Genomic DNA, 56796 nt, shown 5'->3' on the forward strand with positions numbered 1-56796 from the left:
GCGCCAACCCACGCAAGACCGCGTGAGCGTCACGCTCAGAGCTTGGGGGCGTCTTCGTCGTCGTCGTCGTCGAAGTCAAAGTCCGAGAACAGATCCTCGTCTTCGTCATCGAGCACCGAGCCCTGCCCGACCTGCTTGCTGGCCTGGGGCTGGCTGCGGGGCTGCTCAAGTTCACTGGGGGTGCCCTGCTCGATGGCGGCGTCGTTGTCGATGCTGGCCGGGTTGCCATCCACGCGCAATACCATGAACGCCGGCCCGATTTTCATGACGTCGCCGGGCACCATCTCGGCCTCTTCGACCTGCAGGCCATTGATGAACGTGCCGTTGCTCGACCCCAGGTCCTCGACCGAGAGCCCGCCATTGCTGTTGGGCTCGACGCGGCAATGCTCCCTGGAGACCTCGGCCACGGGGATGCGCAGGTCGCAATCCTCCTCGCGGCCGATGATGCGGGCACGGGAAACGGCGAAGGGGCGTTGCTCACCATCGGACGTCACGAGCACGAGTTCGATCGACACGGCGTACACTCCTGCTTGCGGCCACGTCTTCGGGCCCGAGCCTGTTCCCACTGACCCCGCTTGGGGGCTGGAACGATTGCGTCTGGCCCGACGCCGGGCCAACACCTGGTGGCAGAAGTGGACCGTACCCCGATCACCGTCGCCGGGCAACGCCAGGGTGCGACCCATCCGTTGGAATCATTGCACCCCGATGAGACGGCGTCGGCACCCGTCCAAGCCCTGTACATCCACGTACCGTTCTGCTTCCACAAGTGCCACTACTGCGACTTCTACAGCCTTGTGGACACCCGCGATCGGCAGGGCCCCTTTACTGACCGCCTGATCGCCGAACTCGCCCATATCGCCCCTTTCGCCGGCCCGCTCATTAGCATCTTCGTTGGCGGCGGCACCCCCACGTTGCTCCGACCCGACCTGTGGCGGCAGATTCTGGCGTGCCTGCACGAGCACTATGAACTGGCCGACGCCGAGTTCACGGTCGAGTGCAATCCCGAGACGGCCACGCCCGAACTGCTGGCGGTGCTTGCAGCCGGCGGGGTCAACCGCATCAGCATCGGGGCGCAGAGCTTCAACCCCGCGCACCTGAAGACCCTGGAACGCTGGCACGATCCGGCCAACGTGGGCCGCGCGATCGAATTGGCGCGCTGCGCCGGCATTTCGCGCCAATCGGTGGACCTCATCTGCGCCATCCCGGGCCAGACGCTCGACGAGTGGGAGGCGGACCTCACACAGGCGGTCATGTTCGGCGTGGAACATCTCAGTTGCTATGCGCTGACCTACGAGCCCAACACCGCGATGACCGCGCGGATGGAGCGCGGGCAGTTCGAGCCGGCTGACGAAGATCTTGAGGCCGACATGCTGCAACTCACGCTCGACACGCTCCGCGCGCACGGATACGACCGCTACGAGGTGAGCAACTATGCCAGGCCCAACGCCGAATGCCGGCACAATCTGGCGTACTGGCGGCAGGACCAGTGGCTCGCGGCGGGGCCATCGGCCAGCGGACTCGTCGCCGGCTGGCGGTGGAAGAACGTGCCCCGACTCGATTCGTATCTGGGCGCGCCGGGCGACCGTGGCCTGCCTCCCGCCATCGACGTCGAGGCCCCGGATGCTCGCCGGGCGATGGCCGAGCGGATCATGACCGGCCTGAGGCTGCGCGAGGGCATCGACGCGGCATCGCTCCCTGACAAACTGCACGCCGAGGCGCACCGGCAGCGTGATGGTGGTAATCTGGTGATCGACGGCGATCGCTGGCGGCTGACCGATCAGGGCATGATGCTCGCCGATGGAATCGCGGCTGAGTTGATGTCGCTGCTCTAGGCCTCTTCGCGCACGACGCCGGGCTTGTTGAGGCCGATGCGCTTGAGCGTAGCGATGAAGTCTCGCGGCAGGGGCGCGTGCACGTCGACCTGCTGGCCGGTCAATGGATGCACGAATGCGAGGCGGTGGGCGTGCAGCATCATTCGGCTGGCGGCGTCGGCCACGGTGGGATTGGCGTACAGGTCGTCGCCCAGGATGGCGCAGCCGATCGACGCCAGGTGCACCCGGACCTGGTGCAGGCGGCCGGTGATGGCCCGGCATTCGAGCAGCGCGGCGGCGGGGTTCTGCTCGACCAGGCGGTAGGCCGTCAGGGCGGGCTTGCCGCTGCTTGCGATGCGAGCGAGCTTCTTGTCCTTCTGCTCTTCCAGGATGGGGCGGTTGATGGTGCCGGTGGGCAGCTTCGAGGGGGCGCGGCGGGTGATGGCGTAGTAGAACTTGGCAAGCTCGCGCTTGCGGAAGAGTTCGGCCAGCGCGTCGTAGCTTTCGGTCGAGAGGGCCACCAGCAACAAGCCGCTCGTGGGCTTGTCCAGCCGGTGCATCATGCCGAACTCGCGGGAGCGGCCGACGTTCTGGAGCCTGGCGCCGTACTGGGCGAACAAGCCGTTGAGCAGCGTATCGCTGGCGTGGGCCTTCCCCGGCACGGTGGCCAGGCGGGCGCGCTTGTCGACGACGAGCAGGTGCTCGTCTTCGTAGCGCACCTTGAACGTGACGCGCTCGTTGGGCTCGATGCTCAGGTTCATGGGCCTACCACCGATCCTGCGGGTTGGCGTCGTGATCGACGTACCAGCGTGTGTGCCCGCCGAGCAATTCGGGCACGGGCGAGCGTTCGCCCGAGGCGACCTGCTGCAACGCGGGCGCAACGTGCTTGCCAACCGCCAGCACGCCCATGAATCGGCTGCCTGCGAGCATGCGCTCGGTCAGGGTGACAGATTCATCGGGAAGACGCACGGCCAGGCGGTCTTCGCGGCGGGCGTGGCGGGAATCCAGGCGCCCGGCGATGCCATCGGGCCCGAGCCCAAGGACGGCCATGTCCAGCCGGTCGTGCCCCGAGGGCCGGGCGCCCAGGTGCTTCTGGAGCTCGCGCTCGTACTCGGCGTCGGCTGCGGGGCGGAATGCGGAGATGCCGTGCACCTGATCCCTTGGAATGCCCGAGTGGCCGATGATGAGGTCTCGCAGCAGGCCGTAGACGCTCTGCGGATGATCGTGGGCCACCGGCTGTTCGTCGATAGTCCAAAGGTGTGTATCGCGCCAGGGCAGGGCGCGGTAGGCCGGGTCGGTCATGAGCTCCCTGCACAGTCGTTCGAGCAACTTGAGGGTGCTGCCACCCGAAACCGCCAGATGGAAGCTCCCGAACTCCCTGACGCAGGCGGTGGCCTGCAGGGTCATATCGCTCGCGATGGCGGCCAGAGCGTCTTCAACCGAGGCTTCGAAGGCGACCGAGTCGCGCAGCGCGGGCGGCGTTGGGTCCTTCTCGAGTTCGATGGGCGGGAGTTCCACGGGGCATTGTCGCCTACCAAGACCCATAAAGCCACACCTGGGCCCGGGTCACGCACGCAACCTGTTGGTTGTAGACTGGTAGGAGACCGGGCCCTCGGGGAGGGCACGGCGGCTCGAACCACGCCGCCGGCACGAGGAGCAGCACCGCATCATGGCATCGGACACCCCAAGACTCGTCCTGCGGCCCCAGGGCTGGCAGGGCCGAACCCACACGCTGGATGGCCGGGAGATCACCATCGGCCGGCATCCATCCAACACGGTTCGGCTGGCCGACGAAAAGGCCAGCCGGCACCACTGTGCCGTTCGGACGGACGTGACGGGCCGCTACCTGGTGGTCGATCTGGACTCTCGCAACGGCACCCGCGTCAACGAGGTCAAGGTCCAGCAGTCGTACCTGGATGAGGGCGATGTGTTGCGGGTTGGCGGGCACGAGTTCGTGGTCGAACTGGTTGCCGGCGGCGCCGAGGAAGAAGGCGGCAGCGGCGACTCGGCCACGGCCACGGCGACCCGGACCAGCCGCAAGAAGCGCGGGAGTTCGACGTCCGCCGCCAAGGCAACCTGGGCCAGGGAGATCCGCCGGACGATCGAGAGCCTGCCGCCGGCCGGAGAAGTCATCGAGGACGTGGTGATCCTGAATGCGTCGGGGGAGCGGACCGGAGCCTTGAAGGGCGAGAGCCCCGGGCCGGTGGCCGTCCGACTGCTGTTGTCCAGCGCCGACAAGAGCCGGGCGACGGACATTCATTTGGAGCCTCGCGGCGAGACGTACCAGGCGCGGCTGCGCGTGGACGGGCAGATGGTGCCCCTGGCCGAGTTGCCCAGCAGCGCGGGCGTGCTGGCGTGCAACCTGATCAAGACCGCGTGCGAGCTCGAGGTCTCGGGCAAGCAGGCCATCCACGACGGCACCATGTCGGCGATCTTCGAAGGTCTGGGCGAGGGCGGCGGCGACCGGCGGGTGGAGTATCGCGTGAGCTTCACGCCGGCCGTGGGCGGGCAGAAGCTGGTGATGCGCGTACTCGATGGTCGGGGCGTGCCGCACTCGATCGACAGCCTGGGGCTGGCGCCGTACATGCAGCCGCGCATCCGCAAGGTGGTCGGCAAGGACGCTGGCATGCTGCTTGTGTGCGGCCCCACGGGCAGCGGCAAGACGACCACGCTGCACAACTGCGTGCGCGAGATCGACCGCGAGCGCAAGAACGTCATCACCATCGAAGACCCAGTGGAGTACAAGCTGTCGGGCGTCACGCAGATTCCCGTGGACGACAAGCAGGGACTGGGCTTCAGCGGATTGCTGCGCAGCGTGCTGCGGCAGGACCCCGACGTGATCCTGGTGGGCGAGATCCGCGACGAGGAGACGGCGCGGACGGCCATGCAGGCGGCGATGACCGGGCATCTTGTTTTCTCGACCGTACACGCTAAGGACACGGTGGCGGCGATCTTCCGGCTGCTGGATCTGGGGGTTGAGCCCTACCTGGTCGCCAACGCGCTTGACCTGGTGCTGGCCCAGCGGCTTGTGCGCGTGCTGTGCACGAACTGCCGGCGCGAGGTGCCGCTGAGCCCGGGTCAGGCGAGCAAGCTCGGAGCCACGCTCAGCAAGCACTCGGGCTCGTCGAGCAAGGCTAACCACGTCTATACGCCCACGGGTTGCGCGCGATGCTTGCGAACGGGCTTCGTCGGGCGGCGGGCGATCTTCGAGCTTCTCGAATTCAATGATGCGCTGCGTGACATCGTGCTGCGCGAGCCCTCGATCCAGGCGATCAAGAAGGTGATCGAGGCCGACCTGTTCACCACGCTGCGCAGCTTCGGCCTGCGACTGGCGGCGCAGGGCGTGACGAGCCTTGAAGAGGTCGATCAGGTGGCGGGCGAGGAGTGATCGCCGTCAGCTATTCAAGATCGCTGCGACCCTCGCTTGCAGGGCGGGTACGACGTCTTTGATGAACCAGGGATTGCGTGCCAGCCATCGGTTGTTGCGTGGCGACGGATGCGGCAGCACGATCTTCTCGGGAAGCAAGTCCGCGGATGATTGGACGGCCTGGGTGAGATTGTCGTAGCGATCGCCGAGTTCGTATCCGAAGGCGTACCGGCCGATGAGCACCGTGAGTTCAATGTGTTGCAGGCTCGTGCGCAGCTTGCCGTGCCATGCTGGCGCGCACTCGGGGCGAGGGGGCAGGTCTCCGCCAGAACCGGCTCCCGGATAGCAGAAGCCCATGGGCAGGATGGCGAACCTGTTGGCGTCGTAGAACACTTGCTCGCTCACGCCCAGCCACTCGCGAAGGCGCTGGCCGCTCCGATCGCTCCAAGGGGTGCCGCTGGCGTGGGCAACCGAACCGGGCGCCTGTCCGATCAACAGTACCCGCGCGTTCGCGCTTGCCTGAAGGAGGGGTCTCGGCCCCAGCGGCAGGTGTTCGGCACAAAGCGTACAGGCCCGAACTTCGCGTATCAGCACATCGAGACGCATGGGCGACTCCAGATCCAAAGAAAGCCCCATCCGCGCTTTCGCACGGGTGGGACGGGTGCGAATCACCTACTTGGCCTGCTTGCGCTCCCAATACGCGTCGGCCTTCGAGCGGACTTCGCGCTCGTCTGCGTCGTGCCACAGCGCACGGGCGTCGACTTCCTCGTTCTTGAGAAAGAGGTGCGTGCGTCCGTCGATCACCTCGAAGCTGGTGGGATCGGGCACGAAGTCGGAATCGACCGAGCAGCCGAAGGCACAGAAGCCGCCGTATGCGGGGAGGTATCGCTCGGGGTCGACCTTGAAGGCCTTGACCTGGCCAGCATCGGTCATGAAGTAGGTCACGCCCTCGTAGACCGCCTTGTGCAGGGGCGATCCCGGCTCGGCTCGTCCTCGGGTGAGGTACGAGACCGGGCTGTAGCCGCTCACGCCCAGCGGCGTGGTGTGAGCGGGCGAGCGGGGCGGTGTCACGTCCTGGCCGGTTGCGGCAGACTGGTCGGCGAGCCCAACGCCCGCGATGAGGGCGGCGCCGGCGAGCACGAGGGTGAGGATTGCAAACGAGTGATTCATGTGCGATCTCCTGGCATCACACGCCGATTGAGGCGGATGCCGCTGGTGGTTCATGTTCAGATAGAGACTGAAAGTTGCGTGCGCGCACCGTGGGCGCATCAGAACCTGGAGATCGCTAGAAGAGGGAGAGGCCCGTGCCGTTCAACTCGGCCTGCATTGCGTCCCTTCGGTCGCATCGAGGCGAGTGCTGGATGGCGTGTTGCATGGGCATCGTGGGACGATCAACCCTGGCAGTCGAGGGCTTCTTCCCCGCGAGTTCAGTTTTTGGAGATGGCCCTTGACAACGGTGCGCGGCGGCCTCTTCGGGTGACTCGTCGGCCCGGGCAATGGAGCGGAGGCGACTCGAACGCCCAACTTCCAGCTTGCAAAGCTGGCAACCCCCCGCCGTAACTCCTGATTCTACCGACACTTGCGAGCCTACGCCCGACGACCCCCGCGCAAGCCCCAGCAGTTACGGCCAGAATGGCCCCCAATCGGACCCTGCCGACCCACGGTTGGCGGTGCTGTTGGAAGCATGGCCCGACCTGCCCGAGCCGATCCGCCGGGCGGTTGTAGCGATGGTCGAGGCGAGCAAGGCGTGAGGGTTTCAGTGGCACGCCGTCCACCGAAATCGGGTCCGATGCCTCCCCTGCAAAGGGGCCGGTACGGGGGGCTCCCCACGCCGACCCATTCAGAAACTAGACCCCACAGCATCGCTCAACAAAATCGCGGCATTCATCCCAACTGAAACTGGGCGGGTGCTTGTACCTTTACTGGAGAACCAGAGTGACGACCAGAATGGACCACCCTTGGCCGAGCGGATGGCCACCCGTCTTCATCGTGAGCCAGGATGGCCAAGCACGCCCCTGTCCGTTCCTCATGGGCTTTGACGATCTGATCGACTTCCTGCGGCTGCACGACATCGCCCACCCCAGAGCGTCGATCTACAGGTACCGCAAGCTGGGGCTCAGAAGCGTGCGAGTGGGCCGTCGGGTCTGGTTCAGGCTGGATGACGTGCTGGCGTTCTTGGAGGCCCAGCAGCAAGCCCTCCCGGATATCGGTTCGCTTTGAGGAGTCCAATGAAGGGTGAGTAGTCTGTCCGCCCGCCGAGGCCACGTGAACCTCCCAAATCTCGATCAGAGCCGTCACCGGGAACGGCTCTCGGAACCGGAGCGGAAACCAAAGTGTGATCTTGAGCGTCAGGTGGCAGCGGTGGCTGTCGGATCGCACCGCCCAGTTGCGTTGATGGTTATAGGACTTTTTTGCCCGAGCGTGCACAAGCCTTGTCTGCTTACAACTGCACGCATATACTTGCTACAGCAAGCAGGAATGTGAGGTGCATGCATGTCGGATGACAAGAGCAGTGGTCAGGGCCCTGGCGACAACTTGTGGCGATCCAAGGGCGGCAAAGCAAGGGCCGAGAAGATGACCAAGTCAGAGAGGTCTGAGGTTGCTAGGAGGGCAGCTGAGGCAAGGTGGGCCAAGGAAGCAGGGACAAAAGTGGTGATGGCCACTCACACCGGAGAACTCAAGATCGCCGACCCGCCAATTACGTGTGCTGTTCTCGAAGATGGCACACGGGTGCTCTCTGAGACCGGCATGGTAAATGCCTTGGGCCTGTATCGAAGTGGTGCCGTGCATGTGCGTGCACGCGACCCTGACGGAGGTCAGTCGCTACCGCTGTTCGTCGCGAACAAGAACATCCAGCCGTTCGTTGACGATGAGTTGGAACAGATCCTGCGTAGGCCGATCTGGTTCAGGCAACCCGGCAGCGCGTCTCGCCAAAAGGGCCTGGATGCAAAGATCATCCCCAAGATCTGCGAGGTTTGGCTTCGCGCACGCGATGCCGGAGTGCTGGAAGGCAACAAGACACAGCAGGCTGTTGCCGTGAAGGCCGACATCCTGATGCGTGCACTTGCCGAGGTTGGAACGGTTGCGCTCGTTGATGAGGCTACCGGTTACCAGCGTGAACGTGCACAAGATGCTCTTGCCAAGATTCTTGAAGCATTTGTGGCAAGGGAGCTGCAAAAGTGGATTCCGACGTTCCCGCTTGAATTCTACGAACTGATCTGTGAGATCCGTGGAGAGCCGCTGGAACGCGCGTACAGCCGACCCGCGTACTTCGGCAAAATCACCAACGATCTGGTCTACGAACGGCTGGCTCCGGGCGTGCTTGATGAGCTTCGCTCCAAAAACCCTTCTCAACCCGACGGGCGACGGAAGCACAAGCACCACCAGTTTCTCACGCCCGACATGGGGCACCCGAAACTGCGGGAGCACCTGATTGGTCTTGTCGCTTCCCTCAAGTCAGCCAAAGCCCTTGGCCTCGGATGGGATGAATTCAAGAAGCTGATCGACAAGACCACGCCGAAGCAACCAAAGATGCCACTGTTTGATGGTCAACCGGATGACGACTGAACGGCCGCTGCCACACCCTCGAACGCTGAACGAGGCAGCTTCCTGGCCAGCTCACTCGCCAGCCTGCCCCCAACTACACAAACCTCCCGAGCCATCGGTATGGAGGCTGTCTGATTCCGCAGTCTGGTGTGTGAGACGATCATCGGCCCGTCGGTAACGGGGCCCCGTGATGGATCATCGAACGCGCTAGCTTGCGTGGTTGAGTCAGACTAACAGCCGCTATCAAAATCGCTTTGGAACGCAAGGAAATCGAAGACGGTTAGTCTCCCATCACCATCAAAGTCCGCTTCCATGATGCCACTATCAAACCACGATCCGAACAGCAAAAAGTCGAAGATCGTCAGGCGAAAGTCACCATCAAGATCCGTCCGGGCGGTGACTTCCACTTCACGACTCACAACGAGACCACAGGCGTTTGAAATCACCACGGAGTAGATCCCAGCATCGGCAATGGTTGCATCGAGTAGCGACAGCGAAGCCGTATCAGCGCCCTGCACAATGGCGCCCGTGGACTGAACACCATTGCTGAGCGCCACTCCGTCCTTTTCCCACTGATACTGGCCGCCGTAGCCTTCGGCGAGTAACACCTCTAGTTGTGTCGGCTGGCCGCAGACGATTCGCTGACTGCTGGGCTGACGAGCGATCCAAGGCACGCCATTGGTCGTCCATCGTGCAACGAAGCGGGTGTCGAACGAACCGGCTCTGGCGAAGTTGCCCCCAACCATGACCTCACCGAGCACAGTCTCGTACAATGCATAGACACCTTCGTCATGAAACGTACTAACTGAGCCGCTAGTACCTTGGCCGAGGGCCTGCCAGGTGGAATCACTCCATCTGGCGATGTTCGAGGCCGATCGACCGCCAGCCCGTGTGAAATTGCCTCCCGCGACGATTGCTCCGTCTGTTGTCGGTAACACCGCGCGAACCACGCCATCGGTGCCATCGCCGAGTCTCTGCCATGCCTCGCCGTCCCATAGGGCGATGTTGTTCGATTCGGCAAGCCCACTAAACCTGAAATCACCGCCAACGACGAGGCTGCCATCAGAGGCCAGCGACATCGCGTAGACGGGGCCGCTTGTGCCGAGCCCGAGCGGATGCCATTCGGTGCCATCCCACTTCGCAACATTGTTGACGGTCACACCGCCTGCGAACTCGAACTCTCCAGCAACATAGAGACTGCCAGAGTCATCGACCACCATCGAGTGGACTGCGCCTGAAACACCATCACCCAAAGGACTCCAGGTTGAGTCAACTCTTACGGCCACGCCGTCGAAGCGATCATCGCCCGAGCGAAGAGTCTCACCCCCGGCCACGACTCGGCCACCGGAATCAAAAGTCAACGCGTTTACGCGCCCTTGTAGCCCAGGGTTGATCCAAATGCTGCCAGGGAGTAGCCGCCGAAGTTCACCCACAGTCGCCCATAGCGTGCCGTCAGGCTCGGACAGAGCATCAATCACCTCACTGCCGGGACCAGGAACGGCACTCCACTCAAATCCCCTCCAATACGCCATTGATCCAGCAAAAACTGAACCCCCGAGGGTACCGAAAGCTCCGCCGACCAAATGAGCGACAGGCTGATCGTCGGTGACAGCAGCAGGCGCATCTGAAATCGTGAAGACAGGACCAAAGGGCCCTTCACGGAAGTCCATACGAAGCCACGCTCCATCACAATCCTGCCCCGACACCACGGTCGGGCAAAGGGCGTGAGAGCCAACAACCACCGCCAAGCACCACTTCAACACTCTCACTCGACACCTCCACCCGTAGAACCCCCAGCAGAAAAAGGTAGGGGTCAAGGGACGCGGCTGTGCCAGCAGAGCGGAGTGGCAAGGCCCGATAACGTCCATCGTTTGCCAACTCTAACTAGAAGTGATGATGGGGTACGCCGCACAGCACATCCAGCAGGCAGCATTTTGCTAACTAGGAGTGGTGACGGAGTACGCCGTACATCATACCGCTCAAAGACCAAACACACCAAATGCCGGCTCGCCCTGATGATGCGTGACGCATCCCACGCAACGGGCTGACCAGATTCTGACCTGACAACCGTCGAACGCGTGGACCGCCACGCTGGCCACCTGAGCCCAATCCAACCACCGTTCAACGCCCACACCGGGCGTTTTTTCGTGCGCCGACAGTCTTATTGATAAGGACTAATCACCTATGTCGAAGGATCGACTCCCCACCGTTGGCCAGATCGCCCGCCAGCTCGACGTGCCCGTCCATCGCATCGAGTACCTGATTCGCACTCGCAACATCCAGCACGTCGGCCGCGCCGGCATCGCCCGGGTGTACGACGCAAAGGACGTGGAGGCCCTGGCCGAGGAACTGCGCCGGATCAAGGACAGCCGGGGAGGGCGAAGTGATGCCTGAGTCTCCCGCCCTGCTCACGACCAAGCAAGCCAGCGCGTTCCTTGGTCTGCCGCCACGCACGATTGCACGCCACGTCTCGTGCAACGCGCTGCCATCGGTCAAGATCGGCCGATCGCGACGCTTCCCGATCACCGCCCTCAACGCATGGCTCGCCGCCGGTTGCCCGACCGAGCCTGGCGATGGTGGTCGAATCCTTGCAGACCTTCGCAAGGGGGTGCGATCGTGAGCGGCCCGGTACAACGAGTCTTGGCAGCACTGAAAGCACACGGCCACAAGCCCCGCGAGTCCGGCGATGGCTGGTCATGCACATGCCCAGCCCACGATGACACCAACCCTTCCCTGTCGATCAAAGCCGGCGACGACGGACGGGCGTTGGTGCATTGCCACGCGGGCTGCCCGACCGACGGTGTGTGTCATGCCATCGGGCTGCGGGCCGCCGATCTATTCGCGTCTAACACCGATCGACCCACCGGACGGTCAACCCCGAAGCGCCGGCAGGAATCGACCACGAAGGCCGGCACGTTCCCCACGGCCGACGATGCGGTGCGTGCGCTGGAACGCCAGCACGGCCGACGCTCGGCGATCTGGACGTACACGGACGCGGGGGGCGAGTCTGTGGGGCTGGTGGTGCGGTGGAACACAACCACGGGTAAGGACGTGCGGCCAGTATCGCGCAGCGACGATGGACGCTGGCGCATCGGTGGAATGGCCGCCCCCCGACCCCTGTACGCCCTGCCCGACCTGCTGGCCGCGCCGGCGTCGGATCGGGTGTGGGTGTGCGAGGGTGAGAAGGCGGCAGACGCTGCCCAGGCGGTAGGGCTGACGGCGACGACGAGCCCGCACGGCTCGAAGTCGGCAAGCAAGGCGGACTGGTGCCCGATGGCCGGGCGTGACGTGGTGATCCTGCCCGACCACGACGACGCGGGCGAGGGGTACGCCGACGACGTGGTACGGCTGGTGACGGCTACGGGCGCGAAGTCGGTGCGAGTGGTTCGGTTGGTGGACTTGTGGGCAGGGATGCCCGAAGGCGGTGATCTGGCGGACCTGTTGGACCATCGCGGCGGTGACGGTGAAACCGTCCGCGCGGAAGTCGAGGCATTGGCGAATGCGGCCCAGCCCGTTGCGGATTCGATTCAACCGCTAAGGGTTCGGGGCGATCGAAACGAATTACGATTCGTTTCCGTGGCCGACATTGGCCCTTCCGAGCCCACCGATTGGCTGTGGCCGGGGTACATCGCCCGAGGAAGCGTGACGCTGCTGACCGGCCGCTGGAAGGGCGGCAAGACCACGCTGTTGAGTCACCTGCTACGCGACCTATACCGGGGTGAGGGGCTGGTGGACACACCCATCGACGGCCCCGCGCTGATCGTGAGCGAGGAACCGCTTTCGCTGTGGAGGCACCGGCGTGACGCCCTGCCCCTTCCTGCCGACGTGCGCATTGCCCAGCGTGAGAGCTTCGCCAAGCCCAGCCGACAACAGTGGGAAGCGTGGATCGAAACACTCGCCGAGACCATCCGACGCGAGGGCGTGGCCCTGGTGGTGTTCGACACGCTGGCGGGACTTTGGCCCGTGGACAACGAGAACGACGCCGCACAGGTACAGGAAGCGCTCGCCCTGCTGCGAGACCTGACGCAAGCCGGCGCTGCGGTGCTGCTGTGCCATCATCCCCGCAAGGGCGAGGGCGACAACTTCCAAGCGAGCCGGGGTAGTGGAGCGCTGCCGGGGTTCGCCGACATTCTTGTGGAACTGCAAACCTACCAGAGAGACGACGCCAGCGACCGCCGGCGCAAGTTGGTGGCAACCGGACGCTACGAAGGCACCCCCGCCGAATTGGTGATCGAGTTAGGAGAGGCCGGGTACATCATGCTGGGCGAGCCCACGGGCGTGCGTGCTGCCGAAGTTGCCGACACCATCGCCGAACTGCTGCCGGCACACGGGGAAGGCATGACCGCCGACGATGTGGCGACGGCATGGCCGACAGAGTGGAAGCCGGGCAAGACCCAACTGCGCGGGGCGCTGAAAGCTGGGCACGAAGCCGGCCGGTGGGTACAGAGCGGCAAGGGCGTGAAGGGCTCGCCCTACACCTACACGCGGCCCCCGGATTCGATTCAATCGCCAGAGACCCATAGCGGCTGAAACGAAACCAATCGTAAATACACTTGCATCATCCGAAGTATTGGAGTACCATCCACCATGCCGAGCGTAACCGAGACACTGCGGGACGCCCTGGAACACTGCGGCCAGACACGGTACGCGGTAAGCAAGGCGACGGGCATACCGCAATCGACCCTGAGCCGGTTCGTGGCCGAGGGGCGGGCGCTGCGGGGCGACAACATCGACGTGTTGGCCGACTACCTGGACTTGCAACTGGTGGCCAAGGCGAGCAAGCGGAAGGGGGCCAAGCGTGGCTAAGCAACGAAGCCGGGGCACGGGCAGTATCTTCAAGCGTGGCGGGCGGGGTTCGTGGATTGCCGTCTACACCGACGCGGACGGACGCCGACGTGAGCGGAGTACGCGGACGACGGACAAGGGCGCGGCCGAGCGCATCCTGAGCAAGCTGGTAGCCGATGCCGCCCTGCGGCGTGACGGCGTTATTGACGCCCGGCAGGATCGTTTCATCGCCGAGAGCCGCAAGCCGCTGGCCCACCACGTTGCCGAGTACCTGGACCACTGCCGCCACGCGGGCCACGCCGAGAAGGCCATCGACAACAAGCAACGCCACTTGGGCCGGCTGGTCGAGAGCCTGGACGACGGGCAACTGGCGGACCTGACGGCCGACGCGCTGGAGCGGTATCTGCGCCGGCTACGCGACGACGGCCAGAGCGCGCGCACCTGGAACCTTGGCCGGCAGGTGGCGGTGGCGTTCGCGTCCTGGTGCGTGAAGCAAGGCCGGCTGGAATCCAACCCGCTGTCCGTGGTGCCGAAGCTGAATGAGCAACGGGACCGCCGGCGCGTTCGTCGGGCGCTGACCGACGCCGAGTTGGCCCGTTTGATCGACGTAGGACGCGAGCGTGGCCGCGAGGCGTGGTATCTGGCGTGCGCCCTAGCGGGGCTGCGCAAGGGCGACTTGCAACGGCTGACGTGGGCCGACGTGGACTTCGACGATGCCACGCTGACGGTCCGAGAGGGGAAGGCCAAGCGGGTAGACGTACTGCCGATGCACCCGCAACTGGTGGACGCCCTGCGCCGGCGCTTTGACGAGCGCCCCGCCGTGGGTTCGGCCCGAGTGTTTCCCGAGACGGTAACGGACCTGACGCGACGCAAGGACTTCAAGCGGGCCGGCATCCCCCTGGTGGACGACGACGGCCGCGTGGCCGACCTGCACGCCCTGCGGACGACGCTGGGCACGCAACTGGCCAGAGCGGGCGTGACGCCACAGGTAGCGCAACGGATGATGCGGCACTCGGACTACCGGACGACGCTGAGCCACTACACGGTGCTGGGGCTGAGCGACACCGCCGGCGCGGTTGCCGCCCTGCCCAGCATCGGCACGCCCGACGCGCGGCAAGCCACGGGCACCACGGACGCCCGGCCCGAGAACGGACCCCCGCGCATACACCAGCGCATGCAGGGCCAGAGCGGGCAATCGGTGGCGCAACGGGGCAGTTCGGGCGGTGACGCCCATCGGGCCGGAATGGCCCGGAAACCCGGTGAAAACAGCGTTTCCGCCGTGTCCGGGGTAGTGGAGCGGATCGGGCTCGAACCGACAACTTCCAGCTTGCAAAGCTGGCACTCTACCAGTTGAGTTACCGCCCCTGGCAGGGCCAGTGTATGCCTTCTCGGACGCGAGCGCGCCCGCACAACCCGTCGTGACGCGTGTTGGCCGGTTCGCCGGTCGATAGGCCAAGGCGAAGGGAGGGCTCGCCGATGCGTCGATCCGGGTGGGTTGGGGTGTGTGCCGTGGTTCTGGGGATGGCGGTGTCGGCGTGGGCCGACCCGCAGGAGGCCTTCGAGCAAGCCCAGAAGGCCGAGCTGGAAGGACGCCATCGCGAGGCGTTCGACGGCTATCTCAAGGCCTGGGCCGAACCGACGCTTCGGAGCGAAGCGGCACGGCGGGCGCGCTCGTTGGAGCGTCTGGCGCGGCTGTCCTCGGACGAGGATACTGGCGCCATCGAGTCGCTTCGCGAGAAGGTCGGGGCCGGGTTTCGCACCTACCGCTCCCGGTCGTATTACGTGCTGAGCGATGCGGACGACGCGTGGACTCGCTCTCGCATCACCCTCCTGGAGCGAGCCAGAGACCAGTACTTCCGCGATCTCGATCGACTGGCGGTCCCCGTGCATCCCCATCCGCACCGGCTGCTGTGCGTGTTCTTTGGCGAGCACGGCGACTACCTGGAGTTCGCCCGGCGCCACGACGGATTCGATGCCGGGTGGACGGCGGGCTACTACAGCATGGGGCACAACGCCATCATCATCCACGACGACCGGACCTCTCCCAGCCTGTTCCGCGTGATGCGACAATTGGAGGGCTTCCAGACTCGAGTCGACGAGTTGAATGGCCGGGCCGCCGAAGCTCGCAAGCGGGGACAAGCCGAACAGGCCGGCCTGCTGGGTGACGCCGCGGCGGACCTGGAAGCCCACATCGAGAAGGAACGCAACCGCATCGAGGATCAGGTGCTTCGATTTGGCATCGCGAAGGTGCTCCACGAGGCCATCCACCTCCTGGCGTTCAACACGGGCCTTCAGGCTCGGGGGTCGTCGTATCCGTTGTGGGTCAGCGAGGGGCTCGCGGCGAGCTTCGAGGCCCACAGCACCAACGGCCAGTTCGGGTTTGCCTTCGCCTATGAACCGCGGGAAGAGGAATTACTCGCGTTGGCGGCCGACGGAACGCTGCCGAGCCTGGAGGGCGTGGTGACGCTGGACGACAACTCGGGCCTGCGGGCGGACACGGCTCGACCCCTCTACGCGGTGAGCTACGGGCTCTTCAAGGAACTCCACCGAACCAATCGCGACGAACTGGCGGAATACCTGACCGAACTTGCGGATCTCCCGGCGGGTCCGCAGTCGACGGCCGAGCACCTCGCTCGGTTCGAGCGTCACTTCGGCAGCGCGCGCACGCTTGAGAACCGGCTGACCCGGCGGTGGCTCGCCGCCGCCCGGGAGCGTGAGCGCACCGATGACGCGGGGATTCGCTCGGCCCGTCGATAGCGAGGGTCGAGCGGCCGGTTCCGAACACAGCCAAAACAGGACTGTCTGAGATTGCCACGCACCCTGCGACGGGTCGCTAGACCCAGCGCATCGAACGCTGTAGTCTGTACCTGTCAGGCACCTGCTGTCGCATGGACTGCGGGCCGGCCTGAGGGTTCTCGCATACCGGGGCCTCGTGTCCTTCTTCAATCAGGAGAGCAGCATGCCAGCGTTCGACCACTCGGGAAGGTGCCGCGTTTCGGCGGCGTTGGCGATGGCGCTTGCAGCCGGGACCGCCTCGCTCCAGATGGCTTGTGCGAGCGACACGGCCGTTGCGGGCGAGCCGGCCACCGTGATGCGCAGCGTGGCCGATGACACCCGCGGGACGGCAACATCGGCGGCATGGATGGCCGAGCAGGCGCAAGTTGGATATCCACGGATGCCCAGCCTCAGCCCCGATGGATCGACCATCGTCTTTTCGTGGGCGGGCGACCTCTGGGCCGTCGCTCGCGATGGCGGCATTGCGTCCCGCCTGACGACGCATCCGGCCGACGAATCGCGGAGCGCGTTCAGTCCCGATGGCTCGACGCTGGTGTTCGAGTCCGAGCGTGATGGCAGCCGGAACCTGTACGCCATGCCGATCTCGATCGAAGATGGGCGTGTGGTTGGCGGGGCCGTGCGGCGACTGACGCTGAGCGATCGCTCGCTGACGCTGTCGGGCTTTGCCGCCGACGGGCAGTCGGTGCTGGTGCATGCGAACCTGAAGCCCAGCATGTATCGCGGCGTGAACATGTGGACCGTGCCGCTGGACGGCGGGCCGATCGAGATGTTAACCGAGGCGTTCGGCCTCATGCCCCGCATGTCGGCCGATGGCTCCACAGTCACGTTTACCCGGCAGCGCGACCTGTACGACAGGCCGGCGTATCAGGGGCCGGCCGCCGGCGACGTCTGGTCGATGGACACCGGAACGGGTCGGTTCACGCGATTGACGACCTACGACGGGAACGACGCCGATGGCTTCGTGCTGCCTGATGGCTCGGTCGTATATACCTCGGGAAGGCACGGCCAGAACAACCTGTGGCGTATCCCCGCCGGGCAGACCGATGCGGTCGGCCCCACGCGGCTGACGAACTTCGCGCCCGAGGAGGGCGAACACACGATTGCGCACGGCGTGCTCGACCTAAACGTGTCGCGCGATGGTTCGACCGCCGCGTTCCTCGTGTGGGACAGGCTCTACACGCTGGACCTGACCCAGCGCGGCGCCGAGCCTCGGGCCGTGGACGTCTACGCGTCGGGCGATTCGAAGACGCTGGACACGCGGCTTGAAACGCTCGATCGCCAGGTAAGCGAGGCCGCGCTCAGCCCCGATGGTAAGACGCTGGCGGTCGTGGCCCGCGGCGAAGTGTTCATCCGCAATACCGAGGATGATCGCCCCACTCGTCGCGTGACGTTCACCAGCGGTCGCGAGCAGGACATTGCCTGGAGCCCGGACAACCAGTACCTGTACTTCTCGAGCGATGAAGACGGCGAGTTTGCGATCTATCGCGCGACCGTTAGCCTCTCACGCGATGACCTGAAGCCCGAGGAAGCCGCGACCGAAGAGGACGCTGCTGCAGAGGAGGATGTGCCGGACACCACCGACGACGGCGAGGGCGAGTCGGCGGATGAGGGCGACCAAGGCGAGCAGGGTGACTCGGGCGATGCTCAGGAAGCAGCCGAGAGCGACGAGAAGGAAGAGGACAAGAAGAAGGACAAGGTCGACCATGGCAAGCGGTGGTCCGAGGCCCTGCGCTTCGAGATCGAGCCGTTCATCGACGGCGATGAGCGGACCGTCCGCCCGATGCCCTCGCCCGACGGCTACCGCCTGCTGTACCTCCGCGAGCGGGGCGACCTGTGGCATCGCGATCTGGCGACGGGTCAGGACACGCTGGTGTTCGAGAGTTGGAACGAGCCCGACGTGCAGTGGGCCTCCGACAGCCGGCACATCGTCTACGAGGTGGCCGACTTGGACTTCAACGCCGACGTCTGGCTGCTGGACCTGGACAACGAGGACGGCGAGCCGGTGAATATCACGCGGCATCCGGACATCGATACGTCCCCGCGGCTGAGCCACGACGGGAAGATGCTCGTGTTCCTGAGCGATCGGGCGGGCAACAACTGGTCGTACGACGTGTACGGCGTGCTGCTCGATCGTTCGCTCGAAGGCAAGACCGACTACGAGCTCGCCGAGTACTTCAAGGAAGCCGCCAAGGCCGTCAGCAAGGCCGGTGCGATCGATTCGCCCGACCTGGGCGAACCGCCGGCCGATCGCGAGGCGCTCGAGTTTGACACCGAAGATGCCTGGAAGCGCGTGCGTCGGCTGACCAGCGTGGACGGGGCGAGCGATCTGGCCCTGACCCCCGGCGGCGACCGCGTGCTGTTCAGCACGAGCATCGACGGCAGCACCAGCCTGTACTCGGTCGACTACCGCGGCCGCGACCGCAAGACGGTGCAGAGCGGTGGTGTGTCGCAGGTCCGGGTGACGCCAGATGGCTCCAAGGCCCTGTTCATTCGGGGCGGGCAGGCTTCGACGGCCCGACCCTCTGGCGGCGGTGGTAACACGCTTGGCATCAACGCGACGGTTCGAATCGACGTTGCGGCCGAGCAGGCGCAGAAATTCCGCGACGCGGCCAACATGCTGGGCCGCGAGTTCTACCACCCCACCATGAAGGGGCTGGACTGGGACGCCCTGACCGAGCGATACCTGGAACTGGCCCGCGTGACGCGCACGCCCGACGAGTTCTACCAGGTCGCGAGGCTGATGATGGGCGAATTGAACGGCTCGCACCTGGGCATCTGGGGCGGAACGCAGCTTTACGACGCCCCGTCGATCCGCACGGGGTATCTGGGCATCGACGCCAAGCCGGTCGATGGCGGGTACGAGGTGACGCACGTGTTGCCCGAGGGTCCGGCATGGCGCGACACCAGCCGCCTGCACGTGGGCGACGTCATCACCGCCATCAACGGAACGCCGTTGGCGCCCGAGGGCGGCATGCCCGTGATGGATCTCGGCGAAGCCATGGCGGGAACGGCCGGCGAGGAGACGCTTCTGGACGTTCGGCCGGTGGATCCAGCGTCGTCGGGCTACGTGCTGATCGTCCCGACGTCTTCGGGCGGCGACAGCAACCTGCGATACGAGGACGGCGTTCGCCAGCGGCGCGCGAAGGTCGAGGAATTGTCCGGCGGACGCGTCGGGTACCTGCACATCCGTGGCATGAACGAGCCCTCGCTGCGGGACTTCGAGCGTGACCTGTACGCCGCCGCAAATGGCAAGGACGGCTTGCTCATCGACGTGCGTGACAACGGCGGTGGATGGACGACCGACATCCTGCTCAGTTCCCTGACCGCGCCGCGGCATGCATACACCGTGCCGCGCGGCGCCAACCCCGGCGAGGTGCCCGAAGACGCCTATCCGCGTGACCGCCGGCTGATCTATGGCTATTCGCGCCCGATCGCGGTCTTGTGCAACGAGAACTCGTACTCGAACGCCGAGATCTTCTCGCACGCCATCAAGACGACCGGTCGCGGGCCGCTCGTGGGCCAGCAGACCTATGGCGCGGTCATCTCAACCGGGTCGTACCGGCTCATCGACGGCACGACCGTTCGCCGGCCGTTCCGCGGGTGGTACCTGCCCGACGGTACCGACATGGAGAACAACGGGGCCATGCCGGACGTGGTGGTGGAGGTGAAGCCGGGCGACGAGGTCGCGGGCGTCGATCCCCAGTTGGAGGCCGCGGTGCGGGCGGTGATGGAAGACATTAACTAGGTCCGACTCGACTTATCCGCCCCAGGGGGCTTACCCAATCCGCGCAATCGGACGCCTGCCGGGCGTCCTTTTTCTTTGGGATCCAAGAGCACTGCTCGCGTGCCGATAGCCGAGACGAGGAGTCTCGCGCATGGCAGGAGAATCGACTATCGTCCGGTCCGCGGTAGGCGTGTGGTTGCTCGCGGTGCTGGGCGCCGCGGCCACGGCGCACTGGGTGCTGCCAGACGACCCCCAGGCGGGGCTGTTTGCCCTGGGCCTGTTGTGCATGGCATACACGCTGGCGGCGTTCGGGCTGTCCCGGCGCCAGGCCGGGCTGACGGCTTTGCTGCCCCTGGCCTGGCTGGCCGGGTTTGGCATGTGGCTGCCCATCGGCCAGGACTTTGGAGCCCAGACGCTCGCCCCCAGCCTGGGCGACTGGGGCGTGCCATCGGCGATGGTCGAATCGGCGGCGTATGCGCTCGTACTCCTGGCCGGCGGCGTGGCGACAAGCGCCATGCTGTACCTGGGTACCGGCTCGGCCTCGGTGTTCTGGCACGTGCTGCTGCTCACCGGGCTGGTCGCCGGCGCTTCGCTCTCGCATCAAGACACGCCCACCACAACTTTCGCTGCCGTCATCGCCTGGCACGCCGGTGCCGCAGGCTCGCTCATGCGATGGGCATCGCACACGTCCTGGGCCGTACGTCAGGGCGTCTGCGCGCGTTGTGGCGAAGACGTTCGTGGTGTCAATGGACGGTCCTGTCCGAGTTGTAAGGCCGCACTGCTGTTCATGCCCCCGCCAAGGCTGGCGGCGCCGGGCACCGGGCCCCATCAACGCCACGATGACCGAGCGGCCTAGGCCGATTCGCGATCCGGCAGATAAGGCAGCGGCGTGACCGGGCCGTCTCCCAGGTACGGTGCCAGTTCGACCGGCAAGGCCTTCAGGCCCCGCCGGCGTGCCTTGCTGACCGCATATCGAAGCGCAGCATCGACGCGCTCATGCACCCGGGGCGTGATGCTGAGCCCATGGGCGTGCATCTGTTGCAGCGAGAACAGCCACGCGTGGTACTCTTCCAGGCACCGCGGCTTGTAGACGCCAAGGCCGATGGCATGGTGGCCCACTTCGTGCAGAAAGACTGCCGCCGAGATCGGGCCGCGCGGACGCGGGCTCTCGATGAGGCGCGAGACCGAGCCGTCGGCGTAGTGCACCTCCCACGCCACGCCGCTCGTGCTGCTGCGCCACTTGCGGACGCGGATGTCGTAGCGGGCGAGCATCTGGCGAGCCACGGCCTCGTAGCGGTCGGCCGCGGGCGAGGAACGCTTGCGCGGCGGCGCGGCCACGGCGGCAGGCCGCATGACTTGCGACGCAGGCGCTGGCTTCCTGCGAGGGATCAGGTCCCAGAGCGTGCGCATGGCTGACGCTCCGGGGTTGCGACCTCGCCCTCCGCCAGCGAGCGGCCATTAGCGAAGGCGACAAAGCCCATGGGCTTCTTGCCCGCCGGCTGCACGGTGATCAGCCGCAGGGCCGTCCCGTGGCCGCAGGCAATCAGGCCCGCGGCATCGATGAGCGTGCCGGGCGTGGCGTCGTGATCGTATTGCTCGGCCGCCACGCGCAGCAGCTTCAGCGTGGCGCCGCCCAGGTGGATGCTCACGCCCGGCCACGGGGTCAGGCCGTGCACGCGATTCCGGCAGGCTTGGGCCGAGTCGGTGAAGTCGATCCATCCGTCAGTCTTGCTGAGCTTGGGGGCGAACGTCACCTTGTCGGCATCCTGCTCGATCGGCTCGAGCGTACCGGCTTGATATCGATCGAGCACCTCGGCCACCAACTCGACGCCGTCGTCGGCCAGCACGTCGTGCAACTCACCGATGGTCAGGCTCGGGTCGAGCGGGCGGGCGGCCTGGCCCACCACGAACCCGGCGTCCATCTCGTCGGCCAGGGTGATGACGCTGACGCCGGTGGTCTCGTCGCCGGCGAGGATGGCGGCGTTGATCGGAGCCGCGCCCCGCCAGCGCGGCAGCAGCGAGGCGTGCAGGTTGACCGCGAACTTGTCGGCGAGCAGCTTCTGGCCCAGCTTCTGACCAAAGGCGATGACGACCCATGCGCCGGCATCCAAAGCCCGGACGTGGTCGCGCACGTCCGGAGCATTGACCTTCTCGGGCTTGAGCACCCGGACGCCGGGCAGCAGCGACTCGGCCTCGGTGGCGATGGGCGTGGGGCTGAGCGACTTGCCCCGGCCGGCGGGACGATCGGGCTGCGTCACGATGGCGGCGACCTCGTGGCGATTTGCAAGCATTCGCAACGTCGGAATGCCGAACGCCCCGGATCCAAAGAACACGACCTTCATGCCGACGGGCCTCCTTGCCCTTGTTGGGACTCAGCGGGCCTTGCGTTCGAGCTTGCGGAGGGCCGAACGGGTTCGCAGGCGGTCGAGTTGACCGAACTTGTCGATGATCAGGATGCCGTCAAGGTGGTCGGTCTCGTGCTGGATGCAACGGGCCAGCAGGCCCACGGCCTGGACCTCGAAGCGCTGGCCGTCAAGGCCGGTGGCTTCCATCACGACGGCGTGCTGGCGGTTGACCTGGCCTCGGATGTCGGGCAGGCTGAGGCAGCCCTCTTCGACCGATTCGAGATCACCCACGGGCTTGAGTTCGGGGTCAATGCAGACCCAGGGCTGGCCGCCGGTGTGCTCCTGGATGTGCTCGGGCAGGGGGCTTGCCTTGGGATCCGCCGGGATGGCGCACACGAACATCCGCCAGGGCAGACCGACCTGCGGTGCGGCCAGGCCGATGCCCTCTTCCTGACGCATGATCTCGAGCATGCGCTGCGCGACTTCGCGGACGTTGTCGGTCACCTCGCCCACGGGCTGGGCCTTGGCTCGCAATACGCGGTCGGGGTGGAAGCGCAGGTGCAGGCTCTGGGCGTCGGCAACGGTCGGGCTGGTGCTCTGGGCGTGCTGGGGCATCGTGGAGATGATATTGTGCGGCCCGGGGGAAGGCGGGGGCGGCCCTAGAATCGGGGCCGCGGCAGGCTCGGGGCGGACTTCTCACCAGACGGGAGCAGGATTTTGGCGATCTTCGGCGGCAAGAAGAAGAAGGACGACACGGGTTCTCCCCAAGCCAACGGCGAGGACGTCACCGATTCCAAGGCGGCCAGCGGCGGCAAGGGCTCCGACGACGGAGGCAAGGGTGCCGAGCCAGGCCCGACCTTCAACCCCGAGGGCGCCGAACGATTCTTCGAACATGCCCGCACCGCCCATGAGACGACCAACTACGAATACGCCATGAACCTCTGGCTCAGCGGCCTGAGGCTCGACGCGAGCAACATGACCGCCATGGAGGGCTTCTTCCGTTCGGCCTCGGCGTTTGCGTCGGCCAACCCCAAGAAGAAGCCGAAGGTGGATGTTCCCACCAAGACGCCGGTGGACAAGTTCCTGGCCGCGCTCTTGAACTGGGCCACTCGGCTGAGCGATGGCGACGCGGCCATGCGGGCTGGCGAAGCGGGCGCCAACGCGGGGCTCGACGAACAGGCCTACTGGTGCCTGGAGCGCTCGATGACGCTTGCCAAGCAGGCCAAGCGCCCCAGCCCGCTGACGTTTAAGCGGCTGATGCAGCAGTTTGCGAAGGTCGGCGCGTATACCGAGGCGGTCGAGGCGGGCAACATTGCCGTCCAGCTTAACCCCGCCGACAGCGATCTGGCCAACGCCGTCAAGAACTTCTCGGCCCAGGCGACCATGAGCCGCGGCGGCTACGACAGCGTGGGCGAGGAGGGCGGCTTCCGCAAGAACATCCGCGACGCGGCCAAGCAGCAGCGGCTCCAGGACGAGGAAGTCCTATCGAAGGACGAGGGGACCATCGAGCGCCTGATCGAACGGGCCCGGGCCGATCTCGAAGATCGTCCCGAAGACCCGCCCACCATGACGGCCCTTGCCAAGCGCCTGATCGAGCGTGGTACGCCCAAGGACGAGAAGGAGGCGTACGAGCTCTACAAGAGGGCGTACCAGCAGACGAAGGAGTTTCGCTTCCGCCAGGCCGCCGACGATATCAAGATGAAGGCGTGGCGCCGCCGGCTGATGGCGCTGGAGAAGAAGGCCAAGGACAATCCGGACGATCAGGCCGTCCAGCAGGAACTCGAGAGCGCCCGCAAGGACGTGCTCGAGGCCGAGACCAAGGTGTACGCCGCCCGGGCCGAGGCGTACCCGACGGACAACATGATCAAGTACGAGTTGGGCCGACGCTACTTCGATCAGGGCATGTACGACGATGCCATCGCGAACCTGCAGCAGGCCCAGGGCGAGCCCAAGCTTCGCGTGCGGACGCTTCACATGCTGGCGCAGTCGTTCCTCGCCATGGGCTGGGGCGACGAAGCGGTCACGACCTTCCGCCAGGCGCTCGAGGCCCACGGCCGGGACGGCGACGAGACCGGCATGGAGATCAACTACGGACTGATGGATGCCCTGCTGACCAAGGCCACCGACCACCGCGACCTGGAGGCCGCTGTCGAGGCCGACAAGATTGCTTCGAGCATCGCCATTAAGGACATCTCGTTCAAGGGAATCCGCCAGAAGCGAGACGCGATCAAGAAGCTGCTGGTCGAGCTTCGGCAGGGCTAGGTCGCTTGGCCGGGCCAAACGCCATCGCGATCATCCCCGCCCGCATGGGCTCGACACGCTTCCCGGGCAAGGCACTGGCCAGTGAGACCGGCAAGCCCATGGTCGTGCACGTCTGCGAGCGGGCCAGGATGGCACAGTCCGTCGCCAATGTCGTCGTCGCAACCGACAGCCAGGAGATCCGCAAAGCCGTCGAGGCCCATGGCTTCGACGCGGTGATGACCAGCGCCGAGCACCCCAACGGCACGAGCCGGCTGGCCGAGGCGACAAAGACGATGGGCCTGGACAGCCACCAGGCGATCGTGAACGTGCAGGGGGATGAGCCGGAGATCGAGCCGGGGATCATCGATGCGGCGTTGATGGCAATGGAGCAGGACGTTCGCGGGGCAACGCCGATGAGGGTCGTTCTGCGGGTACCCAAGCTGGGAACCGTGGCGACACCCATTCGCCGGGCCGAGGAAGTGACAAGCCCGAATGTTGTGAAGGCGGTGCTGGGGCTGATCGAGCCCGACGCGGGCGTGGGACGGGCGTTATATTTTTCTCGGGCTCCGATTCCCTTTGATCGAGACGCGAGCCACGCCGCGATGCCGCTGCGACACGTGGGCATCTATGCGTATGACGTGTTCTCGCTCCACACGTACGTCGGCCTGCCTCCCACTCCGCTGGAAACGAGCGAGCAGCTCGAACAACTCCGCTGGCTCGAGCACGGACTGCCTATCGCCGTGGCGATCCGGCAGGCCATGCACCAGGGCATCGACACGCCCGAACAGTACGAGGCGTTCGTGGAGCGCTTTCGGGCCGGGGCGGGCGGATGACGACCGCGGCCGGGTTGGCTATCCTCTCTGGTGCCCGACCAACGAAACTCGAAGCACGGTAACGACCAATCTCAAGACGACTGGCCCATGCCTGTCGGCAGCGGCCCCGCCCCGTCCGATCGGACGCTGGGAGAGGACGCCCGACGCCGGCGGGCCGACGAACTGCTGGTGCAGGCGGCCGAGGGCTCGCTGACGACCGAGTTCTACTCGCCGGTGCCGCCGGGGTACCGTCGCGGGCGAACCAAGTACGTCGCGGTGCTGGGCACGGTGATGAGCGGGCTGGGCAAGGGCATCTTTGCCGCCAGCGGCGCCAAGCTGCTCAAGGACAAGGGCCTGGTCGTCGCCCCCATCAAGATGGAGGGCTACCTCAACATCGACTCGGGCACGCTGAACCCCTATCGCCATGGCGAGGTGTTCGTGCTCGACGACGGCACCGAGTGCGACATGGACCTGGGGACGTACGAGCGCATGCTTGCGCAGAACCTGAGCCGGAGGAACTTCACGACCTCAGGCCAGATCTTCAGCGAAGTGCTCGAACGCGAGCGGCTGGGCGATTACCTGGGCCGCGACGTGCAGATGATCCCCCACGTCACCGGTGAGGTGAAGCGCAAGCTCCGCGAACTGGCGATGTACGGCGACGGCTCGGGCCGGCCGGCGGACGTGGTGTTCGTCGAGGTTGGCGGCACCGTCGGCGACTACGAGAACGGATTCTACATCGAGGCCCTGCGTGAGCTGGCGTTCGAGGAGGGGCCGCGGTCGGTCTGCTTCGTCGCCCTTACGTACGTCATCGAGGCCCGGGTGCTGGGCGAGCAGAAGAGCAAGGCGGCCCAGCTTGGCATCCAGCGGCTCATGGAAGCGGGCATCCAGCCCCACATGATCGCCTGCCGCTGCGACAACCCGGTGACGGGCCAGGCGATGCAGAAGATCGCGATGTACAGCAACGTTCCGATGCGGCGCGTCTTCAGCATGCACGACCGCGAGAGCATCTACCTGATCCCCGAGGAGATGCGTCGCGACGGGCTCGATCGCGAGATCCTCAGCGTGCTCGACCTGCACGACCGGGTGGACATGGGTCAGGAGGACCGCGAGCGCGAACGCTGGCGCTCGTTCGTGCGCGGCCTGACCAGCGAACCCGAGCACCGCATCCGTATCGCCCTGGCGGGCAAGTACACCGACTTGGGCGATGCGTACGCCTCGATCGACAAGGCCATCGAGCACTGCGCCGCAAACCTGCACGCCGACATCGAGGTCGAACGATTCGACACGACCGACCTGACCGAATCTCGCATCGCCGATGAACTGTCGCGCGTCGATGCGGTGATCGTGCCGGGCGGATTCGGCGCCCGCGGCGTCGAGGGGAAGCTGGCCGTCGTCAAGCATTGCCGCGAGACCGGCCTGCCGTACCTGGGCATCTGCTTGGGCTTCCAGGTCGCGGTGATCGAGTACGCACGCAACGTACTGGGCCTGACCGATGCCGCGTCGACCGAGTTCGATCCCGACTCGCCCAACCCGGTCATCAGCGAACTGCCCGAGCAGAAGAAGATCGAGGGCCTGGGCGGATCGATGCGTCTGGGCGCTCAGGACGTAGCGCTCACCCCCGACACGCTCGCCAGCTTCCTGTTCTCCGGGCGCACGACCGAGCGCGAGCGGTTCCGTCATCGCTACGAGGTCGATCCGGGGTACATTGATCGCCTGACCGAGGCGGGGCTCATCTTCAGCGGCCGCCACCCGACCCAGCCCATCATGCAGGTGCTCGAGCTTCCGCAGCCCGGGCACGATGAGGACTACGACGGCCCGACCCACCCCTACTTCGTCGCCGGCCAGTTCCACCCCGAGCTTACAAGTCGGCCGCTGGAGCCCCAGCCGATGTTTATGGGCCTGTGCGCCGCGGCCATTGCCCGGCGCGTTGCCTCGGGCCCACGCCCGGGCGAACCAGAGGGGCCCAAGGAAATCTCCGCACTGGTGCGGCGATGGTTGCGAACGCCGCGCAAGCGCACGCAGCCGGTCTGATCACCCTACTCGCAACGTGCGCATTTCGAGCGAACGCAGCGACGCAAGAAGAATGAGGCGAGCGAAGCGCCCCGGGCGACCGGTGGCGACCTGGGCGTTGTGCACGAGCCCCTGCGCATAGAGATCGGCCTCAGAGTCTCCCTGCACGGCAAGGGACACGAACGCATTGACGCCCCACGGGTGGGCGGTGGCGTTGTCGGGCTGGAGTTCGGCGACGCACCAGCGTGCCGCCGCCTCGGCTCGCTGCGTGAGGGTCGGTTCGCCCCGCCGGCCCCCCAGCGTCCATAGCGCCTGGATCGCCGCCAGCTCGCGCTCGGTCCAGACCTCGATGGCCACCTCGCCGCGCTCGGGCGCCTGGGCGTCCTGCAGCGGTCCGGCGTCCGAGAACGAACCGGGAACCTCCCCGCCAGTTGCCAGGGCGTACCACAGTTCGACGTCCAGCCCCCCGCCGCTGATCGGCTCGCACGGCCCATTTGTCAGCCAGGCCAGCAGAGGCCGATCGACCTTCCGGCGATGCCCGGATTCATCGGCGAAGTTGCCCGGATCGATTCCGGCGAGTGGCTCGGGGCCGACGATGGCCCGGAGACGGACGATCCAGCGATCGAGTGGTTGTACGGGCGGCGTGGCCATCGTGTCGTCCTGTAACCGGCGCAACCTGCCGGGCGGCGGAAGATCGGGCTATTTGCCGCCCCGTCGATGGCCGATAGCCGGGATATGGGCGAGGGCTCCGGGCAACAGTCAAGGCAGGGCGATCGATTCGCGTGGATCGATCCCGGCGTGAGCGTATGGGACCAGTGGGGCGCCACGCCGCCGCCACCGAAGGTGGGCCCGCGGACGGCCGAGCCGAGCAATGCGCCTCCCGCGACGGAGCATCGCCCAAGGCAAACGGCCGACCCGGCCCCCGATGTCGCCCAAGACCAAGCCAGCGAGCCCAAGTCGGGTACCGAGGCCATCGGGGGAACCGAGGGCGCCCCGACGTTCCATCAGTTCGACGCCGAGCTCGACGTAGCCGAACTGGACGATCGGCTCCGGCCGGCGACGACGTGGTCGGCCCGGGCAACGTCGGTGAACCGATCGAGCCTGACTTTTCGGTCTCGGCGGATGTGCTACGCCAAGAAGCTGTTGATGGTCGCCGTCCACCTGATCGACGACACGCCGGCGATCCTGGCCGGCCGGGTCACGGCTTGCGACTACGAGGGCGAGGGGCTCTATGCGGTCAGCATGGAACTGATGCCCCGCCCCACCAGCGAAGAGATCCGCCAGTGGATCGCCCAGCGATAGCCGCTTGACCTTCGCGTTCGGCCGCCGAATGCTGCGCCATGCGGATCATCCGTTCGGCCGATGAGCTTGCCGAGTATCACCACCAGTTTCCGCTCGCCCCCGGCGGCGTGCTGGTTCCCACCATGGGCGCTCTGCACGCGGGCCACGTTGCATTGATCCGCCAGGGAGCCGAGGAGGCCCAGCGACGGGGGCTCGCCGCGGGCTGCGTGGTCACGGTGTTCGTCAATCCGACGCAGTTCGACGAAGCCCATGACTTCGAGCGCTACCCCAGGGTGCTCGAGGCCGATGCGGCCGCGTGCGAGGCGGCCGGCGCCAGCACGGTCATCGCCCCCACGGTGGAGATGGTGTATCCCCACGGCGTCGAAGCGCTCGGGCCAAAGGTGCCGGCCGTCGCGGTGGACAAGGGGCTCGAAGATCGCTTCCGTCCGGGTCACTTCGTGGGCGTGGCGAAGGTGCTGGTCCGGCTGTTCGATCTCGCACGGCCGGCGGCGGCGGTGTTTGGCGAGAAGGACTGGCAGCAACTCCAGCTCGCGCGAGCCCTGGTGGAGCAGGAAGGGCTGGGCATCGAGATCCTCGGCGGGCCAACCGTGCGAGACGATGACGGGCTGGCGCTGAGCAGCCGGAACCGATTCCTGGACGCTGACGAGCGAGCCGCGGCCCTGGCGATTCCCCGAGCGTTGCGGGCGGCCTCGCAGGCGCAGACTGCGGGGCTGGCCGAAGCGGCGATGCGGACGGTGCTGGAGGGCCTTCGCATCGAGTACGCCACGATCCGAGACGCCCGAAGCCTTGAATCAGTCGCCCCCGCGTCGCGGCCAAGCGACGGCGAGTTTCGGGCCCTGATCACCTGCCGGCTCGGCCAGACGCGGCTGTTGGACAACGCGGCCTGGCCGCTGCCAGCCGATTCTCCCTTGCACGGCTTCTAAGCGGACGAGACAGCCGCTAAACTAGCGGTTTGACGCCCATTCGGTGCGTCTGGTGTTCGTTCTGGCATTTGCGAATCGGAGGCCGCCTTGCTCAAGACCCCGCTCCACAAGCTCCACCTCGAACACGGCGGCAAGATGGTCGAGTACGCCGGGTGGGAGATGCCCATCAGCTATGGCTCGGTGCAGGAAGAGCACGTGCAGGTGCGCACGAGCGGGGGCATGTTTGACGTCTCGCACATGGGGCGGCTGAAGATCACCGGTCGCCACGCCCGCCGGCTGCTTGGCCGCGTGTGCTCGCGACGCATCGGCGACATGCAGCAGGGCCAGTGCCGCTACGGCCTGATCCTCAACGAGCAGGGCGGGGTGAAGGACGACGTGCTGGTGTATCGCATGGACGACACCGAGTTTCTGGTGGTTGTCAACGCGGCCAACCGGGACAAGATCGTCGAGCACCTGAACACGGTCATCGCCCAGGACGAGCTGGTCGTCAAGATGGACGACCAGACCACCAAGACGGCCATGGTCGCCATCCAGGGCCCCAAGGTGATGGATCTTGTCAGCCGCGTCAGCAGCGAGGTGCCCACGCTCAAGCGGTACCGCTTCACGGTCAAGAACCTGCTGATCGCCAAGCTGCTGGTCTCGCGCACGGGCTACACGGGCGAGGACGGCGTGGAGGTCATCCTGCCGGCAAGCATCGTTGACATGGCCCTCAAGCTGCTGCTCAAGGACGTCGACCTGGACGCCGAGCAGAGCGATATGAAGCTCATCGGCCTGGGCGCCCGCGACACGCTGCGACTCGAGGCGGGCATGCCGCTGTACGGCCACGAGTTGGGCGAAGACATCAACGCCCTGTCGTGCGGCGTCGACTTTGCCATCAAGATGGACAAGGACGAGGGCGACATGCCCGAGCCGTTCATCGGGCAGGAGGCGCTCAGGAAGACCATCGCCGAGGGAGGCCCCGCCCGCACGCTGGCGGCCTTCGTCGTCGAGGGCAAGCGCACGCCGCGGCAGGGCATGGCCATCAAGGCCGGCGGCAAGGAAATCGGCACGGTCACCAGCGGATGCACCAGCCCGACGCTGGGCATGCCCATCGCCATGGGCATCATCGACAAGGACGCCAACCAGCCGGGCGCCAAGGTCACCATCGACACGGGCCGGGCCGAACTCGAGGCGGAGGTCCGCGCGAACCCGCTGTACAAGAAGCCCAAGGCTTAGGCAATCACGCGCTCGCCGATGAGCACGCCACAAGCAACGGCCGCGAACCCGAGCACGAGGTGCAGTGCGACAGAAGCCAGCGCCACGCCGGCCCGGCCCTCGCGCCAGAGCATGAACGTCTCGACACCGAAGGTGCTGTAGGTCGTAAACGCTCCCAGCGCCCCCACCACCACGAGCAGGCGCAGGTGGTGCGGCGCGCCGTCGCCCTCTCGCGCGAGCAGCCAGGGAAGCACCAGGCCGATGGCAAGGCAGCCGGCGATGTTGACCGCCAGCGTCGCGGCTGGCAATGCGAGGGGGTGCTCCTTGAGCATCGCCAGGGCCGTGCGCCCCACGCCGTAGCGCGTCGAGGCGCCCAGGGCGCCACCCAGCGCAACGGCGAGGATGTCGAGAAAGACCTTCACCGGCACTCGCTCACCGGGGCTGGCGCGCGGGGGTGTCGCCAGGGCTTTGGGCCGGCGCGGCGGGGCCCGAGCGGTCGGGCACGGCCAGCGGATCGTCGCCGGGCAGGTCGGGGAAGAAGCCTTCGGGGACGTCGGCCGGCTCGAAGCGCAGCCAGTCGACACCTATTTCGGCCTCGACCTGCGGGGCCAGGAAGGGCGGGTGGTCGAAGGGCCCACGCTCCAGGCGATCGGGATTGAAGCGAACCGCCGGGCGGAGGTGCACCCGGGCCATCCAGCCCTGATCGGCGCCGGCCGCGGCCATGCGCCGGCCCACGCGGCCGGGCACGCTGACCTCCATGGGCGGGCTGAGCGGCGCGCCGGTGGCGGCGTCGTAGAGCTGAAGCGAAGCGGTCGCCCGGGCGGCCGAAGACCCGCTAGCGGGCAGGTCCACGGCCAGGACGCGCACGAGCCAGTCCTTCTCGCCGTCCAGCACCCGGTTCATGGTGTCGACCCAGTCGCGGGCGGCCTGGCGATACGCCGCCCGGTCGTCCTCGCGTGCGCGGGGCATCGAGGCGAGTTCGAGGCGGGCCCGGCGCCGCAGGGTCTGCATGGCCGCCAGGGGCGAGGCCATCGGGTCGGCCGGCTCGGCCAGCACGGGCGCGGGCGGTGCGTAGCCCAGGTTTCGGAGCATCTCGATGGCTTCGCCCAATCGTACGCGCATCTCGTCGAACTGCGCGCGCATCTGGTCGAGTTGGTCACGCAGCGCATCGCGCTCGGCCGACAGCGCGTCGACCTGGGCTTGCAACTCGGCGATGCGGTCGGACGCTGCGCTCCCCTCGCCGTCCTGCGCGCAGAGCGTGGACGCCAGCCCCACGCAGGCCACGACGACGAGGGCCCGCCTCACTTCTCGAGCCTCGCCGTCGCGGGGGTGCGACCGCCGGCGGCGCCGCTCGCGCTCCCGTTGGCGCTGCCATTGGCGTTGGCCCCGGGGGCCGGCGCATCGATCCAGCTGGCCGGGTAGTCGTGGTCGTCGATCTGGAGCGCCGCCTTGGTGGGGAACATCGGGCGGAACGTGTCGCACATCACCGCCAGCTCGTCGGTCCACTTGGCGCCCAGGCTCTTCTCGACGGTGCCGGGGTGCGGGCCGTGCGGAATGCCCTGGGGGTGCAGCGTGATCGAGCCCTGCTCGATACCGCGCCGCGCCTTGTAGTTGCCCTCGACGTAGTACAGGATCTCGTCGCTGTCCAGGTTGCTGTGGTTGTAAGGAACCGGAATGGCCTCTGGGTGGAAGTCCAGGGCCCTGGGGCAGAACGAGCAGATGACGAAGTTGTGCCCCTCGAAGGTCTGGTGGATGGGCGGGGGCATGTGCAACTGCCCCGTGATCGGCGCGAAGTCGTCGATGTTGAAGATGTAGGGATAATAGCAGCCGTCCCAGCCGACGATGTCGCACGGGTGGTACTTGTACTGGTACGAGTGCACGCTGTCGCGGCTCTTGATGCGCACCTCGTAGTCGCCCAGTTCGTCGGTAAAGAGCGGGTGCTCGTCGTCGGCGATGGGCAGCACCAGGTCGCGCTCGCAATACGGCGCGTGCTCCAGGAACTGGCTTGTCTTCTTGCTGAGGTAGCGCGGCGGCGGCAGGATGTGGCTGGCGTTGGCCGTCTCGAAGAGCACGAACTTGCCGAAGGGCATCTCGGCCTTGGCGTGGCCGCCGAACTTCTCTTCGTCGCCGCCGGCGTCGGGCCGCTCGTCCCATTCCATGTGGTAGATGATGCCCTTGGGGATCACGATGTAGTCCTTGGGGCCGAACTTGAGCGTGCCCATGAACGTGCGGACCGTGCCCGAGCCGAAGTGCACGAAGAAGCACTCGTCGCCCTGACCGTTCTTGAAGTGGTACTGCATCCGCTCGGCCGGGTTGCACACGGCCATCTCGACGTCGCTGTTGCCAAAGAGCACGACGCGGCCGGTCACGCTGTCGCCCCTGGGCGGGGTGAACTGCCCGCCCGTGCGCAGGTGGCGCATGCGCATCGTGTCCATCTCGACGTACTCGGGCTTGGTCGAGTAGAGGTTGGTCCACCCGGTCACCTGGGTGGGCGGATGGATGTGGTACATCGTGCTGGTGGGCCCGACGAAGCCCTCGGTGCCGAAGAGTTCTTCGCTGTAGAGCTTGCCATCGGGACGGCGGAACTGGGTGTGCCGCTTCTTGGGGAGGGTGCCGAGCTTGGTGTAATAGGGCATGGTTCGGGTTCCCTTCGGGAGGCGTGCGACCAGCCGCACGCCGCAATGGGGCGGTGCTCGCCGCACGGATGCTGGCCGCGGGGGCCCTGCTCGTGCGGCGTCTCCGTCCGCTTCATTGTATACGAACCGGGCGGGGATTTGGTCGGACAAGGGGAATGAGCCAGCGGGCGCGGGTTCGACCCGGCATGGCCCCGAATAGACCATTACTTGTCCTGCAAGACCTCGCCCGCGGGCCTGGTGGCCCGCTCGAAGCGTGGCTCCCAGTACTGGTCGATGGTGAAAGGGACGTCGGTTCCGTCCTGGGTGATGAACCGCCCTTCGATGACCAGGCGGAAGGGCTCGTCGCGCGTGATGACGCCGGCAAACTCGCCCGAGAAGACGCGCACGGTCGAGCGGATGATGCGGCCGCCCGTGCCGCTGTTGACCGTCTTGATCTCGCGCGCGCCCACGGCGCGAGGCAGCTCCAATGCCTCGACGGCCGGCTCGATGGCAGCGTCGGCGGCGTCGGGGTTGTACGTCACCTCGATGCGCGTGAACTCGAGCCTGTCCATGTCACCGGCGCTGTCCGTGGCGTCGAAGCCGATCGCGTAGGGCTTGGTGCTCTTGACGGTGCCGCCGTACAGGCCGCGCAGTTCGGTGTTGGTGTCGATGCGGATGCCCGGCCCGCTCGAGGGCGGATCAATGCCGCTCAGCCCGCCGCGGCTGCGGCCCTGGTCGAGTTCGAAGGTGACGGTATCGATCTCGAACGTGCCGCCGATGGGCGATGGCCCGCCCCCCGGCGGGGCAAGGACGAGCACCGCCACGACGCCGCCGCCAACGGCCAGCAGCAGCACCAGCACGGATACCCCCACGATCAGGCCGACGTTCACGCTGGACTTCTTCATGCGACGCTCCCCCAACCCCCGCGGGCGGGAGGGTATGGGCAGGGAGACCGAACGCGTTCGTGCTGGGTGGGGCTGGGAGGGCCGTGTGCCTTCACCCCGGCGATACGCCCACGCCCGACGCCTGCACGTGATGGCCCGCCACGACGAACTGCCGGCCCACCATGAACAGTTCGTCCGGCGCCTTCTCGGGCTGTCTGGTCGTCAAATCGGCCCTGGCGGGGCGTCGGGGCGGTTCCTGTATCCGGACGTAGGGTTTGCTGGGGATTCGCCGCACACCGAGCCGAAACCGATGGTGATCGAACGCGGAAAGGGAGTCATGCGACGAGCCGCAATCTACGTGTCCGCCCTCGTGGCGATGGCGATGGCGACGGCCGGATCTTCGGCGACACTCGCCGACCCCTGCGACAGCGTTCGCATTCCGCCGCCCGACGTCGTCCCACCGATCGACTTCGGCGGCCGGCTCATCATCGACGGCGACTTCTGGTTCATCGGCGACGTCAACGCCCGCGTGCTCTGCCCGGGGTACTTCGGCTGCACGAGCGGGGCGATGCACGTCTACGAGATGGTCGACGGGTCGCTCGAGCATCGCCAGATGATCATCCCGCCCACCCCGAGGGCGGGCGACTTCTTCAGCGGCGCGGCGGACCTGCACGAAGGCCGGCTCATCATCGGATCCCTGACCGAGGAATGGCCCGGGCTCACGGCCAAGGGCGGCGCCTTCGTGTACGAGTACGACGGGCGCAACTGGGTCCAGACGAGCGACATCCGGCCGCCCGATGGCATCGATCCCACGCTGTCGAGCCGCCTCGGGAGCTTCGTCGCCATCGAGGGCAACGCGGCCTACCTGCGACCGCTGAGCAAGCGGACCGTCTTCGCCTATCAGTTCGACGAGGGCGAGTGGATGTTCGATGGGCTCATCGAGAGTCCAGACGGGTTGCCGGCCAACGCGTTCTTCGGCCAGATCGTGGTTCCGCACGGGCCGTGGCTGTTCATCAACGCGCCCCAGGATTCGACGGCGTTCGATCGCGGTGGCTCCGTGTACGTGTTCCGCCGCGATGCGGGCGGGTCGATCGAGTTCCACCAGAAGCTGATGCCGTTCGATGCGCCCGGCGGCGTTTCGAAGAACCAGTTCTTCGGCATCGACGTCGCCTTCGACGGCGAAACGCTCGCGATTGGAGCCCCCGGGGCAATGCGGGGCGGGCTGGAAGTCGGAGCAGTACTCACGTACGAGCTCGCAGGCGATGAATGGACGTTCGTGCAGGAGTTGCTCCCGCCGACGTCGGACGGCGGAGTAAACATGGGCCTGCCCGTCGTCGTGGATGCAGACACGCTGCTGTCGGGTTCGCAGCGCACGCCGACCACGTCCGCGGCCGTCCACTACTTCCACCGCAATGCGCGCGGGGAGTGGGCGCCTGTCGCCAAATTGATCCCCGATGCGCCGGACATCAGGACCACCGCCCGCAACTCGCTCGCGACGCGGGGTCGCTGGGCGCTCGTCGGCGCTCCCGATGACCTCGATCCCTCTGGCGAGACCACTGGAGCGGCGTACCTCTTCGACCTTTCGTGCTTTGACTGCCCCCCCGATCTCGACCTCGACGGCGCCCTCACCATCTTCGACTTCCTGACCTACCTCAACCTTTTCCAGGACGGCGACGCGCAAGCCGATTTCGATGGCGACGGCGAATTGACGATCTTCGACTTCCTGGCGTTCCAGGACGCGCTCCAGGCGGGGTGTTGAGGAAGAAAGCGACGGAGCAACCGCGGGGGACCGGGTTCCGGCGCCCCTCTTTTCTTCCCTTCGTCGCTTCGTGCCTCCGTCGCCTACGTCCCCCCCTCCACCTCCGCCCGCGTCTGCAGCACCTTGTTGCGCTGGGCCTCGGTGGGCAGGCCGCAGGCCTCGACGCGGCCGAAGAGGCGGTAGCGGTGGCGGGCGATGAAGCGATACGCGGCGTCCCTCCACGAGCGGGGAACGATCTTGAGGACCACCGCCAGCGACCAGGGCAGGCCCAGCACGCGGGCGATGCCGATGGCCGCGTCGCTCTCGACCATGGCCCGCCCCCCGTTGGCGTCGGGTTGCACGAGCACGACCGAGTCGATCGCGTCGGGCACGTCGTGCTTCTGGAAGAGGAACCTCGCCGCCTCGCTGTCCAGCGGGGCGTAGCGGAGGCGATCGGCCCGGTCCAGGCGGTTGAGCAGGCGGACGGTGCGGTCGCAGAAGGCGCACGTGCCGTCGAAGAGGATGATCGGGTGGGCTTCGGGCATGAACGCGCAGGGCCTGCGCTCCGTGGGCGACGCGGAGCGCAGGATCGATGGGCCGCACGCGCGACCAAGAGCCGCCTGTCGGACTCGAACCGACGACCTGCGGTTTACAAAACCGCTGCTCTACCAGCTGAGCTAAGGCGGCGCGGGCGTACGGGACGCCGGCGTGCCGGGTGGGGCGACCCGTTCTGGCACGCCAGTTGAGTGTATCCGCCCGCGGGAGGGCATCGACCCCGCCCGGGAGGCAGATCATGCGCGACGACACCAACCAGGCCCCCCACCGCATGCCCCACCAGCCCCCGAGCCCCATGCCGGCCAGCCTCCACGAGAAGCTCCGCCGCGGCGAGATCGGCGGGCAGGCATTGGGGCTCATCCAGCTCGTGGCCGCCCAGCAGGCGGGGGCCGGGGCCGAGCGGACCGGCGGGGGCGAATTGAGTCGGGGCCGACTGGCGGAGCTGAACTGAATGCAGCAAGGCATGCGCATCTCGGCGTCGGGGGCCATGGTGTCGCTGTACCGCACCGACGTGGCGGCGGCCAACTTGGCCAACGTGAACACCACCGCCTACAAGCCCGACCGGGCGGGCGCCCAGAGCCGCGCCGTTGTGCGGACCGAGGACAACCTGCCCTTCATGCCAAGCGACCCGCTGCTCGAGCGGCTTGGCGCGGGCGTGCTGGCAGGCCCCAGGCGGGTGAGCTTCGAGCAGGGCCCGCTGCAACAGACCGGCAACGACCTGGACCTGGCCATCGAGGGTGATGGGTTCTTCCTGGTCTCGGTGGCCACGCCCCAGGGCGAGCAGGCACAACTGACCCGCGACGGGCGGTTCTCGCGCGATGACCTGGGGCGTCTGGTCCAGAGCGCCACCGGGCTGCCCGTGCTCTCGCCGGGCGGCGGGCCGATCGTGCTGCCCGATGGGCCGGTGACCATCGACGGCCAGGGCTTCGTCTATGACCAGGCGGGCGCCGCGCTGGGGCAGGTGGGGGTGGTTCGGGTGCCCGATCCTGCGCAGCTGCACAAGCGCGGCCAGGGCCTGTATGAAGCGCCCGCGGCCGTGCTCGACGCGGCGATCGCCCAGCCGCTGCAGACCGGCGTGCTGGTGCACCAGGGGATGCTCGAGGGCTCGGCGGTCGATCCGGTCTCGGCCCTGATGGAAGTGACCGATGCCGGCAAGAGCGTGTCGAGCAACACGCGGATGATCGGCTACCACGATCAGCTGCTCGACCAGGCCATCAATACGTTCGCGCGAGTCGGCTGAGGCCGCCATTCGCTGTTCTGCTAGAGGAGAGACGCGCCCATGGCCGCCATCGCACTGCAATCCGCCGCCTCGGGGCTCCGGGCCCTGTCGACCCGCCTGGACGTGGTGGCCAACAACCTGGCCAACGTCAACACCGAGGGCTTCAAGGCCAGCCGGGCGAACTTTCAGGACCTGTACTACGTCGAGCGTCAGCAGCCGGGCGTGGAAACGGCCACGGGCGACCAGCGGCCAACGGGCCTGTACGTGGGCCTGGGCGTCAAGGTGAGCGGCACGCAGGTGAACTTCGAGCAAGGCGCCCCGATCGAGACGGGCAACGACCTGGACATCTACATCGAGGGCGATGGCTTCTTCCAGGTGCAGGTCGAAGACGCCATCGCGCCCGGCGGCATCGCCTATACACGCGCGGGCAACTTCACGCTCAACGCCGATGGGGAGATCGTGCTGGCCAACAGCGAGGGCCGCCGGCTGGTGCCCAACATCGCCATCCCCGATGGCGCGCTGCGTCCGATCGAGATCTCCGCCGATGGGCGGGTCTGGGTCCGCGAGGCCGGGCAGGACGGGCTGCAGGAAGTCGGCCAGATCGAGCTGGCCACCTTCATCAACAACAAGGGCCTCAAGCAGCTGGGCAACAACCTGTTCGCCGAGACCATCGCCAGCGGCCCGCCGCAAGAGGGCGTGCCGCTTGAAGACAGCCGCGGCGGGCTGCGCAACAACGCGCTGGAATCCAGCAACGTCGACCCCACCAAGGAGCTCATCGAGCTCATCCGAACCCAGCGGGCCTTCGAGATGAACAGCCAGTCGATCCGAACGGCCGACGAGGCGCTGTCCACCATCGCCCAGCTGCGGCGATAGCGCCGGGCCGGCGGCCGGTTGGCACGCCAGTTGAGGTTGCATGGCCGGAGATCCGCCATGCGCAGCATTCGCACCATCCTTCTGGCCACCCTGGCCTGCCTGGCCGCCGCCGTACGCGTCGCCGGCCAAGATCCCTCGACCATCGAGCTGCGTTCGACGGTGCTCGTGGGCCTGGAAGAAGGCCTCACGCTGGCCGATATCGCCGAGCTGCGCGGCTCGCACGCCCAGGACCTGGGCCCAACCCCGATCGAACTGGACACCCTGAGCGCCGATGCGGCCGGATGGCGCAGGATCGACGCGCAAGCCCTGCGCTCGATGCTGGAAGGCGCCGAGGCGAGTTGGGGCCTGCTCGAACTGCGGGGCGGCCCGTGCTACGTCCGATCGGTCGCGATGGCGAGCGATGGAGAAGGCGCGGGCGGCAACGATGAGCGCGTTGATCGCCCGGCAACCCCGGGCACGGTGCGAGACCTGGCCGAGCGGTGGATCGCCCAGCGATTCAAGGCGCCGCTGCATGACCTGGAGGTCCGCTGGACCTCGGCGACCGAGGGGCTGCTTGATCATGCCACGGCCGGCCTGACGCCCTACTTCGACGACGCGGGCCTCTCGGACCGCATGCGGCTGGAGATCGTGATGTACGACGAGCAGGCGAGCGCCGTCGTCCGCGGACGTGCCGAGGCCAGCGTGCGCATCCGCCGCAACGTGGCCGTGCTCGCCCGCGACGTCCGAAAGCGGCAGGTCCTGAACGCCAGCGACGTCCGGCTGGAGCAGCGATGGTTGGATGCGGGCAGCGCCCCGGCTGACGCCGACGAGGTCATCGGTCGCGAGGCGGCCGCCAACCTGAAGTCCGGCGCGGTCGTGAAGGCCTCGGACGTGCATGCGAGCGTCGCGATCGAGCGGGGCGAGCGTGTCCAGGTTCGCGTCATCACGCCCACGGTGACCGTGATGATGCTGGCGCGAGCGCGCGCCGACGGTCGGCCGGGCGAGATCATCGAGTTCGAGAAGATCGCCCCGACGCGTGCCGATCGCGTGCGATTCCAGGCGCGTGTGGAAGGCCCGGGCGCGGCGGTCATGGTGAGCGGAGGAACGCGGCAATGACGCATCGGCTTTCGATCCTTGTTGCCCTGGTGGTGGCCTTGCCCGCCGGCGCCCAGCTCTCGCGCATGGCCGATCCGCCGGCCGTCGAGCGCGATCCGGCCGAGAACCTGTATGGCGTCTCGCTGTTTGCCGTGCGTCCGCCCGAGCCAAAGACTTTCAAGATCCACGATATCGTCACGATCATCGTCAATGAGTCTTCGACACAAACCAGCGAACAGACGCTCGAGACCACGAAGGAAACCGAGGGCAACGCGAGCATCGGCGCCACGCTGAGCATCGAGGACCTGCTCGACTTGCGTCTGCGGGAAAGCAGCATCAGCGATCTGGAACTGCTCCGGTACGCCGCCGAACGGGAGTTCGAGGGCGAAGGCGAGTACGAGCGGACCGACCGCATCACGGATCGGCTGAGCGCAACCGTGATCGACGTCAAGCCCAACGGCGTGCTCGTGCTGGAGGCGCGACGATTCACCGCGTCGGACGACGAGACCAAGACGGTCATCCTCAGTGGCAACTGCCGGTCCGAGGACATCACCCAGCAGAACACCATCCAGAGCAACCAACTGGCGGATCTCCGGCTCGAGGTCAAGCACGAGGGCGATGTTTCTCGCGCGGCGAGCAAGGGGCCCCTGACCCGTTTTGTTGAGTGGATCCTGCCCTTCTAGATCGAGGCGGAGACGCGAAAGCGAGGCATCATGCGCTCCACGACACCAATCATCCTGGCCCTCCTGCTCGCCGTCGCACCCGCGATCGCGCAGGTCGGAACGCCCCAGGCGCTGCCGCGACGCGCCGAACTCGACGTCCGCGAATTGGTCGAGTTCGCCGACGCCACCAGTACGGAACTGTTCGGGCTTGGGCTGGTCTCGGGCCTGAGCGGCACGGGCGACCCGCTGGAAGACAGCGCGACGCGCGAGGCGTTGATGGCCCTGATGCGCAGCCAGGGCATGGCCGTGGCGAACCCCCAGGAACTGGCCGACGCACGCTCGGTCGCCATGGTGTGGGTTCGTGCTCGGATTCCGAACACCGGCGGGCGTGTCGGCGACACGTTCACCGCGACGATCACGGCCTTCAATGGCGCCACGAGCCTTGAGGGCGGCGAGCTGATGATCGCGCCCCTGCGGCACGCCACCCCCGGCGGCGAGCTTGCCGGGTTTGCGCGCGGTACGCTGATCGTCGATGACGAGACGGCCTTGCAACGGGCCCGCATCCGCCAGGGCGTCGAGCTGGTCACCAACATCACGCCGGTACAGATCGGCTCGGAGTTTGAACTGAAAGTCAAGATCCAGTATGCCGGCTACTCGGCTACCTCGCTCGTCGCCTCGACGATCAACGATGCGTACTACAACTCCGATGCGCTGGACCTTCCGCCGGTGGCCAAGCCGATCGACGACCGGATCGTTCGAATCACGGTGCCCGAGGCCGATCGCGGGGCCCTGCCGCAATTCCTTGACTTCATCATGACACGCCGCGTGCGCGATCCCGACCTGCTCAAGCTCCCGGCACGGGTCATCGTCAACCGGGAAGCGGGCGCGATCGTGGCGACGGCCAATGTTGACATCAGCCCCGTCGGCGTCGCGCACCACGCTCTGCAACTGACCGTGACCCAGCCGGCGCCCGTCGCAACGGCGCAGGCGCCCATCACGAGCGAGGAACGCTGGACGGGCCTGTCATCGACGCCCGAAGGCACGCAGACGGCCAAGCTGAGCGATCTGCTCGCGGCCTTCCGCGCCCTTGAGATGCCCGTGGCCGAGCAGATCGAGATCCTCGAGATGATGGATCGCAGCGGCGCTCTGCATGCCGAGTTCATTGAGGAGTGACACCATGCGCGTGAGCCCCCCCATTACTCCCGCCCCGGTCATGCAGGAGCGCCAGCGCGACTTCTCGGCGGTCATCGCTCGCGATGATGCGAATCCCAAGGCTGCCGGATCGGCCCGACGCGCCGCCGAGGACTTCGTCGCCATGGCATTCGTGGAGCCCATGCTGGCCCAGATGCGCGAGAGCAACAACGCGGCGCCGCCGTTTGCGCCCGGTCCGGGCGAGAAGCACTTCGGCGAGATCATGGATCGCGTGATGAGCCGGCAGATCGTCCGGGCTTCCCGGTTCCCGCTCGTCGACCGCCTCGAGTCGGACCTGACGGCTCGGCAGGCACAACAGGCCGGGGGAATCCTGGCATGAGCGCAGTGCTGGAGAAGGCGAACCAACTCGTTGTTGCCATCGACTCCATCGCGCGCGCCAACGAGGCGCTCGCCGGGCTGGCTGGCGAGCAACGGCGGGCAATCAGCAAGATGCAAACCGACGACGTTGGGCAGATCGCCGAGCGACAGCGTGCCGTTGGCCGCGAACTGGCCGATGCCGAAGAGGCCCGCCGGCAAGCGGTGACGGACCTGTGCCATGCATTGAAGCTGCCCCAGCGCGCCAGCATGGCGGACCTTTCGCGCGCGGTCGGAGCGCACGATACAGACGTCGGCCGAGCCTTGCGGGAGACGGCGGATCATGCCCGCCGCGCGATCCTGGACTGCCAGAAGCACCAGCGCATCGTGCATGCGGCGGCACAGGGCGTGATGGCCCACCTCGATGGATTGGCACGCCAGGTGCTGGCGCACATGAACCGAGCGGGCGTCTACGCATCAACCGGAACGCTCGCCAGCGGCCAAGCGCCACGGGGGATCGATCTTGTGTCCTGACATGCAACATGCAGCTACCCGCCTGCACGAGGGGGCCACGACATGGGCCTGACCTCCGCCCTGCGCATCGGCGCCAGCGCCCTGTCGACCCATCAGCTGGGCGTTCAGGTCACCGGCAACAACATGGCCAACGTGGCCACCCCGGGTTATGCGCGTCGATCGCTGCTGCTTTCTCCGGTCGAGTCCAATGATCCGTTCCAGCGGCTCCAGGCCGGCAACGGCGTTTCGGCGTCGTCGCTCAACCGCGTCATCGATGAGGCCGTGGTGGCCAGGCTGCGCGGTCAGATCGCGCGGGAGCGCGAATCGAATCAAACGCTGCAGACCCTGGCATCGCTCGAGTCGGCGATCGGAGAGCTCAGCGAAACCGGGCTGACCAGCCAGCTCACCGAGTTCTTCGGCTCGTGGTCCGATCGATCCACGCTGGTCGCCTCCGATGGCGTCGTCGTGCAGCAGGCCGAGACGCTGGTCAGCAACATCAAGCGGCTTCGGCAAGACCTGGCCGAGCAAAAGCGACTAACCGACGGCCAGCTCGACACCCTCGTGCCCCGGGTCGATGATCTGCTCAGCGAGGTGGCCGCCATCAACAAGAACATCGCTCGGGCGCGGGTGGGCGGCGGCGACACCTCAACGCTCCAGGACCAACGCGACCGCGTGCTCGACGAATTGGCCGGCCTGATCGACATCGACACGGTCGAACGCGAGTCGGGTATCGTCGACGTGTACGTCGGCAGCACGCCCATGGTGCTGGCCGGGGACAGCCGGGGCATCGAGCTTCGTCGCGAATCGGTCGACGGTATCGAGCAGGTCACGCTGCGAACCCGAGCCGACGGCTCGGCGCTGCCGGTGCTTTCGGGCCAGGTCGGCGCTCTGATGGACGCGAGGCAGAACGCGGTGGGCGAGACGCTGGAGCAGCTCGATCGCCTCGCAGCCGAACTGATCTTCCAGACCAATCGGATCCACGCGACGGCGACCGGGCCCGATGGACTGGCCGAAGCGACCAGCCAGCTGCGCACCCCGCCGGAAGACCGGCTCCTGGCCCTCAACGACGCGGGCAACCCCACCACCGCCGACCTGCCCTTTCAGATCAGCAACGGGTCATTCCTCGTGCACGTGCGCAACCCGGCAACGGGCACGAGCGCAGCAACGCGCATCGAGGTGGACCTGGATCGGCTTGGTAGCGACGGCGCGGCGGGCACCATCGACGATGCGTCCATGGAATCGATCCGACAAGCGCTCGACCAGGTAAACGGCCTCGAAGCCAGCTTCACCGCCGACGGCCGACTTCGCGTGACCGGAGAAAACGGCGCCCGGTTCAGTTTCAGCGAGGACAGCAGCGGCCTGCTGGGCGCCATCGGCATGAACGCGTTCTTCGAGGGCACGGCGGCAGACAACATCGCCGTCCGCGCCGACATCGCCGATGATCCCTCCCGGCTCCAGGTCGGCCGGATTGGCTCGGACGGCGAGTTCCGGGAGAATGCCGCCGCGCTGGACATGGCCCAGTTGCAGGATCGTGGCTTCGATGCACTGGGCGGCCAGGGGCTCAATGAGTTCTGGAGCACCGTCGCAGGCGACGTCGGCGCCCAGGTCGACGCGGCTCGGACCAATGCCGAAGCGGCCGCGGTCGTGCGCGAATCGATCGAAGCCCAGCGAGCGGCCGTGAGCGGCGTAAGCCTGGACGAGGAAGCCATCAACCTGGTGACACATCAGCAGGCCTACCAGGGCGCAGCCCGCTTCATCTCGGTCGTCGATCAGTTGCAGCAGGAACTGCTGGGGATCTTCCGTTGATGCGTCGTTGCTGGTTCATCCCGATGATCGGAGGTAGGCCATGAGCTCCATTCCCGCCGGCCTCTCGAGAGCGCCCACGCTGTTTCTCGCGCAGATGCAGCTCGACCGCATCAATCGCAATAACGTCGACCTGTTCAACGTCCAGCAGCAACTCGCGACGGGTCGAGAGATCAACCGCGTGAGCGACGACCCCGTGCGGGCCGCGACCATCACTTCAATTAACCAGTCGCTGGACCGCTCCAACCAGTGGCTGCGGAACTTCCAGACCGCGGGCACGGCCCTGGACCTGCTGGATGGGGCGCTGGACGATGCGCAGAATGCCGGGCTGGAAGCCAAGAGCATCGCACTTGAGTATGTCAACACCACCTTCAACGCCGAGGATCGCGCCGGCGCCGCCGTCACGGTCCAGGGGCTCCTCGACAAGGTGCTCGAGGTCTCCAATCGCAAGAGCAACGTGGGCCACATGTTCGGCGGAGACCACCCGGGCAACCAGCCGGTCACCCAGATGCTCGGCGGCTACCGCTTTGGCGCGTCGGGCGACGGACTGAAGATCGACCTGGGGCCGGGGATCGACGTGCCCCTGACGCTCGGCCCGGGAAGCCCGCTGGGTGGTACGTCGGCCCGGGTGCGCGGCTTCACCGAGCTCGTGCCACCGGTCGAGCGCGATACGCCCATCGACGACCTTCGCGGCGCTCGCGGCCTGGGCATTCAACTCGGCACGATCGAATTGGCCATCGGCGGCGAAACTGAGCGCATCGACCTGAGCGGTGCGGACGTGGCCGGCGACATCTCCGACGCCATCGAGGCGGGCATCCGCCGCGTGGAGGATCGCACGGGTCGGACGCTGCTGGGCCCGCAGGGCGTGCGCTTCGAGGCGCGGTCTTTGCGCATCGACTTGTTGGAAGAGGACGCGACCGGACCGGTGCCCGCACTCAGGTTCTCCGAGGTGGCCCAGGGCAACACGGCGGCCGATCTCGGGCTGGTCGGCGGTGGCGCCTTCACAGCCGCCAGCGGTCAGGGCGAGGACCTGAACCCCCGATTGAGCTGGCTGAGCCCCATCCCCACCATCGATGACCTTCCGCTGGGCCAGATCCGCATCCGCAATGGCGGACAGAGCGAGATTGTGGACCTGAGCGAGGCCGAGACCATCCAGGACATCCGAGTCGCCGTCGAAGCGACGGGCCTTGGCGTCAGGGTGGAATTAAACGCGAACAACAACACGATCGACCTGGTCAGTGATCTGGCCGTCGCGGTAGGCAACGGCCTGAGCGTGGAGGAAGTCGCGGGCAACTTCGACACCGCCCAGCGCCTGGGCGTGCGGAGTTTCTCAGCAGATACCGAGGTTTCCAGCCTGAACGACGGCCGCGGCGTTCGGATCATCGACGGCCAGGCCGATCCCGAGACGGGCGTCGTCGATCCCGATCGCAATACCGACTTCCGCGTGACCCTGGGCGATGGTCGCAGCTTCGACGTTGATCTTCGGCCCGAAGACCTGACCACGATGGCATCGATCACCCAGCGGATCAACGAAGCTGCCGTCAACGCTGGCTTCACGGTGCCGGGCGAGTTCGAGGCGGGCCTGGTCGAGACCGGTCCGGGTGGCCTGGCGATGCGCCAGGGCCCGGGCATCGCCGGCCCGCTCCAGATCGAGGCGCTGAACAGCTCGCCTGCCTTGCGTGACCTGGGGCTGGAGGGGGCCACGTACGACCCCGAAGGTTCGGCCATGGTCGGCCGGGACGTAGCGCAGGTTCGGGTGCGCAATATCTTCAGCGATCTGCTGGATCTGCGCCAGAGCCTGCTGGATGACGACGAAGTTGGCATCACTTTTGCGGGAGAAGCCGTCGAGTCCCGCCTGAGCGAGATCGCCCAGGTACGGGCCATCGTGGGAGGCAATGCACAACGGGTGCAGGAGGCCCACGAACTGCGGGAGGACATCGTGCTTCTGGACGAGGCAACACGCAGCGGGCTGCAGGACACCGACTTCGCCAGGGCGGCGATCGAACTCAGCCAATTGCAGGTGCAACTCCAGGCGGCACTCCAGGTGACGGCCACGAGCCGCCAGCAATCACTGCTCGACTTCCTGGGGTGAGTACCCCAGTCATGGATCGGACGATTCGGTAGGAACGACATCGGCACACAACGTGGGCGAAAGCCCGGCCGGAGGAGTACGGCATGCAAGTCAAGACGACCCGATTCGGCGTGGTGGATATCGCCGACGACAAGGTCATCACGTTTCCCCAGGGCCTCCTGGGCTTCCCCGATCACAAGCGGTATTGCCTGCTTGAACCCGGAGAAGATGCGTGCTTCTTCTGGCTCCAGTCCGTCGACGAACCCGCCCTGGCGTTCGTGCTGACCGACCCGGCGCTGTTCTTCAAGGAGTACGAGGTGCCGATCCGTCCTGAACAGGCCGAGGCCCTGAGCATCGAGAAGATGGACGACGCTCAAGTGTTCGTGATCGTCAACAAGGTGGGCGAGGTCCTGACGGCCAATCTGCAGGGCCCACTGCTCATCAACACCCTGAACCTGAGCGGGCAACAACTGGTGCTCGCCGACAAGCGCTGGTCGACCAGGCACACCATCATGCAGGTGGGCGTCGAACAGGGCAAGGCCGCAACGGCCTGACGGCACGTGGCGATGAAGGAACGGAGCCACATCAACACCCCCACTGATGGGGGGACGGAGCGCACGGATGCTGGTGCTGTCAAGGCAACGAGACGAGACGATCATGATCGGCGACGCGGTGGAGATCACCATCGTCGATATCCGTGGCGACAAGGTTCGGCTGGGCATCAACGCCCCGGCCCAGGTCGCCGTTCACCGCAAAGAGGTTTACGAGGCCATCAAGGCCGAGAACAAGCGAGCCGCCGAGGCGCAGGGCAACGAGTTTGGCGCCCTCAGTTCGGCGGTCAGGCCGGGACGCCGTGCCGGGCTCAGCCCGGCCGGACGCATCGGGCAGAGCAACGGATCGACGGGTACGCACGGCTCGGATGCCACGCCCCTGTCCCAGCGCCCTGCGCCGACCAAGAACGACACACGGAGGCAGGCTTCCACCTGACCGTCCGCACGCCTTGCGGGCCGGTAGCCCACGTCGCATCGACGGATAGTTCCAGCAGGCCGCGACGGAGTGCGGCTGTGGCTCACGGAGGATCGCGATGACTCGCATCAACACCAACGTCCCCAGCATGATCGCCCGATCAAACCTCTCGCGGACCAACCGCGAGCTGGATACCAGGCTCGAGCGACTCTCGACGGGACTGCGGATCAACCGCGGCGCCGACGACCCCGCTGGGCTGATCATTTCCGAACGGCTCCGCTCCAACATCCGCGGCGCCGAACAGGGCATCAAGAACTCCGAGCGAGCCTCGGCCGTGATCGCCACGACCGAAGGGTCGCTCACCGAGATCAACGAGTTGCTCAACTCGATCAAGGCCCTTGTGGTCGAAGCGGCCAACACCGGCGCCTTCTCCGACGAGGAGATCGCCGCCAACCAGGCACAGATCGACTCGGCTATCGATTCGATCACGCGCATCGCCGACACCGCGCGGTTCGGCGATCTTCGATTGCTGGATGGCTCCCTTGGCTACCAGACCTCGGGCATCGCCACCTCGGCCGTCGCGAAGACCAACGTGCGAGCCGCGAGCTTCTCCCAGGGAGACTCGCTGGACGTCAACATCGAAATCCTCAATTCGGCCCAGCAGGGTGGCCTGTACGTCCGTGGAGATCTGCCAACGCCCGGTGCTCCCGGCAACGGCACCATCCTCTCCACGGTCATCCTTGAAGTGCGCGGGCCCGACGGCGTCGTGAGCCTCGAGTTCACTTCGGGCCAGAGCTACACCGAGGTCGCCAGCGCCATCAACCGCCTGACGCCTTCCACGGGCGTGACCGCCGAGCTGATCAACGGCAATCCCGTCAGCGGCCTGGTCTTCTTCAGTGAGGACTATGGCAGCCGCTCGTTCGTGTCGGTCGAGCGGCTCCAGCAGCCGCCCTCGGGTGGCGCCTGGCAGACCTACAAGTTCGCCGATGAATTGGCCGTGGGCGACAACGACCCGTTCCCGTGGGGCAGTGTGGGCTCAGATTTGCAGACCGCCGTGCGAGATCAGGGACGCGACGTCCAGGCGATCATCAATGGCGCCCTGGCAAACGGCGATGGCCTGAACGTCACCACCAACAGCACCAGCCTGTCGGTCGACCTCATCCTGACCGAAGCCTTCGCCACCCGTGCCGGCGAGACCTCGACGTTCGACATCACCGGCGGTGGTTCGCTCTTCCAACTGGGCTCGGAGGTCGTGGCCCAGCAGCAGGTGAACTTTGGCATCAATTCGGTGGCGGCCTCCCGGCTGGGCGGCACCATCGTGGATGGGTCGCTCGAGTTCCTCGAGTCGCTCAAGTCGGGCCGGGAGAACAGCCTGGCCAGCAGCAAGGACCGCGGCAACTTCACCGCCGCCAGCCGTATCACGGACACGGCCATCGATGAGATCACCATCGTCCGCGGTCGGCTGGGCTCCTTCGAGCGGAACACGCTCCAGACCAACATCCGTTCGCTCTCGCTGGCGGTCGAGAATCTGACGGCCAGCGAATCGCTGATCCGCGACGCGGACTTCGCCAAGGAAACCAGCTTGCTGACGCGGGCCCAGATCCTGGCGAGCTCGGGGACGACGGTCCTTGGACTGGCCAACCAGCAGGCCCAGAACGTGCTCCAGCTGCTCGGCTAGGACCTATAACTTAGCACAAGCCCGCTTCCGAGCGGTTATCAGACTCTCATCGCACGCGACATGGCCCGGTTTGCCCCGGGCCGCGTCGCGTTGGGCGGTGATTTTTCGATTTTCGCCAAGACGAACTGAATTGGCGTTTTGGAACCGTCGATCCAACCACCAACGCACGGGCCAGCACCTGGTACGGAAGCCAGGGCGGCGGCGTGCGAAGGACGGGGCCGCTGCCCCGAGTGACGCCCGGTGTCGCAGGTATGCGGGGCACGGGTTCACGGAGGATCGTCGTCATGAGCCGGATCAACACGAACGTGCAGTCGCTTCTTGCCCAGCGTGTGCTTGGCATGAACAACAAGAACCTGAACCAGTCGCTGGAGCGACTGTCCACCGGTACCCGCATCAACAGGGGTAAGGATGACCCCGCGGGCTTGATCGCTTCTGAAAACCTCCGCGCCGAAGCCACCGCGCTGACCGCCGCCATCGGCAACGCCGAGCGCGCCGATCAGGTGGTCAACATCGCCGAGGGTGGTCTTCAGGAGGTTTCCAACCTGCTCAACGAGCTCCAGGGCCTGTTGACCACCACGGCCAACCAGGCCGGCCTGGGCGAGCAGGAGAAGCTGGCCAACCAGCAGCAGGTCGATTCGATCCTGCAGACCATCGACCGCATCGCCTCGGCCACCAGCTTCCAGGGCACCAAGCTGCTCAACGGCAGCTTCGACTACCGCGCCCAGAACGTCGCCAGCGAGGTGACCGACTTCAAGATCAACGGCGCCAAGTTCGAGAGCGCCACCCTGGATATCGACGCCCTGGTCACCCAGTCGGCCCAGCAGGCCGGCTTCTTCCTGTCGACCACCGGCAGCCTCGATCTCAACGGCAGCGGCGACGACTTCCGCATCGAGATCGGCGGCCGCCTGGGCAGCCGCGAGTTCAGCTTCAGCTCGGGCGTGGCCAACGCCGACATCGCCGCGGCCATCAACAACTTCAGCGAGGTGACCGGCGTCACGGCCACCGTGTCGGGCACCGGCATCCTGCTGAGCAGCGACGAATTCGGCGACGACGAGTTCGTCTCGGTCAAGGTCCTCGACGATGCCAGCATCCAGGGCACCGGCGTGGGCATCTACGATCTCGAGGATGAGGACTTCGGCACCGCCGATACCACCATCCGCAGCACCTTCGCCAACGCGACCAACGAGGTTCGCGATCTGGGCCAGGACATCGCCGGCACGATCAACGGCATTCGCGCCGTGGCCGACGGCAAGAACCTGCGCATCAACACCGACTTCCTCGACGTCGAGCTGACGCTCGATACCACCTCCTCGCAGACGCTGGGGGCCGTTGAGGCAAGCTCGGGCGAGCCCACGCTCCAGATCACCGGTGGTGGCGCCGACTTCCAGCTCGCTGGACAAGTCGACGTGGCCGGCAAGGTGAGCCTGGGCATCTCGAACGTCGCCGTTCGGAACCTGGGCAACTCGACCGATGGCTTCTTGGGCGATCTGGCCTCGGGCAAGTCGCTCAACCTGGCCGAGGGCGACGACCTGTCGGGCGCCCAGAAGGTCGTGGAGCAGGCCATCGAGCAGGTCTCGACCCTGCGTGGCCGCCTCGGCGCGTTCCAGAAGAACACCGTCGGTGCGACCATCCGCAGCCTGTCGATCTCGCTGGAGAACACCCGTGCGGCCGAGTCGGTCATCCGTGATACCGACTTTGCAACCGAGACGGCCCAGCTGACTCGCAGCCAGATCCTGGTCTCGTCGACCACCAACATCCTCTCGCTGGCCAACAGCCAGCCGCAGTCGGTCCTCCAGCTGCTGGGCTAAGCCCGGTAGGCTTGACCGCCTGAATCACGCACCTTTGAAGGCCCGTCCCGATCTCGGGGCGGGCCTTTTGCCATGGGCCTACCCGGCCTGCCGATAGGAAGGGCGTGGCCGAGAACCCGCTGGACATTCCGGGCATGGATGAGTTGCCTTCGGGCTATCAGGAGGCCCTCCGCGGCTTCCTGGCGTTCCTGCGCATCGAGTGCGGCCTGAGCCACAACACGCGGCTGGCCTACGCGAGAGACCTCCGTGACTTGGCCGGCGACCTGGTCGAGCACGGCATCGCTGATCCTGCCCAGATCCACCCCCGTGCGCTAGCCGACCACCTGGGTCGCTTGTCCAGCCAGAACGGCCTGAAGGCGCCGAGCCTGGCGCGTCATCTTGCAAGCATCCGAGCCTGGTGCCGATGGCTGTACGCTCGCGGCCTGATCGCCGAGGACCCTACCGAGCCGCTGCTGCGACCTGCCCGCTGGCGCCGGCTGCCCAAGACCCTCTCACCCAGCCAGGTGACCACGCTCGTGGAGGCGCCCCACCCGCCCGAGCACGGCAAGGGCCCGCCGTTGTGGTTGCGGGATCGTGCCATGCTCGAGCTCATGTACGCGTGCGGCGTGCGCGCGACCGAGCTGTGCGAACTGGCCGACGACGATCCCGTGCGAGACGTGGCCATCCTCCGGGTTCGGGGCAAGGGCGATAAGGAACGCGTCGTGCCGATGGGCATGCCGGCCGTCCACTGGATCGCCCGATACCGCCAGGAATGCAGGCCAAGGCTCGTCGAACGAGGCGCCCCCCACCGCGGCAGGCTCTTTCTATCTCGGACCGGAAGGCCACTGGAACGCACGGCCGTGTGGGTCATCGTGAACCGCTGGGCCAAGCGGGTGGGGCTCGCCGGCATCCACCCCCACATGCTCCGGCACAGCTTCGCGACGCACCTGATGACGGGCGGCGCCGATCTCCGCGTGGTGCAGGAGATGCTGGGCCATGCCAGCATTGCGACGACGGAGATCTACACGCACCTGGATGCCGATCGCCTCCAGGAGGTGGTCAGCAAGCACCTGCCGTTGGGTTAGGCTTCGCGGCTACATGGGACGGCGAAGCGGGTTGCCGGGCCGGGCGTCGCCCATGCCTCGATCCCGGTCTGATACCCACGAACGCGACTTGGGTCGATCGGCCTCTGTGGAGCCATCGTCGCCCATGGGCCGGTCGACCACGCCCACGGTGCGTTGCCCGTGGTTGCTGCCGATGCCCGTGGAGCGAATCGTCTCGAGTTCCTTGTCGAGTTTGCGGTCCAATTCGCTAACGGATCGCACGATCACCCCAGCCTCCACGCCTTCGCGGAAGCACAGGAGCGTGTAGCCGGCCAGCACCGCCGCGATCAGCGGGAGGGCGACGTGCGAGGCCAGCAGCGCCACGGTGTCGAGCCGCTGGCTGCCTTCGCTTGCGGCCAACATTGTCTGATAACTGACGAACGTGCCGTTCAATGGCAGGCCGGGCAAGTTCACGATCAACGGTAACGACGAGAAGCCCAGCACGGTGGCCCAGGTGCTGGCTCTGACGGTCTGCTCCACGCCTGGCACGCTGCCGCCGCCAGCCACGACCGTTCCCAGTCCGACGGCCACCCAGAGCGTGGCGGCGGAGATGAGGCCGATGGAGGCCGAGGCATCCGTGAAGGTTCGCAGCGTGCCGTCCCAGCGACTGAGAACCTTCTCGGGCTCGGTCTGCACCTGTCGGGCGCCGCGGCTGGCGCGGCCGGCCCTCGTGCTGCGGGCTTCTGCGGTTCCCGGTTCTGCAGTCACCACGGTGAGTTGCTGCGCCGTGGGCGGAGTTTCGAGCACGGTCCAGCGAACGTCCGTGAAGTGGACGAAGCCGAACGAGAGCATCTGGAGCACGGCGGCCAGGATGACGGCCATCGCCGACCAGGTCACGGTCGTTCGAAGCTGCACCAGGGCCCCCGAGACGTGGGGACGGGGGGAGTAAGGCATTGGCTCGATCCTCCAGCGACGCGCGCGGCGCCGCTCAATGGGGTATCGATTCAAAGCCGGCGGCATCCCAGGGACTCCCGGCTGTGGCAGCCTCAAACCTGCCTGCGCCGCCGCTACCGTCGTCGTCAACGGCAATTGCGGTGCAGATTCCGGGAAGATCGGACCCGGGGTGTGAGTTTCAAATATTTCTGAAAGTATGCTGTACCGACGGGCTCCTGGCGTCAACAATGCCAGCGAGAAGCCTCACCCTTTCGGAGGACCCATGGCCTCGATCTACGCACCGCCTCCCCAACACGATCATTTGCCGGCCGACGATCGTGGGCTGCTCGATGCCGTCGTGCACGGCCGGGCCCGCCTGACGCCGCAGCAAGCGCTCTCGATCCTCGAGACGATGCCGCTGGCCGAGTTGGGCCGCTGGGCGGACGCGCGGTGCCGGCAGGTGCATGGCGACACGTATCGGACGTACGTGATCGACCGCAACATCAACTACACGAACGTGTGCAGCGCCAAGTGTATCTTCTGCGCCTTCCGGCGGGACGCCGAGGACCACGACTCGTACACCCTCGAGTACGAGGACATCTACGAGAAGATCGCCGAATTGAGCGATATCGGCGGCACGCAGATCCTGATGCAGGGCGGCATGAACCCGGCTCTGCCGCTGGACTGGTACCTGGGACTCCTCAACGGGATCAAGGAACGCTTCCCGCACATCCACATCCACGCGTTCAGCCCGCCGGAGTTCATCGAGTTCGTGCACTTCTTCAACCCGCCCGGCTCGACGCTGGAAGACAAGATCCGCTGGGTCATGGTGCGCTTGCGCGAGGCCGGGCTGGACAGCCTGCCCGGCGGCGGCGGCGAGATCTTCGCGCCGGCGGTTCGCCGCAAGATCGGCTTGGGCAAGTGCGACGCCGAGGCGTGGCTGACGTGCATGTACGTGGCCCACACGCTGGGCATGTTCACCAGCGCCACGATGATGTTCGGCCACATCGAGGGGCTGGCCGACCGCGTGCACCACATGCGGCTTGTCCGCGAGTGGCAGGATCGGGCGCTGCTCGAGGGCGGGGCTCGCGATCCGATGGACGCCGGCCCGGGCGAGCCCATCGCCACGCCCAGCTTCGGGCACTACAAGGCGTTCATCAGTTGGCCCTTCCAGCGCGAGAATACGGCGCTGGGCCGCCTGCGCGAATGGGGCCAGGGCGAGGACGATGAGGGCGAATTTCCTGGCGATATCGTCGCGCAGCTCGACGGCAGCGGCACGAAGGACATGCACCCCGACTTCGGGCGACGCCTGCGGCTGGCGGGCGCGACGCAGTATCTGCGCACCCAGGCACTCAGCCGGCTCATGCTCGACAACATCTACTCGATCGGAAGCAGTTGGGTGACCATGGGCCCGCACGTCGGGCAGGTCGGCCTGAAGTTCGGCGCCAACGACATGGGCAGCGTGATGATGGAAGAAAACGTGGTGTCGTCTGCCGGCACGACGTATTGCCTGAATGAGCCCGTGCTGTGCCGACTGATCCGCGACGCGGGTTATGTCCCGTCGCAGCGCGACAACACCTACGACGTCATCCGCACGCACGATGGTCCGGACAGCCCCGACCTGCAGGTGACCGACTGGAGCGAGCACCGCGCCCGCAAGCTGCACACGCAGGCGCCCGCCGAGGCGTCATCGGCCACGCTCACGGTTAGCGCCGGCTCAACCGACTGAGTCGTCCGGCTCTCTCGCTTGGTAGGTCGTGAACTTCTGCTCGATGAAGCCATCGCGCTGCTCCGGCGGGTGCGCGATGTTGACCCTGCGAGCCTCGTCCGGCTTCAGGTACAACTCGGACATGCGACGCTCGACCGAGTCGACGATGGCCTGTCGCTCGTGCTCGGGCGCGAGCATGAGGCACGCTAGCCAGCGCCGGCCGAGTTCGGCCCCCGCGGGCCGCAGCAGTTCAACGAGCATCTGGACGTGGTCGCTCGGCGAGAGCGTCGGCGACGGACTCGGCCCGCGATTGGGCGTCGCCTTCTCGTCCTTGCTGCTGGGCTTCGGCTGGGCTGCCATGATCACCCTCTGACGGCTTGGGCTCGACCTCTACGGACGATGATGTTTGCGGCGAAGCACCCTGGCGGACCATCGTCTCGAGCACCTGAGTGTAGCGTTCCAGCCGTTCCATCCGTGATTCGAGCCGCTCGATGGCCAGCGCCACGTGCGTGAGCAGGTCGGTGGCGTTGGCCTCGCGCAGCACGTGCGGCTTGATCTGGGCCTGTCGCATGGGCCCGCGGCCGGTCAGCACCCAGTTGATGTTGAGCCCGAGCGAGTCGGAGAGCCGTGAGACGAAGTCCACGCTCGGCGCGTGCCCGCTCAGGTACCGCCGAACCGTTTCAGGGTGGGTATTGGTCATCTGGCCGATGCGGCGGAACGTCCGATCACCAACCGCCGCCTGCAGCCGAGCGTGCAACCGTTCGTGCCCGTTGTTTGGCTCGCCCCCGCGATCGTTCACGCGGGTATTGTGCCCCGGTCACCCCACGTCGGCAAGCCCGAGCCATTCGCCCACGGTCCGCAGCACGCGCCGCTTAAGCACCGCGTCCTCAGCGTTCCCCAGTTTGGGGGATAGAGCGACCCACGCTTGCGCATCGCGGCGGGCCAGTTCGAGCAGCTCTGCGTCGCGCACCAGGTCGGCCACCCGCAAGGGCAAGGCGCCCGATTGCCGCGAGCCGAACATCTCGCCCGGACCGCGCAGGGCGAAGTCGACCTCGGCAAGCTTGAAGCCGTCGCTGGTGCTCGCGATGGCCTTCATGCGGCGCGTACCCACGTCGGTCGTGGGCTCGGCCACCAGCAGGCACTCGGCGCGCAGGCCCTCTGGAATACCGCCGCGCCCGACTCGGCCGCGAAGCTGATGGAGTTGGGCAAGGCCGAATCGATCGGCTTGTTCGATGACCATGCATGTGGCACCCGGCACGTCAACGCCGACCTCAACGATCGTGGTGGCGACCAATACCTGAATCTCGCCGCTACGGAAGCGCTCCATGACCGCCTCACGCGCAGCGGTGGGCATCTTGCCGTGCAGCAAGCCGAGGCGCAGACCCGCCAGCGGCCCGGCTTCGAGTTCCTTGATGAGGTCGAGCACGCCGACGACCGGTTCCTTGCTGGCGTCCGTCTCGCTCTGGCCGCCCAATTCGAGCTGTTGGGTGCTGTCGCCGATTGCGGGCGCGACCACGAAACCCAGCCCACCCTTACCGACGTGCTCGCGCAGCCGCTCGTACGCCCACGCACGCGTCGGGCCGGGGATGTGCTCGGTGTGCACGGGCTTGCGGCCCGGGGGCATGTCGCCGATGGTGGTGACGTCCAGGTCGCCCAGCACGCTGATGGCCAGCGTGCGTGGGATGGGCGTGGCGGTCATGACCAGCGTGTGGGGAATCGTCTTGCCGGCCTTCTCTCGCAGGGCGGCACGCTGGTGCACGCCGAAGCGGTGCTGCTCGTCGATGATGGCAAGTGCAAGACTCTTGAACTTCACGACATCTGTCAGCAACGCGTGCGTGCCCACGACGATGTCGGTGTGCCCCATGGCGAGGTCGGCCAGCACACGTTGTCGCTCGGCAGCGTTGAGGGCGCCAGTGAGCATCGAGATTCGTACGTCCGCGTTCTTCAACATGGCGCGCAGCGATCGCTCGTGCTGCTCAGCCAGGATCTCGGTGGGCGCCATGAGCGCCGCCTGGTGACCGGTCGCAACCGCCATGAGCATCGCGTACGCGGCCACCATTGTCTTGCCCGAGCCGACGTCGCCCTGGATGAGCCGGTTGGCCGGCGTGGTCTGGCCCAGGTCGCCGGCGAGTTCGTGCATCGCGGCGAGTTGGCCTGGCGTGGGCGTGTAGGGCAGCCGCGACAGGATGCGGTCGTGCAGCGCCGCGTCTGTTCGGAGCGCGATTGCCCGGCCCTCCTGGCGGAGTTCGGCCCGCCGCAATTGCACGCCCAGTTGCAGCATGAGCAGCTCGTCGTAGGCGAGGCGACGCCGC

53 protein-coding genes, 3 tRNA genes and 1 pseudogene (2 of these 57 running past the window's edge) are annotated in these 56796 nt (G+C 66.7%); 35 read left to right on the top strand and 22 right to left on the bottom strand.

The window, feature by feature from the left end; genetic code table 11:
• Positions 1-26, top strand: the final stretch of a protein-coding gene (locus RIE32_03900) for a hypothetical protein (GenBank protein ID MEQ9095387.1). The gene continues 151 nt to the left of window position 1, outside the view; 26 of the gene's 177 nt are visible here — the last part of the coding sequence; the start codon falls outside the window, past its left edge; the stop codon is at positions 24-26.
• A 9-nt stretch (positions 27-35) separates the two neighbouring features.
• On the opposite strand, the gene RIE32_03905 is transcribed toward RIE32_03900, so the two are convergent.
• Positions 36-515 carry an FHA domain-containing protein gene (locus RIE32_03905; protein ID MEQ9095388.1) on the bottom strand — a complete coding sequence of 160 codons (480 nt, stop codon included), beginning with the start codon at positions 513-515 and terminating at the stop codon, positions 36-38.
• 117 nt (positions 516-632) lie between these two features.
• Between RIE32_03905 and hemW the strand changes: the two genes are divergently transcribed.
• Positions 633-1832: a radical SAM family heme chaperone HemW gene (hemW, locus tag RIE32_03910; GenBank protein MEQ9095389.1), complete on the top strand. Its 1200-nt coding sequence runs from the start codon at positions 633-635 to the stop codon at positions 1830-1832.
• Here the strand turns inward: hemW and RIE32_03915 are convergent.
• Positions 1829-2572, bottom strand: coding sequence for an RluA family pseudouridine synthase (locus tag RIE32_03915; protein ID MEQ9095390.1), 744 nt, complete (start codon positions 2570-2572; stop codon positions 1829-1831). The two genes, hemW and RIE32_03915, sit on opposite strands and share 4 nt — an antisense overlap.
• 4 nt (positions 2573-2576) lie before the next feature.
• On the bottom strand, positions 2577-3329 hold the full coding sequence (locus tag RIE32_03920) for a 6-phosphogluconolactonase (protein MEQ9095391.1): 753 nt from the start codon (positions 3327-3329) through the stop codon (positions 2577-2579).
• A 151-nt stretch (positions 3330-3480) separates the two neighbouring features.
• Here RIE32_03920 and RIE32_03925 point away from each other — a divergent pair, with 151 nt between their 5' ends.
• Entirely contained in the window at positions 3481-5199 is a 1719-nt protein-coding gene (locus RIE32_03925) for an ATPase, T2SS/T4P/T4SS family (protein MEQ9095392.1), read from the top strand.
• A gap of 6 nt (positions 5200-5205) precedes the next feature.
• Here the strand turns inward: RIE32_03925 and RIE32_03930 are convergent, their stop codons facing one another.
• The 3 genes from RIE32_03930 to RIE32_03940 form a co-directional block, all read right to left on the bottom strand.
• The gene (locus RIE32_03930) at positions 5206-5814 is read right to left on the bottom strand and encodes a uracil-DNA glycosylase family protein (GenBank protein ID MEQ9095393.1); all 609 of its coding nucleotides are present in this window, start codon (positions 5812-5814) and stop codon (positions 5206-5208) included.
• 36 nt (positions 5815-5850) lie between these two features.
• Positions 5851-6348, bottom strand: a complete 498-nt coding sequence (locus RIE32_03935) for a YHS domain-containing (seleno)protein (protein ID MEQ9095394.1) — start codon at positions 6346-6348, stop codon at positions 5851-5853.
• A gap of 327 nt (positions 6349-6675) precedes the next feature.
• Positions 6676-6757, bottom strand: a tRNA-Ala gene (locus tag RIE32_03940).
• 449 nt (positions 6758-7206) lie between these two features.
• On the opposite strand from RIE32_03940, the gene RIE32_03945 reads away from it, so the two are divergent.
• Together RIE32_03945 and RIE32_03950 are read left to right on the top strand one after the other, a co-directional pair.
• Positions 7207-7398: a hypothetical protein gene (locus RIE32_03945; protein MEQ9095395.1), complete on the top strand. Its 192-nt coding sequence runs from the start codon at positions 7207-7209 to the stop codon at positions 7396-7398.
• A gap of 435 nt (positions 7399-7833) precedes the next feature.
• Positions 7834-8745, top strand: coding sequence for a P63C domain-containing protein (locus tag RIE32_03950; GenBank protein ID MEQ9095396.1), 912 nt, complete (start codon positions 7834-7836; stop codon positions 8743-8745).
• Positions 8746-8954: 209 nt separating this feature from the next.
• Here RIE32_03950 and RIE32_03955 read toward each other — a convergent pair whose 3' ends face one another.
• A complete protein-coding gene (locus RIE32_03955) occupies positions 8955-10394 on the bottom strand; it encodes an immunoglobulin domain-containing protein (GenBank protein ID MEQ9095397.1) in 1440 nt (479 codons plus the stop codon).
• Between the two features lie 514 nt (positions 10395-10908).
• Between RIE32_03955 and RIE32_03960 the strand changes: the two genes are divergently transcribed.
• From RIE32_03960 to RIE32_03975, 4 genes are read left to right on the top strand one after another with little or no spacing between them, the layout of a single operon-like run.
• Positions 10909-11118, top strand: coding sequence for a hypothetical protein (locus RIE32_03960; protein ID MEQ9095398.1), 210 nt, complete (start codon positions 10909-10911; stop codon positions 11116-11118).
• Positions 11111-11344, top strand: coding sequence for a helix-turn-helix domain-containing protein (locus RIE32_03965; GenBank protein ID MEQ9095399.1), 234 nt, complete (start codon positions 11111-11113; stop codon positions 11342-11344). The genes RIE32_03960 and RIE32_03965 overlap by 8 nt, the downstream gene beginning before the upstream one ends.
• A 20-nt stretch (positions 11345-11364) precedes the next feature.
• Entirely contained in the window at positions 11365-13254 is a 1890-nt protein-coding gene (locus RIE32_03970; protein ID MEQ9095400.1) for an AAA family ATPase, read from the top strand.
• Between the two features lie 57 nt (positions 13255-13311).
• A complete protein-coding gene (locus tag RIE32_03975) occupies positions 13312-13530 on the top strand; it encodes a helix-turn-helix transcriptional regulator (protein MEQ9095401.1) in 219 nt (72 codons plus the stop codon).
• A 1271-nt stretch (positions 13531-14801) separates the two neighbouring features.
• On the opposite strand, the gene RIE32_03980 is transcribed toward RIE32_03975, so the two are convergent.
• Positions 14802-14874 (bottom strand) — tRNA-Ala (locus tag RIE32_03980).
• Between the two features lie 111 nt (positions 14875-14985).
• Here RIE32_03980 and RIE32_03985 point away from each other — a divergent pair.
• The 3 genes from RIE32_03985 to RIE32_03995 all read left to right on the top strand — a co-directional run bounded on the left by RIE32_03985 (position 14986) and on the right by RIE32_03995 (position 20885).
• A complete protein-coding gene (locus tag RIE32_03985) occupies positions 14986-16266 on the top strand; it encodes a DUF1570 domain-containing protein (GenBank protein ID MEQ9095402.1) in 1281 nt (426 codons plus the stop codon).
• Positions 16267-16468: 202 nt separating this feature from the next.
• Positions 16469-20050 (top strand): S41 family peptidase, encoded by a 3582-nt coding sequence (locus tag RIE32_03990; GenBank protein ID MEQ9095403.1) that lies wholly within the window; start codon positions 16469-16471, stop codon positions 20048-20050.
• Positions 20051-20180: 130 nt separating this feature from the next.
• Positions 20181-20885, top strand: a complete 705-nt coding sequence (locus RIE32_03995) for a hypothetical protein (protein MEQ9095404.1) — start codon at positions 20181-20183, stop codon at positions 20883-20885.
• Here RIE32_03995 and RIE32_04000 read toward each other — a convergent pair.
• From RIE32_04000 to def, 3 genes are read right to left on the bottom strand one after another with little or no spacing between them, the layout of a single operon-like run.
• Positions 20882-21439: a hypothetical protein gene (locus tag RIE32_04000; GenBank protein MEQ9095405.1), complete on the bottom strand. Its 558-nt coding sequence runs from the start codon at positions 21437-21439 to the stop codon at positions 20882-20884. The two genes, RIE32_03995 and RIE32_04000, sit on opposite strands and share 4 nt — an antisense overlap.
• Positions 21418-22371 (bottom strand): methionyl-tRNA formyltransferase, encoded by a 954-nt coding sequence (fmt, locus tag RIE32_04005; GenBank protein MEQ9095406.1) that lies wholly within the window; start codon positions 22369-22371, stop codon positions 21418-21420. The genes RIE32_04000 and fmt overlap by 22 nt, the downstream gene beginning before the upstream one ends.
• A gap of 30 nt (positions 22372-22401) precedes the next feature.
• On the bottom strand, positions 22402-22989 hold the full coding sequence (gene def, locus RIE32_04010; GenBank protein MEQ9095407.1) for a peptide deformylase: 588 nt from the start codon (positions 22987-22989) through the stop codon (positions 22402-22404).
• A 102-nt stretch (positions 22990-23091) separates the two neighbouring features.
• Between def and RIE32_04015 the strand changes: the two genes are divergently transcribed.
• From RIE32_04015 to RIE32_04025, 3 genes are read left to right on the top strand one after another with little or no spacing between them, the layout of a single operon-like run.
• Positions 23092-24636: a hypothetical protein gene (locus RIE32_04015; protein MEQ9095408.1), complete on the top strand. Its 1545-nt coding sequence runs from the start codon at positions 23092-23094 to the stop codon at positions 24634-24636.
• Between the two features lie 5 nt (positions 24637-24641).
• On the top strand, positions 24642-25448 hold the full coding sequence (gene kdsB / locus RIE32_04020) for a 3-deoxy-manno-octulosonate cytidylyltransferase (GenBank protein ID MEQ9095409.1): 807 nt from the start codon (positions 24642-24644) through the stop codon (positions 25446-25448).
• Between the two features lie 30 nt (positions 25449-25478).
• A complete protein-coding gene (locus tag RIE32_04025) occupies positions 25479-27458 on the top strand; it encodes a CTP synthase (protein MEQ9095410.1) in 1980 nt (659 codons plus the stop codon).
• On the opposite strand, the gene RIE32_04030 is transcribed toward RIE32_04025, so the two are convergent.
• Complete coding sequence (locus tag RIE32_04030; GenBank protein MEQ9095411.1) at positions 27459-28088, bottom strand: hypothetical protein; 630 nt, start codon at positions 28086-28088, stop codon at positions 27459-27461. It lies immediately after the preceding gene.
• Positions 28089-28235: 147 nt separating this feature from the next.
• Between RIE32_04030 and RIE32_04035 the strand changes: the two genes are divergently transcribed.
• From RIE32_04035 to gcvT, 3 genes are all read left to right on the top strand, one after another.
• Complete coding sequence (locus tag RIE32_04035; GenBank protein MEQ9095412.1) at positions 28236-28739, top strand: hypothetical protein; 504 nt, start codon at positions 28236-28238, stop codon at positions 28737-28739.
• Between the two features lie 38 nt (positions 28740-28777).
• Entirely contained in the window at positions 28778-29662 is an 885-nt protein-coding gene (panC, locus tag RIE32_04040; GenBank protein ID MEQ9095413.1) for a pantoate--beta-alanine ligase, read from the top strand.
• An 87-nt stretch (positions 29663-29749) separates the two neighbouring features.
• Positions 29750-30877: a glycine cleavage system aminomethyltransferase GcvT gene (gene gcvT, locus RIE32_04045; GenBank protein ID MEQ9095414.1), complete on the top strand. Its 1128-nt coding sequence runs from the start codon at positions 29750-29752 to the stop codon at positions 30875-30877.
• Here gcvT and crcB read toward each other — a convergent pair.
• From crcB to RIE32_04065, 4 genes are all read right to left on the bottom strand, one after another.
• Positions 30874-31278 carry a fluoride efflux transporter CrcB gene (crcB, locus tag RIE32_04050; protein MEQ9095415.1) on the bottom strand — a complete coding sequence of 135 codons (405 nt, stop codon included), beginning with the start codon at positions 31276-31278 and terminating at the stop codon, positions 30874-30876. The genes gcvT and crcB overlap by 4 nt on opposite strands.
• Before the next feature lie 10 nt (positions 31279-31288).
• Positions 31289-32161, bottom strand: coding sequence for a hypothetical protein (locus RIE32_04055; GenBank protein ID MEQ9095416.1), 873 nt, complete (start codon positions 32159-32161; stop codon positions 31289-31291).
• Complete coding sequence (locus tag RIE32_04060) at positions 32158-33492, bottom strand: homogentisate 1,2-dioxygenase (protein ID MEQ9095417.1); 1335 nt, start codon at positions 33490-33492, stop codon at positions 32158-32160. Before RIE32_04060 ends, RIE32_04055 begins: the two co-directional genes overlap by 4 nt.
• Before the next feature lie 203 nt (positions 33493-33695).
• Positions 33696-34376 (bottom strand): hypothetical protein, encoded by a 681-nt coding sequence (locus RIE32_04065; protein ID MEQ9095418.1) that lies wholly within the window; start codon positions 34374-34376, stop codon positions 33696-33698.
• A gap of 316 nt (positions 34377-34692) precedes the next feature.
• Here RIE32_04065 and RIE32_04070 point away from each other — a divergent pair, with 316 nt between their 5' ends.
• Positions 34693-36114 (top strand): GC-type dockerin domain-anchored protein, encoded by a 1422-nt coding sequence (locus RIE32_04070; GenBank protein MEQ9095419.1) that lies wholly within the window; start codon positions 34693-34695, stop codon positions 36112-36114.
• An 83-nt stretch (positions 36115-36197) separates the two neighbouring features.
• Here the strand turns inward: RIE32_04070 and RIE32_04075 are convergent, their stop codons facing one another.
• A complete protein-coding gene (locus tag RIE32_04075) occupies positions 36198-36638 on the bottom strand; it encodes a DCC1-like thiol-disulfide oxidoreductase family protein (protein ID MEQ9095420.1) in 441 nt (146 codons plus the stop codon).
• A gap of 69 nt (positions 36639-36707) precedes the next feature.
• Positions 36708-36780: transfer RNA gene (locus RIE32_04080), tRNA-Thr, on the bottom strand.
• Positions 36781-36886: 106 nt separating this feature from the next.
• Here RIE32_04080 and RIE32_04085 point away from each other — a divergent pair.
• From RIE32_04085 to RIE32_04155, 15 genes and pseudogenes are all read left to right on the top strand, one after another.
• Positions 36887-37099 (top strand): hypothetical protein, encoded by a 213-nt coding sequence (locus tag RIE32_04085; GenBank protein MEQ9095421.1) that lies wholly within the window; start codon positions 36887-36889, stop codon positions 37097-37099.
• Positions 37100-37888, top strand: coding sequence for a flagellar hook-basal body protein (locus RIE32_04090; GenBank protein ID MEQ9095422.1), 789 nt, complete (start codon positions 37100-37102; stop codon positions 37886-37888). It abuts the gene before it with no gap.
• Positions 37889-37927: 39 nt separating this feature from the next.
• Positions 37928-38740 carry a flagellar basal-body rod protein FlgG gene (gene flgG / locus RIE32_04095; protein MEQ9095423.1) on the top strand — a complete coding sequence of 271 codons (813 nt, stop codon included), beginning with the start codon at positions 37928-37930 and terminating at the stop codon, positions 38738-38740.
• A gap of 57 nt (positions 38741-38797) precedes the next feature.
• Positions 38798-39835, top strand: coding sequence for a flagellar basal body P-ring formation chaperone FlgA (flgA, locus tag RIE32_04100; GenBank protein MEQ9095424.1), 1038 nt, complete (start codon positions 38798-38800; stop codon positions 39833-39835).
• Positions 39832-40497, top strand: a complete 666-nt coding sequence (locus tag RIE32_04105) for a flagellar basal body L-ring protein FlgH (protein ID MEQ9095425.1) — start codon at positions 39832-39834, stop codon at positions 40495-40497. The genes flgA and RIE32_04105 overlap by 4 nt, the downstream gene beginning before the upstream one ends.
• 30 nt (positions 40498-40527) lie before the next feature.
• Complete coding sequence (locus tag RIE32_04110) at positions 40528-41649, top strand: flagellar basal body P-ring protein FlgI (protein ID MEQ9095426.1); 1122 nt, start codon at positions 40528-40530, stop codon at positions 41647-41649.
• A 4-nt stretch (positions 41650-41653) separates the two neighbouring features.
• On the top strand, positions 41654-42007 hold the full coding sequence (locus tag RIE32_04115; GenBank protein ID MEQ9095427.1) for a hypothetical protein: 354 nt from the start codon (positions 41654-41656) through the stop codon (positions 42005-42007).
• The gene (flgN, locus tag RIE32_04120; GenBank protein ID MEQ9095428.1) at positions 42004-42516 is read left to right on the top strand and encodes a flagellar export chaperone FlgN; all 513 of its coding nucleotides are present in this window, start codon (positions 42004-42006) and stop codon (positions 42514-42516) included. The genes RIE32_04115 and flgN overlap by 4 nt, the downstream gene beginning before the upstream one ends.
• A 42-nt stretch (positions 42517-42558) precedes the next feature.
• Positions 42559-44301, top strand: a complete 1743-nt coding sequence (gene flgK / locus RIE32_04125) for a flagellar hook-associated protein FlgK (protein ID MEQ9095429.1) — start codon at positions 42559-42561, stop codon at positions 44299-44301.
• Positions 44302-44341: 40 nt separating this feature from the next.
• Positions 44342-46390 (top strand): flagellin, encoded by a 2049-nt coding sequence (locus tag RIE32_04130; protein ID MEQ9095430.1) that lies wholly within the window; start codon positions 44342-44344, stop codon positions 46388-46390.
• A gap of 83 nt (positions 46391-46473) precedes the next feature.
• Positions 46474-46923: a flagellar assembly protein FliW gene (locus RIE32_04135; GenBank protein ID MEQ9095431.1), complete on the top strand. Its 450-nt coding sequence runs from the start codon at positions 46474-46476 to the stop codon at positions 46921-46923.
• 67 nt (positions 46924-46990) lie between these two features.
• Positions 46991-47164: pseudogene (gene csrA, locus RIE32_04140) on the top strand (carbon storage regulator CsrA).
• Between the two features lie 289 nt (positions 47165-47453).
• Positions 47454-49013, top strand: a complete 1560-nt coding sequence (locus RIE32_04145; GenBank protein MEQ9095432.1) for a flagellin — start codon at positions 47454-47456, stop codon at positions 49011-49013.
• Between the two features lie 284 nt (positions 49014-49297).
• Entirely contained in the window at positions 49298-50821 is a 1524-nt protein-coding gene (locus RIE32_04150; protein MEQ9095433.1) for a flagellin, read from the top strand.
• Positions 50822-50925: 104 nt separating this feature from the next.
• A complete protein-coding gene (locus RIE32_04155) occupies positions 50926-51885 on the top strand; it encodes a tyrosine recombinase (protein MEQ9095434.1) in 960 nt (319 codons plus the stop codon).
• 9 nt (positions 51886-51894) lie between these two features.
• Here RIE32_04155 and RIE32_04160 read toward each other — a convergent pair whose 3' ends face one another.
• Positions 51895-52797, bottom strand: a complete 903-nt coding sequence (locus tag RIE32_04160) for a hypothetical protein (protein MEQ9095435.1) — start codon at positions 52795-52797, stop codon at positions 51895-51897.
• A gap of 262 nt (positions 52798-53059) precedes the next feature.
• On the opposite strand from RIE32_04160, the gene RIE32_04165 reads away from it, so the two are divergent.
• Positions 53060-54505 (top strand): radical SAM protein, encoded by a 1446-nt coding sequence (locus RIE32_04165; protein ID MEQ9095436.1) that lies wholly within the window; start codon positions 53060-53062, stop codon positions 54503-54505.
• Here RIE32_04165 and RIE32_04170 read toward each other — a convergent pair.
• The 3 genes in view from RIE32_04170 to recG are tightly spaced (at most 18 nt apart) and all read right to left on the bottom strand, a layout consistent with a single transcriptional unit that may run on beyond the window.
• Positions 54494-54745 carry a hypothetical protein gene (locus RIE32_04170; GenBank protein ID MEQ9095437.1) on the bottom strand — a complete coding sequence of 84 codons (252 nt, stop codon included), beginning with the start codon at positions 54743-54745 and terminating at the stop codon, positions 54494-54496. The genes RIE32_04165 and RIE32_04170 overlap by 12 nt on opposite strands.
• Positions 54735-55283 (bottom strand): hypothetical protein, encoded by a 549-nt coding sequence (locus RIE32_04175; GenBank protein MEQ9095438.1) that lies wholly within the window; start codon positions 55281-55283, stop codon positions 54735-54737. Before RIE32_04175 ends, RIE32_04170 begins: the two co-directional genes overlap by 11 nt.
• Positions 55284-55301: 18 nt before the next feature.
• Positions 55302-56796, bottom strand: partial view of an ATP-dependent DNA helicase RecG gene (gene recG, locus RIE32_04180; protein MEQ9095439.1) — the 3' portion only. 662 nt of this gene lie beyond the right edge of the window; 1495 of the gene's 2157 nt are visible here — the last part of the coding sequence; its start codon lies beyond the right edge, outside the window — the gene reads right to left on this strand; its stop codon occupies positions 55302-55304.

The sequence above is a fragment of the Phycisphaerales bacterium genome, from assembly GCA_040221175.1.
Classification (GTDB): Bacteria; Planctomycetota; Phycisphaerae; order Phycisphaerales; family UBA1924; genus JAHCJI01.

What these genes read in the sequence shown, in the direction of transcription:
- RIE32_03915 (MEQ9095390.1), bottom strand. Translation starts at nt 2,572, where the DNA reads ATGAACCTGAGCATCGAGCCCAACGAGCGCGTCACGTTCAAGGTGCGC.
- RIE32_03925 (MEQ9095392.1), top strand. Translation starts at nt 3,481, where the DNA reads ATGGCATCGGACACCCCAAGACTCGTCCTGCGGCCCCAGGGCTGGCAG.
- RIE32_03930 (MEQ9095393.1), bottom strand. Translation starts at nt 5,814, where the DNA reads ATGGGGCTTTCTTTGGATCTGGAGTCGCCCATGCGTCTCGATGTGCTG.
- RIE32_03935 (MEQ9095394.1), bottom strand. Translation starts at nt 6,348, where the DNA reads ATGAATCACTCGTTTGCAATCCTCACCCTCGTGCTCGCCGGCGCCGCC.
- RIE32_03945 (MEQ9095395.1), top strand. Translation starts at nt 7,207, where the DNA reads ATGGGCTTTGACGATCTGATCGACTTCCTGCGGCTGCACGACATCGCC.
- RIE32_03950 (MEQ9095396.1), top strand. Translation starts at nt 7,834, where the DNA reads ATGGCCACTCACACCGGAGAACTCAAGATCGCCGACCCGCCAATTACG.
- RIE32_03955 (MEQ9095397.1), bottom strand. Translation starts at nt 10,394, where the DNA reads ATGGACTTCCGTGAAGGGCCCTTTGGTCCTGTCTTCACGATTTCAGAT.
- RIE32_03960 (MEQ9095398.1), top strand. Translation starts at nt 10,909, where the DNA reads ATGTCGAAGGATCGACTCCCCACCGTTGGCCAGATCGCCCGCCAGCTC.
- RIE32_03965 (MEQ9095399.1), top strand. Translation starts at nt 11,111, where the DNA reads ATGCCTGAGTCTCCCGCCCTGCTCACGACCAAGCAAGCCAGCGCGTTC.
- RIE32_03975 (MEQ9095401.1), top strand. Translation starts at nt 13,312, where the DNA reads ATGCCGAGCGTAACCGAGACACTGCGGGACGCCCTGGAACACTGCGGC.
- RIE32_03985 (MEQ9095402.1), top strand. Translation starts at nt 14,986, where the DNA reads ATGCGTCGATCCGGGTGGGTTGGGGTGTGTGCCGTGGTTCTGGGGATG.
- RIE32_03990 (MEQ9095403.1), top strand. Translation starts at nt 16,469, where the DNA reads ATGCCAGCGTTCGACCACTCGGGAAGGTGCCGCGTTTCGGCGGCGTTG.
- RIE32_03995 (MEQ9095404.1), top strand. Translation starts at nt 20,181, where the DNA reads ATGGCAGGAGAATCGACTATCGTCCGGTCCGCGGTAGGCGTGTGGTTG.
- RIE32_04000 (MEQ9095405.1), bottom strand. Translation starts at nt 21,439, where the DNA reads ATGCGCACGCTCTGGGACCTGATCCCTCGCAGGAAGCCAGCGCCTGCG.
- fmt (MEQ9095406.1), bottom strand. Translation starts at nt 22,371, where the DNA reads ATGAAGGTCGTGTTCTTTGGATCCGGGGCGTTCGGCATTCCGACGTTG.
- def (MEQ9095407.1), bottom strand. Translation starts at nt 22,989, where the DNA reads ATGCCCCAGCACGCCCAGAGCACCAGCCCGACCGTTGCCGACGCCCAG.
- RIE32_04030 (MEQ9095411.1), bottom strand. Translation starts at nt 28,088, where the DNA reads ATGGCCACGCCGCCCGTACAACCACTCGATCGCTGGATCGTCCGTCTC.
- panC (MEQ9095413.1), top strand. Translation starts at nt 28,778, where the DNA reads ATGCGGATCATCCGTTCGGCCGATGAGCTTGCCGAGTATCACCACCAG.
- RIE32_04060 (MEQ9095417.1), bottom strand. Translation starts at nt 33,492, where the DNA reads ATGCCCTATTACACCAAGCTCGGCACCCTCCCCAAGAAGCGGCACACC.
- RIE32_04065 (MEQ9095418.1), bottom strand. Translation starts at nt 34,376, where the DNA reads ATGAAGAAGTCCAGCGTGAACGTCGGCCTGATCGTGGGGGTATCCGTG.
- RIE32_04070 (MEQ9095419.1), top strand. Translation starts at nt 34,693, where the DNA reads ATGCGACGAGCCGCAATCTACGTGTCCGCCCTCGTGGCGATGGCGATG.
- RIE32_04075 (MEQ9095420.1), bottom strand. Translation starts at nt 36,638, where the DNA reads ATGCCCGAAGCCCACCCGATCATCCTCTTCGACGGCACGTGCGCCTTC.
- RIE32_04085 (MEQ9095421.1), top strand. Translation starts at nt 36,887, where the DNA reads ATGCGCGACGACACCAACCAGGCCCCCCACCGCATGCCCCACCAGCCC.
- RIE32_04090 (MEQ9095422.1), top strand. Translation starts at nt 37,100, where the DNA reads ATGCAGCAAGGCATGCGCATCTCGGCGTCGGGGGCCATGGTGTCGCTG.
- flgG (MEQ9095423.1), top strand. Translation starts at nt 37,928, where the DNA reads ATGGCCGCCATCGCACTGCAATCCGCCGCCTCGGGGCTCCGGGCCCTG.
- flgA (MEQ9095424.1), top strand. Translation starts at nt 38,798, where the DNA reads ATGCGCAGCATTCGCACCATCCTTCTGGCCACCCTGGCCTGCCTGGCC.
- RIE32_04105 (MEQ9095425.1), top strand. Translation starts at nt 39,832, where the DNA reads ATGACGCATCGGCTTTCGATCCTTGTTGCCCTGGTGGTGGCCTTGCCC.
- RIE32_04110 (MEQ9095426.1), top strand. Translation starts at nt 40,528, where the DNA reads ATGCGCTCCACGACACCAATCATCCTGGCCCTCCTGCTCGCCGTCGCA.
- RIE32_04115 (MEQ9095427.1), top strand. Translation starts at nt 41,654, where the DNA reads ATGCGCGTGAGCCCCCCCATTACTCCCGCCCCGGTCATGCAGGAGCGC.
- flgN (MEQ9095428.1), top strand. Translation starts at nt 42,004, where the DNA reads ATGAGCGCAGTGCTGGAGAAGGCGAACCAACTCGTTGTTGCCATCGAC.
- flgK (MEQ9095429.1), top strand. Translation starts at nt 42,559, where the DNA reads ATGGGCCTGACCTCCGCCCTGCGCATCGGCGCCAGCGCCCTGTCGACC.
- RIE32_04130 (MEQ9095430.1), top strand. Translation starts at nt 44,342, where the DNA reads ATGAGCTCCATTCCCGCCGGCCTCTCGAGAGCGCCCACGCTGTTTCTC.
- RIE32_04135 (MEQ9095431.1), top strand. Translation starts at nt 46,474, where the DNA reads ATGCAAGTCAAGACGACCCGATTCGGCGTGGTGGATATCGCCGACGAC.
- RIE32_04145 (MEQ9095432.1), top strand. Translation starts at nt 47,454, where the DNA reads ATGACTCGCATCAACACCAACGTCCCCAGCATGATCGCCCGATCAAAC.
- RIE32_04150 (MEQ9095433.1), top strand. Translation starts at nt 49,298, where the DNA reads ATGAGCCGGATCAACACGAACGTGCAGTCGCTTCTTGCCCAGCGTGTG.
- RIE32_04160 (MEQ9095435.1), bottom strand. Translation starts at nt 52,797, where the DNA reads ATGCCTTACTCCCCCCGTCCCCACGTCTCGGGGGCCCTGGTGCAGCTT.
- RIE32_04165 (MEQ9095436.1), top strand. Translation starts at nt 53,060, where the DNA reads ATGGCCTCGATCTACGCACCGCCTCCCCAACACGATCATTTGCCGGCC.
- RIE32_04170 (MEQ9095437.1), bottom strand. Translation starts at nt 54,745, where the DNA reads ATGCTCGTTGAACTGCTGCGGCCCGCGGGGGCCGAACTCGGCCGGCGC.